Annotated in this window: 56 protein-coding genes (1 of these 56 cut by a window edge); 29 read left to right on the top strand and 27 right to left on the bottom strand. The window is 49.9% G+C overall.

Annotation, left to right across the window (positions count from 1 at the left end):
• The 4 genes from gcvP to Q8O77_RS03240 all read left to right on the top strand — a co-directional run.
• Positions 1-2,126, top strand: partial view of an aminomethyl-transferring glycine dehydrogenase gene (gene gcvP, locus Q8O77_RS03255; protein WP_305551438.1) — the 3' portion only. The gene continues 766 nt to the left of window position 1, outside the view; 2,126 of the gene's 2,892 nt are visible here — the last part of the coding sequence; its start codon lies beyond the left edge, outside the window; the stop codon is at positions 2,124-2,126.
• A 307-nt stretch (positions 2,127-2,433) separates the two neighbouring features.
• A complete protein-coding gene (locus tag Q8O77_RS03250; RefSeq protein WP_305551437.1) occupies positions 2,434-3,504 on the top strand; it encodes a hypothetical protein in 1,071 nt (356 codons plus the stop codon).
• A gap of 15 nt (positions 3,505-3,519) precedes the next feature.
• A complete protein-coding gene (locus tag Q8O77_RS03245) occupies positions 3,520-4,647 on the top strand; it encodes a hypothetical protein (RefSeq protein WP_305551436.1) in 1,128 nt (375 codons plus the stop codon).
• Positions 4,648-4,710: 63 nt separating this feature from the next.
• Positions 4,711-7,101, top strand: coding sequence for a hypothetical protein (locus Q8O77_RS03240; RefSeq protein WP_305551435.1), 2,391 nt, complete (start codon positions 4,711-4,713; stop codon positions 7,099-7,101).
• 160 nt (positions 7,102-7,261) lie between these two features.
• Here Q8O77_RS03240 and Q8O77_RS03235 read toward each other — a convergent pair whose 3' ends face one another.
• The 4 genes from Q8O77_RS03235 to Q8O77_RS03220 all read right to left on the bottom strand — a co-directional run bounded on the left by Q8O77_RS03235 (position 7,262) and on the right by Q8O77_RS03220 (position 9,274).
• Positions 7,262-7,735: a type II toxin-antitoxin system YhaV family toxin gene (locus tag Q8O77_RS03235; protein WP_305551434.1), complete on the bottom strand. Its 474-nt coding sequence runs from the start codon at positions 7,733-7,735 to the stop codon at positions 7,262-7,264.
• 2 nt (positions 7,736-7,737) lie between these two features.
• Positions 7,738-8,070, bottom strand: a complete 333-nt coding sequence (locus Q8O77_RS03230) for a type II toxin-antitoxin system PrlF family antitoxin (RefSeq protein WP_305551433.1) — start codon at positions 8,068-8,070, stop codon at positions 7,738-7,740.
• A 261-nt stretch (positions 8,071-8,331) separates the two neighbouring features.
• Positions 8,332-8,679: a hypothetical protein gene (locus Q8O77_RS03225; protein ID WP_305551432.1), complete on the bottom strand. Its 348-nt coding sequence runs from the start codon at positions 8,677-8,679 to the stop codon at positions 8,332-8,334.
• A gap of 268 nt (positions 8,680-8,947) precedes the next feature.
• Complete coding sequence (locus Q8O77_RS03220; protein ID WP_305551431.1) at positions 8,948-9,274, bottom strand: nuclear transport factor 2 family protein; 327 nt, start codon at positions 9,272-9,274, stop codon at positions 8,948-8,950.
• 93 nt (positions 9,275-9,367) lie between these two features.
• Between Q8O77_RS03220 and Q8O77_RS03215 the strand changes: the two genes are divergently transcribed.
• Positions 9,368-9,697 carry a helix-turn-helix domain-containing protein gene (locus Q8O77_RS03215; RefSeq protein WP_305551430.1) on the top strand — a complete coding sequence of 110 codons (330 nt, stop codon included), beginning with the start codon at positions 9,368-9,370 and terminating at the stop codon, positions 9,695-9,697.
• Between the two features lie 71 nt (positions 9,698-9,768).
• Here the strand turns inward: Q8O77_RS03215 and Q8O77_RS03210 are convergent, their stop codons facing one another.
• A complete protein-coding gene (locus Q8O77_RS03210) occupies positions 9,769-10,230 on the bottom strand; it encodes a CreA family protein (protein WP_305551429.1) in 462 nt (153 codons plus the stop codon).
• Positions 10,231-10,431: 201 nt separating this feature from the next.
• On the opposite strand from Q8O77_RS03210, the gene Q8O77_RS03205 reads away from it, so the two are divergent.
• The 4 genes from Q8O77_RS03205 (at position 10,432) to Q8O77_RS03190 (ending at position 13,303) form a co-directional block, all read left to right on the top strand.
• On the top strand, positions 10,432-10,953 hold the full coding sequence (locus tag Q8O77_RS03205) for a GNAT family N-acetyltransferase (protein WP_305551428.1): 522 nt from the start codon (positions 10,432-10,434) through the stop codon (positions 10,951-10,953).
• The gene (locus tag Q8O77_RS03200; protein ID WP_305551427.1) at positions 10,953-11,501 is read left to right on the top strand and encodes a GNAT family N-acetyltransferase; all 549 of its coding nucleotides are present in this window, start codon (positions 10,953-10,955) and stop codon (positions 11,499-11,501) included. The genes Q8O77_RS03205 and Q8O77_RS03200 overlap by 1 nt, the downstream gene beginning before the upstream one ends.
• A gap of 151 nt (positions 11,502-11,652) precedes the next feature.
• A complete protein-coding gene (locus tag Q8O77_RS03195) occupies positions 11,653-11,958 on the top strand; it encodes a DUF6172 family protein (protein ID WP_305551426.1) in 306 nt (101 codons plus the stop codon).
• A gap of 58 nt (positions 11,959-12,016) precedes the next feature.
• Positions 12,017-13,303, top strand: a complete 1,287-nt coding sequence (locus Q8O77_RS03190; protein WP_305551425.1) for a DEAD/DEAH box helicase — start codon at positions 12,017-12,019, stop codon at positions 13,301-13,303.
• Between the two features lie 76 nt (positions 13,304-13,379).
• Here Q8O77_RS03190 and katG read toward each other — a convergent pair whose 3' ends face one another.
• The 4 genes from katG to Q8O77_RS03170 all read right to left on the bottom strand — a co-directional run bounded on the left by katG (position 13,380) and on the right by Q8O77_RS03170 (position 20,532).
• On the bottom strand, positions 13,380-15,635 hold the full coding sequence (gene katG / locus Q8O77_RS03185) for a catalase/peroxidase HPI (RefSeq protein WP_305551424.1): 2,256 nt from the start codon (positions 15,633-15,635) through the stop codon (positions 13,380-13,382).
• Between the two features lie 135 nt (positions 15,636-15,770).
• Entirely contained in the window at positions 15,771-16,541 is a 771-nt protein-coding gene (locus tag Q8O77_RS03180) for an ABC transporter substrate-binding protein (RefSeq protein ID WP_305551423.1), read from the bottom strand.
• A 230-nt stretch (positions 16,542-16,771) separates the two neighbouring features.
• Positions 16,772-18,916, bottom strand: coding sequence for a TonB-dependent siderophore receptor (locus tag Q8O77_RS03175; protein WP_305551422.1), 2,145 nt, complete (start codon positions 18,914-18,916; stop codon positions 16,772-16,774).
• Between the two features lie 221 nt (positions 18,917-19,137).
• Positions 19,138-20,532: a PLP-dependent aminotransferase family protein gene (locus tag Q8O77_RS03170; protein WP_305551421.1), complete on the bottom strand. Its 1,395-nt coding sequence runs from the start codon at positions 20,530-20,532 to the stop codon at positions 19,138-19,140.
• A 115-nt stretch (positions 20,533-20,647) separates the two neighbouring features.
• On the opposite strand from Q8O77_RS03170, the gene Q8O77_RS03165 reads away from it, so the two are divergent.
• A complete protein-coding gene (locus Q8O77_RS03165; protein WP_305551420.1) occupies positions 20,648-21,256 on the top strand; it encodes an FMN-dependent NADH-azoreductase in 609 nt (202 codons plus the stop codon).
• A 24-nt stretch (positions 21,257-21,280) separates the two neighbouring features.
• Positions 21,281-21,760, top strand: a complete 480-nt coding sequence (locus tag Q8O77_RS03160) for a carboxymuconolactone decarboxylase family protein (protein WP_305551419.1) — start codon at positions 21,281-21,283, stop codon at positions 21,758-21,760.
• 45 nt (positions 21,761-21,805) lie between these two features.
• Here the strand turns inward: Q8O77_RS03160 and Q8O77_RS03155 are convergent, their stop codons facing one another.
• A complete protein-coding gene (locus Q8O77_RS03155) occupies positions 21,806-22,630 on the bottom strand; it encodes an SMP-30/gluconolactonase/LRE family protein (RefSeq protein ID WP_305551418.1) in 825 nt (274 codons plus the stop codon).
• Positions 22,631-22,852: 222 nt separating this feature from the next.
• Between Q8O77_RS03155 and Q8O77_RS03150 the strand changes: the two genes are divergently transcribed.
• A complete protein-coding gene (locus Q8O77_RS03150; protein ID WP_305551417.1) occupies positions 22,853-23,296 on the top strand; it encodes a hypothetical protein in 444 nt (147 codons plus the stop codon).
• 51 nt (positions 23,297-23,347) lie between these two features.
• Here Q8O77_RS03150 and Q8O77_RS03145 read toward each other — a convergent pair whose 3' ends face one another.
• From Q8O77_RS03145 to Q8O77_RS03130, 4 genes are all read right to left on the bottom strand, one after another.
• Positions 23,348-24,094 carry a class I SAM-dependent methyltransferase gene (locus Q8O77_RS03145; RefSeq protein WP_305551416.1) on the bottom strand — a complete coding sequence of 249 codons (747 nt, stop codon included), beginning with the start codon at positions 24,092-24,094 and terminating at the stop codon, positions 23,348-23,350.
• An 86-nt stretch (positions 24,095-24,180) separates the two neighbouring features.
• Positions 24,181-24,588, bottom strand: a complete 408-nt coding sequence (locus tag Q8O77_RS03140) for a glutathione S-transferase N-terminal domain-containing protein (RefSeq protein WP_305551415.1) — start codon at positions 24,586-24,588, stop codon at positions 24,181-24,183.
• A 124-nt stretch (positions 24,589-24,712) separates the two neighbouring features.
• Positions 24,713-25,117: a nucleoside diphosphate kinase regulator gene (gene rnk, locus Q8O77_RS03135; protein ID WP_305551414.1), complete on the bottom strand. Its 405-nt coding sequence runs from the start codon at positions 25,115-25,117 to the stop codon at positions 24,713-24,715.
• 11 nt (positions 25,118-25,128) lie between these two features.
• Entirely contained in the window at positions 25,129-25,548 is a 420-nt protein-coding gene (locus tag Q8O77_RS03130; RefSeq protein ID WP_305551413.1) for a GreA/GreB family elongation factor, read from the bottom strand.
• Between the two features lie 356 nt (positions 25,549-25,904).
• Between Q8O77_RS03130 and Q8O77_RS03125 the strand changes: the two genes are divergently transcribed.
• The 5 genes from Q8O77_RS03125 (at position 25,905) to Q8O77_RS03105 (ending at position 32,099) form a co-directional block, all read left to right on the top strand.
• On the top strand, positions 25,905-26,621 hold the full coding sequence (locus Q8O77_RS03125; protein ID WP_305551412.1) for an ABC transporter substrate-binding protein: 717 nt from the start codon (positions 25,905-25,907) through the stop codon (positions 26,619-26,621).
• A gap of 138 nt (positions 26,622-26,759) precedes the next feature.
• Positions 26,760-27,338, top strand: coding sequence for an OmpA family protein (locus Q8O77_RS03120; protein WP_305551411.1), 579 nt, complete (start codon positions 26,760-26,762; stop codon positions 27,336-27,338).
• Positions 27,339-27,516: 178 nt separating this feature from the next.
• Positions 27,517-29,784: a PAS domain S-box protein gene (locus Q8O77_RS03115; protein WP_305551410.1), complete on the top strand. Its 2,268-nt coding sequence runs from the start codon at positions 27,517-27,519 to the stop codon at positions 29,782-29,784.
• 32 nt (positions 29,785-29,816) lie between these two features.
• Entirely contained in the window at positions 29,817-30,869 is a 1,053-nt protein-coding gene (locus tag Q8O77_RS03110) for an aldo/keto reductase (RefSeq protein WP_305551409.1), read from the top strand.
• A 126-nt stretch (positions 30,870-30,995) separates the two neighbouring features.
• Entirely contained in the window at positions 30,996-32,099 is a 1,104-nt protein-coding gene (locus Q8O77_RS03105; RefSeq protein ID WP_305551408.1) for an endonuclease/exonuclease/phosphatase family protein, read from the top strand.
• Positions 32,100-32,131: 32 nt separating this feature from the next.
• Here the strand turns inward: Q8O77_RS03105 and Q8O77_RS03100 are convergent, their stop codons facing one another.
• From Q8O77_RS03100 to Q8O77_RS03090, 3 genes are all read right to left on the bottom strand, one after another.
• Positions 32,132-32,584 (bottom strand): PA2169 family four-helix-bundle protein, encoded by a 453-nt coding sequence (locus Q8O77_RS03100; RefSeq protein WP_305551407.1) that lies wholly within the window; start codon positions 32,582-32,584, stop codon positions 32,132-32,134.
• Between the two features lie 333 nt (positions 32,585-32,917).
• Positions 32,918-34,240: an MATE family efflux transporter DinF gene (dinF, locus tag Q8O77_RS03095; protein ID WP_305551406.1), complete on the bottom strand. Its 1,323-nt coding sequence runs from the start codon at positions 34,238-34,240 to the stop codon at positions 32,918-32,920.
• 128 nt (positions 34,241-34,368) lie between these two features.
• Entirely contained in the window at positions 34,369-35,331 is a 963-nt protein-coding gene (locus Q8O77_RS03090; RefSeq protein WP_305551405.1) for a LysR family transcriptional regulator, read from the bottom strand.
• Positions 35,332-35,492: 161 nt separating this feature from the next.
• Here Q8O77_RS03090 and Q8O77_RS03085 point away from each other — a divergent pair, with 161 nt between their 5' ends.
• Genes Q8O77_RS03085 through Q8O77_RS03065 form a run of 5 tightly spaced genes read left to right on the top strand, consistent with a single transcriptional unit; the run spans position 35,493 to position 38,289 of the window.
• Positions 35,493-36,737: an MFS transporter gene (locus Q8O77_RS03085; protein ID WP_305551404.1), complete on the top strand. Its 1,245-nt coding sequence runs from the start codon at positions 35,493-35,495 to the stop codon at positions 36,735-36,737.
• Complete coding sequence (locus Q8O77_RS03080; RefSeq protein ID WP_305551403.1) at positions 36,734-37,306, top strand: hypothetical protein; 573 nt, start codon at positions 36,734-36,736, stop codon at positions 37,304-37,306. Before Q8O77_RS03085 ends, Q8O77_RS03080 begins: the two co-directional genes overlap by 4 nt.
• The gene (locus Q8O77_RS03075; RefSeq protein WP_305551402.1) at positions 37,296-37,445 is read left to right on the top strand and encodes a hypothetical protein; all 150 of its coding nucleotides are present in this window, start codon (positions 37,296-37,298) and stop codon (positions 37,443-37,445) included. Before Q8O77_RS03080 ends, Q8O77_RS03075 begins: the two co-directional genes overlap by 11 nt.
• Positions 37,446-37,454: 9 nt before the next feature.
• On the top strand, positions 37,455-37,697 hold the full coding sequence (locus tag Q8O77_RS03070; RefSeq protein ID WP_305551401.1) for a hypothetical protein: 243 nt from the start codon (positions 37,455-37,457) through the stop codon (positions 37,695-37,697).
• The gene (locus Q8O77_RS03065; protein WP_305551400.1) at positions 37,690-38,289 is read left to right on the top strand and encodes an SCO family protein; all 600 of its coding nucleotides are present in this window, start codon (positions 37,690-37,692) and stop codon (positions 38,287-38,289) included. Before Q8O77_RS03070 ends, Q8O77_RS03065 begins: the two co-directional genes overlap by 8 nt.
• 56 nt (positions 38,290-38,345) lie before the next feature.
• Here the strand turns inward: Q8O77_RS03065 and Q8O77_RS03060 are convergent, their stop codons facing one another.
• On the bottom strand, positions 38,346-39,290 hold the full coding sequence (locus tag Q8O77_RS03060; RefSeq protein WP_305551399.1) for an alpha/beta fold hydrolase: 945 nt from the start codon (positions 39,288-39,290) through the stop codon (positions 38,346-38,348).
• 123 nt (positions 39,291-39,413) lie between these two features.
• On the opposite strand from Q8O77_RS03060, the gene Q8O77_RS03055 reads away from it, so the two are divergent.
• The 3 genes from Q8O77_RS03055 (at position 39,414) to Q8O77_RS03045 (ending at position 42,491) form a co-directional block, all read left to right on the top strand.
• Entirely contained in the window at positions 39,414-40,010 is a 597-nt protein-coding gene (locus Q8O77_RS03055) for an ABATE domain-containing protein (RefSeq protein WP_305551398.1), read from the top strand.
• Positions 40,011-40,160: 150 nt separating this feature from the next.
• The gene (locus Q8O77_RS03050) at positions 40,161-41,099 is read left to right on the top strand and encodes a thioredoxin family protein (RefSeq protein ID WP_305551397.1); all 939 of its coding nucleotides are present in this window, start codon (positions 40,161-40,163) and stop codon (positions 41,097-41,099) included.
• A 177-nt stretch (positions 41,100-41,276) separates the two neighbouring features.
• A complete protein-coding gene (locus Q8O77_RS03045) occupies positions 41,277-42,491 on the top strand; it encodes an MFS transporter (protein WP_305551396.1) in 1,215 nt (404 codons plus the stop codon).
• Positions 42,492-42,555: 64 nt separating this feature from the next.
• Here the strand turns inward: Q8O77_RS03045 and Q8O77_RS03040 are convergent, their stop codons facing one another.
• Complete coding sequence (locus tag Q8O77_RS03040; RefSeq protein WP_305551395.1) at positions 42,556-43,449, bottom strand: LysR family transcriptional regulator; 894 nt, start codon at positions 43,447-43,449, stop codon at positions 42,556-42,558.
• A 99-nt stretch (positions 43,450-43,548) separates the two neighbouring features.
• Here Q8O77_RS03040 and Q8O77_RS03035 point away from each other — a divergent pair, with 99 nt between their 5' ends.
• Positions 43,549-44,652 carry an alpha/beta hydrolase family protein gene (locus tag Q8O77_RS03035; RefSeq protein ID WP_305551394.1) on the top strand — a complete coding sequence of 368 codons (1,104 nt, stop codon included), beginning with the start codon at positions 43,549-43,551 and terminating at the stop codon, positions 44,650-44,652.
• Positions 44,653-44,691: 39 nt separating this feature from the next.
• Here Q8O77_RS03035 and Q8O77_RS03030 read toward each other — a convergent pair whose 3' ends face one another.
• Positions 44,692-45,606, bottom strand: coding sequence for a LysR family transcriptional regulator (locus tag Q8O77_RS03030; RefSeq protein WP_305551393.1), 915 nt, complete (start codon positions 45,604-45,606; stop codon positions 44,692-44,694).
• 117 nt (positions 45,607-45,723) lie between these two features.
• Here Q8O77_RS03030 and Q8O77_RS03025 point away from each other — a divergent pair, with 117 nt between their 5' ends.
• Positions 45,724-46,362 carry an NAD(P)-dependent oxidoreductase gene (locus Q8O77_RS03025; protein ID WP_305551392.1) on the top strand — a complete coding sequence of 213 codons (639 nt, stop codon included), beginning with the start codon at positions 45,724-45,726 and terminating at the stop codon, positions 46,360-46,362.
• A gap of 19 nt (positions 46,363-46,381) precedes the next feature.
• On the opposite strand, the gene Q8O77_RS03020 is transcribed toward Q8O77_RS03025, so the two are convergent.
• From Q8O77_RS03020 to Q8O77_RS02995, 6 genes are all read right to left on the bottom strand, one after another.
• On the bottom strand, positions 46,382-46,846 hold the full coding sequence (locus Q8O77_RS03020; RefSeq protein WP_305551391.1) for a PepSY domain-containing protein: 465 nt from the start codon (positions 46,844-46,846) through the stop codon (positions 46,382-46,384).
• Positions 46,847-47,122: 276 nt separating this feature from the next.
• Positions 47,123-49,228: a TonB-dependent siderophore receptor gene (locus Q8O77_RS03015; RefSeq protein WP_305551390.1), complete on the bottom strand. Its 2,106-nt coding sequence runs from the start codon at positions 49,226-49,228 to the stop codon at positions 47,123-47,125.
• Between the two features lie 228 nt (positions 49,229-49,456).
• Positions 49,457-51,892 (bottom strand): TonB-dependent siderophore receptor, encoded by a 2,436-nt coding sequence (locus Q8O77_RS03010; protein ID WP_305551389.1) that lies wholly within the window; start codon positions 51,890-51,892, stop codon positions 49,457-49,459.
• Positions 51,893-52,041: 149 nt separating this feature from the next.
• Complete coding sequence (locus Q8O77_RS03005; protein ID WP_305551388.1) at positions 52,042-52,479, bottom strand: DUF3429 domain-containing protein; 438 nt, start codon at positions 52,477-52,479, stop codon at positions 52,042-52,044.
• Positions 52,479-52,808 carry a hypothetical protein gene (locus Q8O77_RS03000; RefSeq protein ID WP_305551387.1) on the bottom strand — a complete coding sequence of 110 codons (330 nt, stop codon included), beginning with the start codon at positions 52,806-52,808 and terminating at the stop codon, positions 52,479-52,481. The genes Q8O77_RS03005 and Q8O77_RS03000 overlap by 1 nt, the downstream gene beginning before the upstream one ends.
• Before the next feature lie 2 nt (positions 52,809-52,810).
• A complete protein-coding gene (locus Q8O77_RS02995) occupies positions 52,811-53,155 on the bottom strand; it encodes a thiol-disulfide oxidoreductase DCC family protein (protein WP_305551386.1) in 345 nt (114 codons plus the stop codon).
• A 173-nt stretch (positions 53,156-53,328) separates the two neighbouring features.
• On the opposite strand from Q8O77_RS02995, the gene cueR reads away from it, so the two are divergent.
• Positions 53,329-53,727 carry a Cu(I)-responsive transcriptional regulator gene (cueR, locus tag Q8O77_RS02990; RefSeq protein WP_305551385.1) on the top strand — a complete coding sequence of 133 codons (399 nt, stop codon included), beginning with the start codon at positions 53,329-53,331 and terminating at the stop codon, positions 53,725-53,727.
• A gap of 21 nt (positions 53,728-53,748) precedes the next feature.
• Positions 53,749-55,995, top strand: a complete 2,247-nt coding sequence (locus tag Q8O77_RS02985; RefSeq protein WP_305551384.1) for a heavy metal translocating P-type ATPase — start codon at positions 53,749-53,751, stop codon at positions 55,993-55,995.
• Here Q8O77_RS02985 and Q8O77_RS02980 read toward each other — a convergent pair.
• Positions 55,992-56,927, bottom strand: coding sequence for a sodium-dependent bicarbonate transport family permease (locus tag Q8O77_RS02980; RefSeq protein WP_305551383.1), 936 nt, complete (start codon positions 56,925-56,927; stop codon positions 55,992-55,994). The genes Q8O77_RS02985 and Q8O77_RS02980 overlap by 4 nt on opposite strands.
• Between the last annotated feature and the right edge of the window lie 69 nt (positions 56,928-56,996).

The raw sequence follows: 56,996 nt of genomic DNA, 5'->3' as shown, positions 1-56,996 counted from the left end.
TGTTAAAGGCGCCTGGCCAATTAGGTGCCGACGTGGTTTTAGGCTCTGCCCAGCGTTTTGGTGTGCCTATGGCTTACGGCGGCCCGCACGCCGCGTTTTTTGCTACCCGTGATGCCTACAAGCGCTCTATGCCGGGCCGTATTATCGGCGTGTCGAAAGACCGTCGCGGTAATCAGGCACTGCGTATGGCAATGCAAACGCGCGAGCAGCATATCCGCCGTGAAAAAGCTAACTCGAACATCTGTACTGCCCAGGTATTACTGGCCAATATGGCCTCGTTCTATGCCGTATACCACGGCCCGCAGGGGCTGAAAAATATCGCGCAGCGTATTCACCGCAATGCCGATATTTTTGCCGCCGGCTTACAAGCCAAAGGCGTGGCGTTGGTAAACAGCCACTGGTTCGATACCATTACCTTTACCGTAAGCGACCGTGCCGCCGTGGTTAAACGTGCTTTAGCCGCCGGTGTTAACCTGCGTACCGACGTAGCTGATTCGTTAGCGGTAAGCTTCCATGAAGCCACCAACAGCGCGGATATTGCTGAGCTGTTTGATATCGTACTGGGCGCAGGCCACGGCTTAAGCGTGGATGCGCTGGATGCCGCTATCGTAGCTGATGGCAGCAAGTCTATTCCGGCCGATTTAGTGCGCAACGACAGCGTGCTGGGCCACCCGGTATTTAACCAGTATCACAGTGAAACTGAGATGCTGCGTTATATCAAAAAGCTGGAAAACAAAGACTTATCGTTAAACCACTCGATGATTTCGTTAGGCTCATGCACCATGAAGCTAAACGCTACCGCCGAGATGATCCCGGTAACCTGGCCTGAATTTGGCTCGCTGCACCCGTTCGTGCCGCGCGACCAGGCCGAAGGTTATTACGAGATGATTAACCAACTGGGTGACTGGCTGGTAAACATCACCGGTTACGACAATATCTCTATGCAACCAAACTCGGGTGCTCAGGGTGAGTACGCCGGTATGGTGGCGATCCGTAAGTATCATGAAAGCCGCGGCGAAGGCCATCGTAATATCTGTTTAATTCCGGTATCGGCGCACGGTACTAACCCGGCCACTGCCGCCATGACCAGCTACGACGTAGTACTGGTAGAGTGCGACAAGCGCGGCAATATCGACATGGCCGATTTAAAAGCCAAAGCTGCCGAAGTGGGCGACCGCTTAGCCGCTATCATGGTGACTTATCCGTCTACCCATGGTGTATTTGAAGAGAGTATCCGTGAGTTGTGCGACATTATTCACAGCTACGGCGGCCAGGTGTATATGGACGGCGCCAATATGAATGCTCAGGTAGGCTTAACGGCACCTGGCTTTATCGGCTCAGACGTATCGCACTTAAACCTGCACAAAACTTTCTGTATTCCACACGGCGGTGGCGGCCCGGGCATGGGTCCTATTGGCGTTAAAAGCCATTTAGCACCGTTCCTGCCTAACCACGCAGTGGTAAGCATTGATGGCACCGGTAGCGATAACGGCGCCGTATCAGCGGCACCGTTCGGTAGCGCCGGTATATTGCCAATCAGCTGGATGTATATTGCCATGATGGGCGGCGAGGGCTTAAAACAAGCTACTGAATACGCCATCCTGAACGCTAACTACATGGCGAAAAAACTCGACCCGTTATTCCCGGTATTGTACCGCGGCACCAACGGCCGGGTAGCGCACGAATGTATTATCGACATTCGCCCGTTAAAAGAAGCCAGCGGCATTACCGAGATGGATATAGCCAAGCGTTTAATGGACTTTGGTTACCACTCACCAACAATGAGCTTCCCGGTAGCCGGCACGCTGATGATTGAGCCAACCGAATCAGAAAGCAAAGCCGAGCTGGATAAGTTTATTGAAGCGATGAGCACCATCCGCAGCGAAATTGCCAAGGTAGAAGCCGGCGAGTGGACAGTAGACAACAACCCACTGGCGTACGCACCGCATACCATGCAAGACATTTTCGACCCGGCATGGGACCGCGCCTACGAGCGCCAGTACGCCGCCTTCCCGGCAGCCTTCGTGGCAGAAAACAAATTCTGGCCAACGGTTACCCGTATCGACGACGTATACGGCGACCGTAACCTGATCTGTTCTTGCCCAAGCCCGGAAGCGTATCGGTAAGCGCTTAGTGCTTATGCGGATGTGCAATTAAGTTGGTTAATAATTTAATTTAGATGGTTATCTTAATTAAGTTGGTTAATTTAGCCTAATAAAGATAGAAGCGGACCTTAACGGTCCGCTTTTTTTATGCTGTTACGCAAATTAGTGAAAGATCGTACTGAATAGGAGCTTTGCTTGACCATGAGCTTGGAGTGCCTAATACTTCAACCTTGTGGTCAAAATTTAACCAAATACCAGACGGTGCTGATGTCTCATATGGATATGAATTTTATTTTCCTTTGGTAGCACACTATGAAGGGAAATAACTATGGCACGAAAACCTGTTGTTCTTCTAATTCACGGCATGGGAACTCATTCCGATGCTTCGGTCAAAGAAGAATTTAAAGTAGGGCTACAGCAATGCATGGGATTTTTTGGCAACAATAGTTTCGATGTCAATGATGCATTTACCGTAAAGGCATTCAACTACTCCGAATACTGGGATGAGAAAAGAAAGGAATTTGTTACGCATCTCAAGGGTGATATTAAAGATTCTCTCTCGTTATCGCCCAGTCTGATACAGAAAATACTTGCTGTAACTGCAGAATTTGATGGTGATGATTTCTTGTACACACATGTGCTAGATGTTCTCTTTTATTTGACGGGAGCTTTACGCGGTCATCAATTAATCAAGCTTCACAAAGCAATTGGAGATGAAATTGAAGCATCTATCAATGATCTAAATGGTCAACATTTCATAATTGTTGCTCATTCATTGGGTACTGCATTTATTCACGATTGCTTGACGCAACTCTATACGAGTCGGCTAGACCCAATCAATTTTGGGTTAGATCAATTGTGGTCAATAGCGACCGTTTCTAGACTCACTCACATGGTTACACGAATGGATGATCCTATGTCATCTATAGTGACTGACCATAGCCCAAGTAAACCGGGAGTCTGTAAGGAGTTTTACCCTGTATACAATGATTTCGATCCTTTTTGCTGGTTCAAACGCTACACACGCTTACCAAATGAAGGTCTGCTGATTAATACCAAGCACGTTAGAGATCTCCATAAAGTATACCAAGACACGAATTCAATGAGAGTTAACCCTCACGACCTACGTGAATACTTCGCAGATCCTGAAGTAGGGGGAAGATTCTTATCAACCAACGGCGTTGTAAGTATTGATCTTAATGATTTCAGGGCTGCTCAAGCTGAATATCGAAAAACAACAGCGATAGGTTTGATTTCTGATACTTACAAAACGATTAAATCAAAGCTGGAAGCGTTGGATGATACCTCTGGGGGTGTCAGTGAAATGAAGAAAAAAATCGAGCTCCTCACTGACGTCTACAAGCTGATAGATGAGATGCGAGACGAGTTCAAAATCTAATAAGGATAGAAAGTGATGAAAATACGTTTAACCGGACTAATTGTTGCACTTTCTTTTTCCTGCGCTTGTTTCGCTCAACAGTCAGAGTCAAGTAATCTCGACTTAGCAACTTCATACATTGAAAACCAGTGCGATTTTGACATTATTCTTTCCAAAGGTCTGACTCTAAACAAATGGTTTGTTGAATACGACAGATATGTGACTGAAAAAGCGCTTGTGGCATGCAGAGCAATTTTTGACGATAAATCAATCACTCCAGTAATTACTGATTATTGGTCTTCTAACGAACTAAGTGAGATTTTAAAAAGAAATCTAAGCGAGTTAGACAGAGCATTTTCATTAAGTGGTGATAGTAAGTTTGATATATTGAAAATTAGCTATAGCACTTGGCGATCTGAGACGACTCTTCCAATTCGTCGAGGGGTTCCTATGCCTGCCAGTTTTGATTCGAGGCCGCGTGATTTTGAAAGGGAGTATTTCTTAACAACCACTACAGGTCTTCCAAGCCAAGCGAGCGAGCGGTTTAAGCTGAATACAGAACAAAACACATACTGTGCTAATCGTTTTTCTGATGCAAAAGACTGCGTGGAGGTTTTCGATGCATTCAACAAAATTAATAGAAAGCTTTCCATTTTCCAGCGGCTAAATGCTGCCCAAGAGCATAATGCATATGTCGCTATTCAAGAGGCTAAATGGGATAAGTTCTCCGATAATTCTCGTTTCCAAACCTTTATAGATGTCGCATTTACGTCTTGGATATATCGTGACCACTTTTCTAGAACTGATGATTTGATAACGCCTCCACCATTACAGTTGTATGCCTTAAGACCTTCGCTAGTATACGAGCATCTGTCTGACGCTCCCAACGGTGACAGAGACGAGGTTGCAGTTGCTTTGGAATGGGTAGGTTTCAATGCATGGGATCTGAAAATCCCATTTGGCGTTTCTGTGACAAGTGTTTATTCCGATAGAGCCACTGGAAAGTCAGTGGGACACGGTTTGACTTTTCATGTCAACAACTCCTTTAGTTTTGGTTTTGCAAATCGTGGGGGGGGAGAAAACAGCTTTTATGTCAACTTTGAATTAATGGAGTGGTTTGGTGAAAACCAAGAAATGCTGAAGGCATACAAGAGATTCAGATAGATTTTTTTGCACGTTACTGCTTAAGAAGAAACACTGTGATCCTCAATTGGAGATAATCGGTCGATGAGATTACTAATACGAAGAGAAGGAATCCCCATTCCAGTAAAAGTCGGGGAAGCTCTAAAGTTCACATTACCTCTTCTTGTGGCATTTGGTTTGAGTTACTTCTCTTTTGTCTTTCTATTTGATACCTACCATTCTTTCCAGTCTGGCGTGGATCTAGAAGATGATATTGATGTTGTTTTGGATAAGGTCGAAAAAGCCTATCTCAAAAAATCTCTTTTTCTAGGGGGAGAATTAAATGACGAGACACAGTCGTTTTTTAGAGAACAGTCGAAACCAGTAGTTCAAGCAATACACAATATTCATACTAATATTGTCAATCGAAACAACTCTGCTGCTTCGAATTCTCCAAAGATTCCCGAATCGCAGCGAACAGAACAAGCTTGCAAAGATATAGCTCTTTACATCAATGGAATCCCAAGAGGAGCAGACCTAGAGAACGCCGCTACAAAATATTCTGTAGTCAATCCAATACTTGAATGGAGATATGTCAAAGATAACAAACTGATATTAATAGGACTGCATTGCAACATACTAACCGAGCTTTACAAAACGATTAACCCTCTTGCAGAAATAGCAAATTCGGAAAATCACATTGTCCTTGATGATTGGTGGGTCACAGTTGATAGGCCATCAGTTGGACTCATACAAACCTATGTAGCTTCTCCAGTGCATGAAGCTTCATTTAAAGAAGAAAACGTTGCTTTGGACTCTAGGCCTTGGAAAGCGGCGTATGATAGTAATACTTATTTCGGCCAGCATGCGAGTCAAAGCAATAATAAAGTAGACTCAATGGATAGCGACATTAAATGTATTGTCAGTCAACCATATTCTTCAACACTGCAAGGTGATGGTTACTCAATTCGCACACTTGTATGTATGACTGAGCTTGTATACCTAACAATAGACGAATCAAGTGAGTCGTCTAAGGGAACCCCCAAAGTAGTCGAGCAAAATGAGACTTTGTATGTTGGTTTGGATTACTCGTTTAATTTGAAGTGGCTGCAATCATCAGTTTCTAACGCAAAAACGAGAGAAAATGAGAGTAAAATCGTGAAAGTGTTGCCTACAGCTAATGAAGCCTACTTTTGTCATTTACCGTTTAGCAAAATCTTGTTCCAAAACAAAAAATCTAATTGCACATTCTCTGCGCTCTATAGCGGTATGTTGTATTTTCCGATATTAGTTTTTTTTTTAATATTTACGCGAAAATATAGTTTTCAATGGAAATTGATGCTTGAAAACGAAGACGTGAAAGATGATCCTCCACCTTGCAAAAAACAATACATAATGCCAACTTTAGGTATTTTGACTATTTTTCGTAATGTATCGAGACTTTTCCCTGATAAAAACTACAGAGCGTCTGAAATACCGGCACCAAACTACAAAGAAGTTTATGAACTTTGGCATCTCAAAGTAATTCTTTATGTAAAATTTGTTGGCATGTTGGGATATGTTCGTTTTCCATTGTGGGGAATCAGCTTGCAAAATATCCTCGCATGTTGGTTTTCTCTTGGTTCATCTGAGTTTAAACCGACCAATGTATTGAAAGACGCGCTATCAAAGGTTTTTCTTAATGAGTCGGCAACTGAAGCAAACAAAGCAATCAAGCACCTTATGCGCACTAAGTCTACTGGTGAGTTTGTCGTCGAATTTGATAAGAGTTTACCGATAGTTTATCGGCGTCTTACAGAAGAAATAAGAGAAGCTCGATATGCTTTATCGGATAGAGGTAAAATTTCGTCAGCAGTGCTTGATCTTACATCTTTAACTGCAAATTCTCGTTTGTATTTAGAGGAAATGAAACCGGGTTATGCAGTGACTAACGATGCCATAGGTGTATACCAAGCATTGGGCAAGTATCAATCAGAGTTTCATGTAAAGGGAGTGTTGTATTCAGAATATCTAGAATCACTTGTTGAACATGTTGATGTCGATGAACACCTTGAAAACTGGCTTACGCTAGGAAAAAACATAGAACGTATTTTGATTTTCAAAGATTTTGATTCTTATCAAGCTGGTATAGAAAAAATTGAACCGCTATTACAGAGATGTATCAAAAAAGGAGTCACTTTCTATGCTATTTGGCTTAATGGAGAGGGGTCATTGAAATCAAGATCTATTGAAATTGAGCAAGACGCCAGACGAGCTGACTTTGCAATCTTGAGCTTCAATAATAAAAACCATCTAGTTTTTACTAGTAAGGGAGTCGTATACGGTGCAAAACTCTCACATCAACAGCCCACTCAACATGTTCTGCAAGTTAGCGCAGAAATCAGTTGGTTAGATGATACAGCAATAAGGCATCTATATCTTTTTAACTCGTTAAAGAAAGATGCGGTAGAAATTACGCTAGAACCTAAATCAAAAAATCCAACTAGTAGTGATTGAGTTAGGCCAGTTTCGTATGTTTGAGTTTGCGGGGTCTTGATTCTTGCCACTTAAAAAACATCAGAAACAAGACCTGCCCCTGAGAGCTAATCAAACTGTGCTAAAAGCTGCCGCAGGTTTCTTTGGTGGAAGTGGGGCTGATACATCGGCGGGGAGTTTTCTAAAGCGGGAGTTTCGCGCCTCTGGCTGCTTTTAGCAGAGCCTGCCAATCATCCGGCGGATTACCCGACTTAAGAATCTTTGCGAACACTTTGTAAGCATCGGTTTTACTGGCAAATGCCCGCTTATTATCTTCATCATTCACCCAGGCATAAACGATAATTTTTGCTCCAAGGTGGTATCTGAAAAATAACCGGTATTGCTGAAAAAATTTGGCCCGAAACCAATGCTTATTGTTGTCGCCTAATGTCTTGCCCTGGCGGTAATCTGCCAGCGTTGGGTCTTGCGGAATAATGTCAAAGGCCAGCTTATAAATGGCTGCCAAGCGCTTAGTGTCATTTTTCTTGCGGTAGCCTTGTGGATCTTTGGCTTTTAACGCCTCTACCTTGTCTTTCAGTGCCTGGTACTGCTGTGCAAAAAGAGGATGGGTATATAGCGTCCAGCCGTTAACTACCATCGGGACTTGATCAGACAAGTTTATTCGTCCTCAGCTGATAGCTGTTCATTCAAATCAATATCAACATCTGCAACCAGCGCTGCCACGCTCTGCTGCATACTGCCGGTTAGTGGCTGTAGTTTTTCCGGATGCTGCTGCATATCAAGCGCCAGAAATGATAGAAACTGCTCAAGAACCGGATCAGCTGCAACCGTGTCAGCGCGCTGCATAAGCACACTGCCATCAGATTGGATAACATATTTAATCTTGTCTTTTTTGCCCAGTTGCAACGCTTGGCGCACCGGGCCCGGTACTGTTGTCTGAAAACGGTCGGTCAGTGTTGATTCTGCTTCCAAAGCCATTTGTGCAAGCATGATGGTCTCCACAGGTTCACGTTGGCTATAGTGGTTATTCTAGTGGCAGAATAATGGTAATGCAAATGCATTACCATTTGGGTTTGCTGGTGGATTTATTGCGGTTGTAACAAAATCATCGATACCGTTGCTTCTTCCCGGAAGCTTTACTGTTGCTTGCCGGTAGAATAAACGGACCCGATACCAACAAATCCACCGAAGCAGCACGGTAGATAAGCTGTGTTTTAAGCTGCTGCAGGGGCAAGTCTGAGCCAGTACATGTTAGAGCATCAGCGACAGGGCAGTTTGTATCTGTTCATCACTTAGATCTTGCTGCTGCAGAGCTTTATTCAGGCTTTGTTGGGCGCCGGCCAGGGCGCTGTTCAGCATGCCCAGCTCAGTTTGCAATAGCTTCAGTTTTTCTCGCTGTTGTTCTGATTGCAGTCCCTCTTGCGAAGCTTTATCTATTTCGGCCTGCTTATCGGCAATTTGCTGCTTAAGATCGCGAATGTTTTTTAATATCTGCTTAATAGTATCCGGCAGGTTGCTGTCATCAATATCTTTATTTTGCTCTGCTTGTTTTGCGTTGGTTTTGCCCAGTTCTGACAAGCTGACATAAACACCTGACATAGTGTTTTTTTTGCCAGTTGTAGCGGTTGTATCGGCTTCCGTTTTTGTTGGCTGGTTGAGCTTTAAGCTTGCAAGCTGTGGCTGCAGAGTATTAATTTTCATAAAAAGCAGGCAGTTTAAAAAATTGTTAGTTTTTTGTCGGCGGCAACCGGGAAAACTTTAATACCGCGCAACAGAAAATGAGCTGTCGGGGGCTACCGGGGCCACCAGCCTGGCGGCTGCGTGCTTTATGTTATGCTGTCGGCACGGCGCCTCCGTCAATAACGTATTAAGCAATCTGCAGCGATTGAATTTTGCCGTCTTGCAGCAAAAAGGTATAACTAAGCTTAATGGGGCTGCCGGGGAAATTGCCGCTAACTTCTGCAATGACGATTTCATGCTGTTGCTGCGTGGTTGCACTAAGGGGTTTGGCGCTAAAGGCATACTTCTGCCTGGTGTCGGAAAACCAGGCCGCTATAGCTGCCTGCCCCTGATAGCTGCCGCCTTCATCTAATACCAGCGCGTCGGCGCTGAAGCAGTCTTTCAGCCCTGCAGGGTCTGTACCGTTACTGATTTCAAAGTAGTTTTTAATGGGATCAGCTAATTGAATGGTCATTATGATGTCTCCTGCTGCATTGTTGTCTGGCAGGAAGTTTCTGCTTAGACTGAGCAACAATCAAGAACGCACAAAAAAGTAAGTAACGCACTTATGAGAAAGATTTATACGCCCTCTACTGCAGCGGCTGATACGCTCGAAGCAATTAAATTGCTGGAGGGAAGCTGGAAGCTGATCATTTTGTATCATTTGTTCGACGGCAAAGTGCAGCGCTATTCTGATTTTGAAAAACTGATCCCGGGCATCTCGCAAAAGATGCTGGCTCAGCAATTAAGAAAGCTTGAAGCTGACGGCATTATAAGCCGCGAGGTTTATCCGCAGGTGCCACCCAAAGTAGAATACCGGCTGACAGCTTGGGGGCAGGCGTTATGCCCGGCTTTGGATGCGCTGTTGCTTTGGGTAGAGCAAAAAGACCAGCTTTGATGGCAAATAACAGCTTGCCCGCGACAAGCACCACAGTAGCCGGGTTACGCTAACCCCGGCGCGGCCTGATGCTATTGCGCTTTCGCTGCGTTATAGGCCTCCGTTCCCCACAGTGGCACGGTAGATAAGCTGTGCTTAAAGCTGCCGGAGGTTTCTTTGGTGGAGTAGGACAGATACATCAGGGTTTGGTTTTCCACGTCGAGAATACGGCGGATTTTCATACTTTTAAAGAAGATGCTTTTTGATTTGGTAAACAGCACCTCACCGTTTTTACTCTTATCTATTTTGGCAATCATATCGGCAGTGATGGGGCCGGTCTGGCGACAGGCGATAGAGCTGTCAGACGGGTCGGATAGGTTCAGGTTGGCTTCGATACTGGATACATGGCAGGTAACGCCTGTTACCACCGGGTCGACAATGGCATCGAGCTTAATATCCTTGGTGGTAAACACGCCGAGTGATACGTCGCCCACTTCATTTTTGTCACAAGCTGCCAGCATCAGCAGCAGTAATACACAGTAAACAGCGCGCATAGTGGGGCTCCTTTGGTTAAGTCTGTCCATACTTTAGTTATATCTATACTGGCACCTTTTCAGCCGGCAAAAAAGCCAAAGCATGGCAAAGCAGGCTTTATTTTCTATGGTGAGTTGTTTATTGTCTGGCTCCGGACAGTTAAATGACATCTCTACCGTAAAGTGGAAACGACCGGTAGTGTTTGATAGGTTTTGCAGTATATGACGATAGGTATCAGGTTAATGACGCCGGCAGATATACCGGCAGTGGTGGCGTTGCAAGACTGCTGCTACAGCGATGCGCTGTATGAAAGCCCGGCATTGCTACAGCAGCGCTTAACCTCAGCTGCCGGCAGTTGCTGGCTGGCTGAAAAAGCTGATGGCCGGTTATTGGCGTATTTATTCAGTTATCCGTCCATAAACGGCTATGTTACGCCGTTGGCATCGGCTTTTTCGCTAAGTGCCACGCCGGAGCTGCTGTATCTGCATGATATGGCAGTAAGCCCCGGCGCCCGCGGCCTGGGCCTGGCAAGTAACTTACTGGCAACAGCAAAGCAATATGCGCTAAGCCTTGGACTGAGCAAACTGGCGCTGGTGGCGGTGCAGGGTTCGGTGCCGTATTGGCAGCGCCATGGTTTTGCTGTGGTTAACCAACTATCGGATAGCGCGATAAGTGCGCTGGCCGGTTATCATGGCGAGCAGGCGTGTTATATGCAATTAACTCAGATCACACAGGAAGCCTAATGTTACCAATCAGTGCTACAGCAAGACTTAATTTTGCGCTGCTGTCTGAGCAGGACGCGCAGCTGTTGTTTGAAGTGGATCAGGATGCAGAGGTAATGCGCTATCTGAACGGTGGCAAATTAACCAGCATGCAAACTATAGTTGAGGTGTTTGTGCCCCGGATGCTGCAGTACCGTAACCCGGCATTGGGTTATGGTATCTGGCAGGTGCGGCGCAGTGATGACAATGCTTATCTGGGCTGGGTATTAATACGGCCAATGGGGTTTAACAGCCAAACGCCAAGTACCGATGAGCTGGAAATTGGCTGGCGGTTTAAACGCGAATATTGGGGCCGGGGTTATGCCAGTGAAGCGGCAAGTGCAGTGGCAGATGCGGTGCTGGCAAATAATCGCCGGGTACAATTTTTATCTGCCATCGCCATGCCGGATAATGCCGGTTCTATTGGTGTAATGCGCAAACTGGGTATGCAGTTTGTAAAACGCTTTTTGCATCGCGATGCCCTGGGCGATGTGGATGCGGTGTTGTACCAAAGAGCATTAGCCCAATAACGCTGTTTAGTGTAATTTTTTTCTGTTGTTGCTTACTGCATAGATTTTGCTGCCAAACAGCAGATAGTGGCAGTTATCTTTGCTTTATCCATGTACAATGCGCGGTTTATAAGCGCGTTCAGCTTTTGAGTGCACACCTGTAGGAATTTTGATGAAAAAAACATTCGCTTTAACTCACTCTAAGCTGAATACGGCCCGTTTGACAGACGCCATTAAACACGAGATTAAAAAGTACCTGGCCAGAGAGCGCCGTAAAGCGCTGCCTGAGGGCACGGACTACTGGACCTTTGATTGCCGCTTTGGTGCTTCAGCTGAGGTGGCCGAAAAAACCTTTACCTCTGACATTAATAAACATATTGATGCTGCTGTAGCCCAAGAGCTGTCGGAGTTCTATGTGGAAATTCTGGCCAGGGCTTGCCAGCATAAGCCGCGTTTGCATGACGAAGCCGCAGACTGATTTTTATCACCAGCTTTCCCCTTATTTTTGACTGTGGCTGTGCTACAGAGGAACTTTTATGCAATTTTCATCGTTAGATTTAGCGCCGGACTTACTGCGCGCGCTGGTTGAGTGCGGTTACAGCGAGATGACACCGGTACAGGCTCAGGCCATTGTGCCGGCGCGCCGCGGCAAGGATTTACAAGTAACGGCACAAACCGGTACCGGTAAAACCGCCGCCTTTGCTATTCCGCTGCTGCAACGCATGCTGGATGCCCCCAAAGCCACAGAAGCGCGCCGGCCGCGGGCGTTGATCCTGACACCAACCCGCGAATTAGCCGAGCAGTTAGCCAATGCGATAAGTAGCTACGCGCAGTTTTTGCCATTAAGTGTTACGGCATTATACGGTGGCGTTAAAATGGGTGGCCAGGCGAATAAACTTAACGCCGGCGTTGATATGGTGATCAGCACCCCGGGCCGTTTGTTAGAGCACCTGGCGTTGGGCAACGTGATACTAAGCGATGTGGAATTTGTGGTGCTGGATGAAGCCGACCGCATGTTAGATATGGGCTTTAGCACTGATGTGCTGAAGTTGCTGCAAATGACAGCAGCGAAACGGCAAACCTTGCTGTTCTCTGCCACCACCTCTCCTGCGGTAAATGAGCTGTCGCATAAAATTTTGCACAACCATCAGCAAATCCGTGTGGCTAAAACTAACAGTGCGGCCGATACGGTAAACCATGTGGTGTATCCGGTAGAAGAGGGCCGCAAGATTGAATTGTTTGAACAGCTGCTGGCAGAAAATAACTGGTTTCAGGTATTGGTATTTACCAGCACTAAAGAGCAGGCAGACCAACTGTTAGCCGGCCTGCAACAGCGTAAAATTGATGCCGCAGTGTGCCATGGCGATAAAAGCCAGGGCGCGCGCCGCCGTGCTATCGCCGATTTTAAATCGGCTAAGCTGCAGGTGTTAATTGCTACTGAAGTAGCCGCCCGTGGTTTGGATATTCAGGGCCTGGATTATGTGGTGAACTTTCACCTGCCTTATTTACCGGAAGATTACGTGCACCGTATCGGCCGCACCGGCCGGGCAGGGGCGGCAGGTACCGCTATTTCTTTTGTCAGCCGTGAAGAAGAGCAAAGCTTAGAGCGCATTCAAAAGCTGATGGGTAGCACTATTGCGCGTATTGTTAAGCCTGGCTTTGAAGTGAGTAACCGTGGTTCACTTTTAAAAAGTATCTCGCGTAAGGTACTCACCGGGCGCTCCAACAAAGCGAGCGAAACCGTGATTGAGCTGGAAAGCTCAAACAAGGCCAGGCCTAAAGCTAATAAACCTAAGGCTAAGCCGGGGCGCAGCAAAACATAGGCCGTGTTAAAAAAAGCGCTGCTCCTTATCGGGAGCAGCGCTTTTGCGTTTCAGCAGTTTAGCTTACTGCAACTGTTTAGCGGTCCAGGTTCATTACCTTAGTCCAGGCTTTAACAAAGTCATCAACAAACTTCTGCTTTGACGTATCAAAGGCGTACACCTCGGCTACGGCGCGCAGCTCTGAGTTTGAACCGAAGATCAGATCAACAGAAGTGGCTGTCCACTTTTTGTCGCCCGATTTACGCTCAAAGCCTTCGTAGATGCCGTCGGTGGCAGACTTTTTCCACACCGTGGACATATCCAGCAGGTTGACGAAGAAATCGTTATTCAGCGTGCCCGGCTTGGCGGTGAATACGCCGTGTTTCGCGCCCTGATAGTTAGCGTCCAGTACACGTAAGCCTCCCACCAGTACTGTCATTTCCGGCACTGTCAGGTTTAGTTGATCAGCTTTATCTACCAGCATTTCAGTCGGCGATTTATAGCTGTCAGTACTGTTGAAGTAATTTCTGAAGCCATCTGCAGTAAGTTCGAGCAGGCTAAAGGCATTAACATCAGTCATCTCCTGGCTGGCATCACCACGGCCCGGCGTAAAAGGCACAGTGATCGTGTAACCGGCATCTTTAGCGGCTTTTTCTATTGCTGCCGCACCACCTAACACGATTAAATCAGCCAGTGACACTTTTTTGCGGCTGGTATTAAAATCTTGCTGAATGGCGGTTAAGGCCTTTAATACTTTGGCCGTTTCTGCCGGGTTATTTACCGCCCAATCTTTTTGCGGGGCTAACGCAATGCGCGCACCGTTAGCACCACCGCGCATATCCGAATGGCGATAGCTGGCTGCCGAGCCCCAGGCAACACGGACCAATTCAGGCACGGTTAAACCGGATTTTAAAATACTGGCTTTCAGTGCTTTAACATCATTGGCTTTAATGCTGGATTGGCTTTTCTCATCAATAGGGTCTTGCCAGATCAGCGCCTCTTTTGGTACTTCTTTACCTAAGAAGTTACGTGGTGGCCCCATATCGCGGTGCGTCAGCTTATACCAGGCTTTAGCAAAGGCTAAACGGTACTCTTCCGGATCCGCTAAAAAGCGCTCGGCAATTTTGCGATACTCCGGGTCAAACTTCAGCGCCAGATCCGCGGTGGTCATAACCGGCGGGTTAAATTTACCTTTGATATGCGCATCCGGTACCAGTTTATGCAGTGACTCATCAGTGGGCACCCACTGAATAGCGCCGGCCGGGCTGCGGGTTTGTTTCCAGTCAAAGTTAAGCAGGTTACTTAAGTACAGTGATGTCCAGCGTGTTGGCGTCTGGGTCCAGGCACCTTCTAAACCACTGGTGGTAGTGTCTTCTGAATGGCCTTTACCGCAGTTGTTTTTCCAGCCAAAACCTTGCTGTTCCACCCCGGCTGCAGCAGGTTCTGCCTCCAGACATTCTGCCGGTTTACGGGCTCCGTGCATTTTACCAAAGGTATGGCCGCCGGCGATTAAGGCCAGAGTTTCTTCATCGTTCATTGCCATGCGCTCAAAGGCGACACGGATATTTTTAGCGGAGCCAATTGGGTCCGGCACGCCTTTTGGCCCTTCCGGGTTAACGTAAATCAGCCCCATGTGGGTAGCGCCCAGCGGACGTTGTAGCTTACCGTCTTTTTCTTCACGGTCGCTGGCCAGCATTTCCACTTCCGGCCCCCAGTACACCATATCCGGTTCCCAGTCATCGGCACGGCCACCGGCAAAGCCAAAGGTTTTAAAGCCCATATTTTCCAGCGCGACGTTACCGGCCAGTACGATAAGATCTGACCAGGATAAGGCTTCGCCATATTTCTGCTTAACCGGCCACAGCAAACGCCGGGCTTTATCCAGGTTACCGTTGTCCGGCCAGCTGTTTAGCGGCTCAAAACGTTGCTGGCCACCACCGGCGCCGCCACGGCCGTCGAGGGTGCGATAGGTACCGGCACTATGCCAGGTCATGCGGATAAAGAACGGACCATAGTTGCCAAAATCGGCCGGCCACCAATCTTGCGACTGGGTTAACAGCGCGTTGATGTCTTGCTTTACGCTGTCTAAATCCAGTTTGTTAAAGGCTTCAGCGTAGTTAAAGCCGGCACCGTAGGGGTTGGAGCGTACATCGTGATCACGCAGCACTGACAAGTCAAGTTGCTGTGGCCACCAGAACTGGTTGGTTCTTACTGCACCTTGCTGAGCACTACCCTGGCCTGAGGCACCGGCTGGCTTAGTCATGGTTTTGTCACTGGCAAAGGCCGCACCGGATACCAGCAACATGCTTATCATGCCGGCCAGCGCTCTGGTTTTAAAAGTTTGTCTAATCATTGTCAGCTTCCTTTTGGTTAACGTTTTGTTATTATTTACAGTGCTGATACTGTGAGGCATCCGGCGCTGAACTAAACAACCGCCAAAATATTATAGTAAGAAGCTGATTGATTGATGTGAATTAAAACGATGAAGTTAATCGGTAAACTCGATGACTCTGTCGCCGAGGATGCGTTTTATCGTGCCATCTTTGGTCATTGCGGCAAGGCTTTGCTGTATAGCTTGCGAGATCTGCGGGCACTGGCAGCTTTTGGCTAAACCGATATACACCGGCTGTGGCTCAACAATATTGAGCGGAAAACTGAGCTCTTTAATTTTGCCGGCCAGTTCGGGGTATTGTTGCAGCACGGCCGCAACCTGAGTGGGCGGCAGCAGCGCTGCTGTTACCCGTTGTTTGGCAACCACCTCAAGCGCGGAGTAGATGGAGTTAACCCGGATCAGTTGTGCCGGCGGCATGGCGTCGACAATTTTCTTCACTTTGGGATGAAAACCATAATTGCGTATTGCCGCCAGCGTCATGGTCGACAATTCGGTAACCTGCTGCAGAGTGCGGTTATCAGATGCCGATAAATAAAGCCGATCCGGCTGGCGGGCACCATAACGGATATAGTCAATGCCTGCCCGGCCATCACCGGTTTTTAGGATGCTGACCACCAGGTCGCTGCTGCCGTCGGCTAACTCTTTCAGGCAGCGCACCGGTGGCGTGGCTTTGCTGATCAACAGCTCAAACCCAGCGCGGCGCGCTATTTCCTGCATAAAATCAACCGAGACGCCCTGTGCTTGTTTCGCCTTATTATTAAAGTCGACATTACCAGGAAACTCCCACACACACCAGCGCAGCTGTTGTTTGGCCTGCAACGGATAAGCGGCAACCAGGCAAAATAATAAGGCGTAAAATTTAAGCATCGTTTTAACAGCTCCGGTGGTCAGGATGTTGTCAGTCTACGGCGAAAAGCAGACGCGAACCAGCCGGCATTATGGCTGAAGTGGTAACGGGGGAATGTATCTTATTGTTAAAACGTGGAAGAATTAAGGGTTAAAGGCGGTGTCAGCGAACCGCTGCGGCGTATATTACCGGCGGCTGTTGTTGCGAAAATAGAGGCGGGCAACAGCAGTTGCCCGCACAGGGGAGTATTTTAATACTGGTAACGCAGACTCAATGTCAGTTGACGTGGCTTGCCGTAGTTGGCGTAATCGATGTTGGCCCAGTACACCTTGTCAAACAGGTTGGTAACGCTCAAGGTGCTGCTGAGTTTGTCGTTAAACTGCCAACTGGCGAACAGATTAGCCAGCACATAAGCATCTTGCGTATAGGTAACACCGGCAGTTTCTGTTGGATGGCTTACGCCATAACCCACTGTTTTACCCTGCCAGTTAAAGCCACCACCCAGCATCAACTTTGCCAGCTCGCCGCTGAACTGATAATGCGTTGACAGCTGGGCTGAATGTTTCGGCAGGTTGGTCCAAATTCTGTCGTTGGCATGGCGTTTGGTATCAACATAAGTGTAACCGGCATTGAGCAACCAGCCGGCGAATATATGCCCGCTGGCGCTGATCTCAAAGCCGCGGCTTTCGGTGCCGTTAACTGCGCGGTAGGCCGAGCTGCCATCCGGCAAGCTGTTTTCCGGCTGGCTCAGGTCACGCACGGCGTAGTTGTCCTGACGGGTTTTAAACAGCGCAGCGTTAACTAACAACTGGTCGTCAAACACGCTGCTTTTAATGCCCAGCTCGAGGTTTTCCCCCAATACCGGTGCCAGTAAGTTGTTGTCTTTATCTTTGTAATTTTGCGGGCTGAAAATATCGGTGTAGCTGACATACAGGCTATGTTGCTGCGACAGCTGCCACACTAAGCCGACATAAGGGGTTACCTCATTGCTAACCTTATAAGCGCCGGAGGTAGCGGTATATTGGCCGCCGGTGTCAAAGCTGTTAGTTGCGGTTTCCCAGTTGCTGAGGCGGGCGCCGGCGATCAGTGACAACTCATCGCTTAGTCTGGCCCGGTTGGCCAGGTAAAAGCCGCGCTGTTTGGTGGTGGCCAGGCGGTAAGCGCCGGTTTTGCTGTACTCTGGCATTGGTGCGCTGCCGTCATAGTTCCATGCATCCGGTACCGCGTAAGACCAGTCAGATACGGAGCTGAACAGAGAAGTTTCGGCTTCCAGCTCTGACGCTGAGGCACCGGCGATGAGATCGTGTTCACGGCCCAGCAGCATATAGCTACCGGTTAAGTACAGATCAAAACTGGTACGGGTATCTTCACCGGCACCTACGCCGGCCAGCAAAGTTAAGCCACTGCCATCGGTGCGGTCGGGGAAACCGGTGGCATACACCCGCAGGCTGGACACTTCGCCTTTAGTTTGGTTAACGGCCGCTTTGAGGCGCCAGTTATCAGCAAATTCATGGCTGATGTCGCTGAACAGCGTATAAGTATTGCGCTGCCAGTGGGTCCAATCCGGTGCATAGCTGGTAGATACCGGCAGGTTGGCCTCGCTGCCGTCGGCGGCAAAAATGGGTACTGTGCCCCAGATAGTACCTTCAGGCTTGTTGTCCTGGCCCTGCACGCCAACGGTTAGCGTGGTGTTGTCGGTTAAATCGGCTTCGGTAATAAACAACCCTGCCAGCTTTTTCTCCCGGTAGCGGTCGCGAAAACTGTCGGTATCCAAGCCGGCTAATACCAGGCGGCTGCGCACAGAGGCATCGTTATTTAATGGTGTGCTAAGGTCGGCTACCGCGCGGCGCATTTGCCAGGAGCCGATACTGGCCGACAGCGAAGCGGCAACCTCTTTACCCGGCCGTTTACGTAGCAAATTTACTGTGGCCGAGGGCGAGCCCACGCCGGAGAATAAACCATTGGCACCGCGGATCACTTCAACCCGCTGGTACAGGGCGGTGTCATATTCCTGATTCGTATTGCCGCTGTAGGTGGGAATATCGTCAACCTGAAAATCAGTGATTTGAAAGCCGCGGGCAAAGTACAGCGGGCGCTGGGTGTCATACAAGGTAACGTTTACGCCGGGCACGTTCATCATTACATCATTGATATCAACCATATTAGCGGCAGCCATCAATTCGGCAGACACTTCACTGATCGATTGCGGAATTTCCCGCGCTGTCAGCGGCATACGGCCGGGCGTGCTTTGCTGCAGTCTTTTGCCGTTAACGCGGATTGTCTCAACAGACGATTCAGCCTGTTCTGTGTCGGTTTGTGCGTTTGCTGCTGCAGCAACCGTGCTTAACGGTGACAAAGCCAGGCACACCGCCAGGGTTAAAGGCAGCAGCCGCAAAGCCGGACGGCTGCAAATTTGTGCTTGGGCAGTTAATGTCGCTGCAGTGCTATGAGCAGAAGCGGAATGAGTGGAAAGCAGATGGTAACGCAAGCTGAAACTCCTTGTTATAAATATTAATGCGAATTATTATCATTGGCATTGTAATCATATGTTGGAGTCAGCACAAGTTGTTAAAATAAATAGCGCTCAGCACTCAATGGCTATACTGCTGCAAAAGATTAGCCGCCAAGCAGCGCTAAAGTTTGCTGGTAAGGCAGGCGCAGGGCGTCGATGGCTTCCTGCTCTGAAGTAATATTGGTATAGCCTATTACCAGGCCATAACGTTTGCTGTTACCGGCGTACCATACCGACAACGGAAACACTAACAGCCGGTGCTGCTGCCAGATGTTAGCCAACTGTTCGTCCTGACTGCCGCTTTTTAAGAACGCCACAACATGCATGCCGCCATCGGTTAACTCGACATAAAACTGGTTTGGGTAAACCTGCTGCAAGGCGTTTAATACCATTTGCCGCCGCGCCTGATACAGTGCGCGCATCTTTTTTAAATGTTTAAAAAAATGCCCTTCAGCAATAAAGCGGCTGAGGATCTGCTGCGGCAGCAGCGGCAGGCTGGTTTCGACGATTTCCGCGGTTTCGTGCAAGCGGCTGATCAGCGCTTTGGGTAGCACTATGTAGCTGATCCGCATGGCCGGCATAATAGTTTTGCTAAAAGTACCAACGTAAATAACCCTGTCCGCCGGATCCTGGCTTTTTAGTGCCGGCAGTACTTTTTTGGTGTAATGAAATTCGCCGTCGTAATCGTCTTCTACTATCCAGGCCTGTCTGGTTTGCGCCCAGTCTAATAACTGCTGCCGCCGTGGCAGTGACAAGGTAACCGCCAGCGGGCTGTGGTGCGCCGGGGTGGTAATGACAAAACGGGCATCCTGATGGTGCTGTAGCAAATAATCGATATTCAGCCCGTGGCGGTCAACCGGCACATAGTGCAGGTTTTCAACGATGCGTTTTAACAGCTTCTGGCCGAAAAAATAACCGGGATCTTCATACACTACCTTATCTTGTCGTGTCGCCAGCGCTTGCAAAATCAACGCGATACTGTGTTTGTAGCCACTGGTAATGCAAATTTGGCTGGCGCTGCAATTCAGGCCACGTGAGATATTAACGTAGTTAGCAATGGCTTCACGCAACTGCGGGTGGCCCATTACCGGCGGTGTCAGCATTTGCTCCGGTCGCATAGCGCGGATTGCTTTACCGGCTAACAGCAACCATTTTTTATACGGAAACTGATCCAGCGACGGAATACCCAACCGGAAAAAGCCAGGGTTGTCGCGTAAATCAATTAAGTTCTGCAGTTTGCTATCTTCAACCGGCACGGTTATCGGCGCTTTAGTAATATTCAGCTGCAGATCCGGGTTAACCTGAGTGCCACGTGCGCCTTTGCTGACTAAATAACCCTCGCCAATCAGAATGTTATAGGCCGTTTCGACGGTTTTTTTCGCTACGCCTAAATCAGCAGCCAGTACGCGGATGGCCGGCACCTTCTCACCCGGTTTCAGGTTGCCGCTTAAGATCTGCTGTTTATAGCGCTGATAAATAGCCTGATAACCGGTCATCATGTCCTACCTAAATACATGGTTTTTGTATCTTTCAAATATGGCATGAAAGGCTAGACTTTGCACATCAGAACAACACAGTAAGCCGAAATTAGTCGCGGCTTTGCCAGGAGAATGTATGAAACTGTTGCATATTAAGGTAAGCCCGAACTTAACCGGCTCTGCGTCCAGAATTGTCGCCAGCCACCTGCTGGCTAAATTACAACAGCGCTACCCGGCATTAACTGAAACAGTGCTGGATTTGGCACAGCAGCCGCTGCCGCATCTGGATGCGTTAACGGTTAGTGCCTTTTTGACCAAACCTGAATTGCGAACAGAAGCACAACTAAAAGCTGCAGCGTTGTCTGAGCAACTGGTTGATCAGCTACTGGCACACGATACGCTGCTTATTTCATCGCCGATGTGGAACCTGGGCCTGCCATCTGTATTAAAAGCCTGGTTTGACCATATTACCCGTGCTGGGCGCACCTTTGCCTTTACTGCAGAAGGCGAAAAAGTCGGCCTGGTAAGCAATAAACAGGTATTAGTGGTGATGGCCAATGGCACGCCGCTACTTGGCCGGCCCACCGAAGCAGACGACCAGTTTACTCCTTATATGACAACGGCTTTGCGCTATATCGGTATTACCGATGTGCGTTTTATCCGGGTAGATGGTACCCATCACCCGCAAACGAGAGCAGCAGCGGTACCTGAAGCCCTGGCTGCGATAGATTTTTTACAACTTTAAACTTAAAACCCTGGAGCTATAACTATGACTGCACGACTGAACCACTTTAAAACCGCACCGGCTTTAACCAAGGCACTGATGGATGCCAGTATGGCAGCGTATAAAACCTCAATTGACCCGTTGATCAAAAGCCTGATCGATATCCGCGCATCGCAGTTAAACGGCTGCGCCTTTTGTCTGGATATGCATATCAAACAGGCAAAAATCAAAGGCGAGCGTGAACTGCGTATTTACCATGTCGCTATCTGGCGTGAATCGCCGCTGTTTAACGCCAAAGAAAAAGCTGCTCTGGCACTGACCGAAGCGCTGACTAAACTGGCAGACACCGGAGTAAGTAATGAGCTGTATCAGGCGACTAAAGAGCATTTCAGCGATGTGGAAATTTCTGAACTGACCTACAGCATCGGCCTGATTAACTTCTGGAACCGGATGCAAATTTTGGCGCTGATGGAACCGGGCTCGCAAGATGCCGCTTTTGGTTTGACGAAAGCCGGTTTGAACTGAGTAAAGGCATGCCAGCGATGTTGGTCGCTGGCATGTATCACAGCATTAATATATCAGCCGGTAAGCCGCCACTGAATTACCGAAAAAAGTCGGTACGTACAGGGTGTTTGTTTTGGCATCCCAGCCGATATCGGCGGTATTGAGTTTTTGCTGCTGCGTGTCCAATATCGGTTCTATCCGGCCATCGGCGTAAACATAGTAGATAATACCGGCCCAGCAGCTAACAATAAAATCACCATTGCCCACAGGCTCCAGACCATCGGCGCGTTGTGAGAAGCCTTTGGCAATTTGCGTTATTTCGCCGTTTTTATCTGCTTTTAGCAGCAAGTCTGCCGCAGCTATGTATAAGTCGCTGCCGATACTCTTTAAACCATTAGCTGCAATAATATCTTCCAACCAGATACTGATAACACCATTGGCATATTTGTATACGCGGTTTTTGCGCGTATCAGAGATATACACCACGCCGTGCTCATCCACGGTAACATCGTTCAGAAACACCGCATCCGGCGCGGGAATTTTTGCGGTTACCCTGGCCGTGGCAATATCAATAATAACCAGCTCGGTAAGATCTGCCACATAGAGTTTGCCTTGGTATTGTGCCAAACCTTTAGGGGCATTTAAGCCGCGTAACCAGTTATGCTCACGCATGGTGCCATCGGTATTGAGCAGGGCTACACCACCTTCGCCATCGGCGGCATTACCTTCACCATCAATTTCAGACACAAATAAAAATTTATCGTCTTGCTGCTTATACACCAATACTGACTCGGGCACGCGGAAGCCGTCGGTTTGCCACAGCAGTTCCAGTTGTGGTTTAGCCAATGTTGGCAGGCTAACCATTAAAGCAAGCATTAGCATTATTCGCATCTGTTAGTCTCCTTAGGGTATTTAGCGCCAGAGTAACGCTTAGGTGGTGTACTGACGAGAAAATCCTGGCTTTTTTTGCCGTATGCTGTGGTTTTTCCATATCTGAAATAGCCAGATATCTCTGGCGCTGCAATTATCAGCGGTCATAAATTATATTTTGTTGTTAATTTAGAGTCGGGTATATTATTTGCCGTCTATAAACAATACCGGAAAGGACTCAGCGTGTTCAGAATATTTGGCCTGTTACTAACATTGGTTTTTCTGCAGGGATGTAACGTCGCAAACGAGATAGAAACCCTGAGTGACAACACCGGGCAAGAGCTGGTATGGACTTTTACTCAGTTTAACGTGCCTGAAGAGGGCGGTAATATAGAATCTTATTACTACTTTGCTGAAATATCAAAGCCGTTGTTGGAGAAAATCAACAGCAATGAGGTGACCAAAGGTTTTATCTATTTGCAAAATGTCCACTACTGGGGTTCGGACGATGTTATTTATGCGTTTAAAGATAAAGAGAATGCTGGCAGTATCATGTTCCGCATAGAAGATATCCGCAAACTGAAAACGCTGAATAGTGCTCCTGTTATTGGACAGGGTATTGAGCAGTATGCTGAAGAAGTTGTAGAGCAGCTAAAAGACCTTGATCCGGCCAATGCGCAAGGGTAATGCGAATAAATTAACCAGGCTATTAAGTTAAAGCCAAAAGCGTTTCAGTTATCAGCGTTTTACACAAACAAACAGCGCATTGCCGGAGGTAGTATCCCAGGGTGCTATCTTGTCGTAGTCGTGCGCCAGCATATGCACTTCAAAATAAGGGCTTAACAGCGCCTGCAGTTGGGCAAAGCTGATGGCAACCATGGGGTGTTCATCCTGCCATTGCTGAGTATTGCCGGCGCTGGTTTTGGCGATACGCAATTTAAGCGCTTGTTGCTCGCCCACGCCACTGTAGTGCCACAGCGATTCAAACACAAAGTGGCTATTATCGTGCGTGGTGCTGTGGCGTACGGCGCTGTGGTTACAAATTTTATCTTTATCTACCGCATTAAAACAGAATATGCCGCCCGGGTTTAGCGCGTTAAATACGCTGGCAATACACTGTTTTAGCTGAGCTATGCTGGCGCTGTAATGAATGGAATATAAAAAGCAGCTGATTAAATCAACCGGCTTATCCAGCGCAAAGCTACACATATTTTGCAGCATAAAATGGGCTTGCGGGCAGCGGGCCTTTGCTAAGTCCAGCATCGGTTGGTTTAAGTCCAGCCCGCTGCTGTGGTAGCCATAGTCGATAAAATGGCGAATGTGCGGGCCGGTGCCACAGGCTAAATCGAGGTGGGTTTTGCCGCCGTTACCCAGCAATTGATGCAGCCGGTGCACGGTATTGCTTTGCGCCGGGTAGTTGATGTCGCAGCACATTAAATCATAATAGCCGGATAAATCCGTGTATAACGCATTGGACGACATCATCGCTGTTTACTGCCCGCGCAAATTAAGGTGGCGCATTTTATAGCAGTTAAGCCGTTTTGCGAAGCAGGATTAGTTAGTAAAGCCTGCTACTGCGCTGCGTTTAACGTCTGCGCAAAACGCTGCTGCAAATAAGCAATAATATCAGCTGACTCATACAACCACTGCACCTCGCCGCCGGCTGTTTCAATCCGCAGGCAGGGCACCTTTATCTTGCCGCCGGCAGTTTCAAGCTCGCTACGGTATTGCTGATTATGCTGCGCATCGCGCTTGCTGATATTAAGCCCCAGCCGTGCCATTTCTTTGCGTACTTTAATGCAAAACGGGCAGGCGCGAAATTGATACAGTGCCAGTTGGCTGCACGCCGTATCCACGGCAGTTTGCTCTGTTGCACTGCGCACTATGGCTTTTGGTGTGCTGAGCTTTTCTGCCAACAGCATAAAAGGGGTTAAGATCAGGCGAACTAAGCGGAAAAATAAACGAATAAACACACGCATATACTACTCTGTTGGTTGAAGTTTATATTGGTTAATACGGCAATAACGGCGTTAGTGTAACATTACGGCAGCCACTTCGCCTATGCTGCGGCTACTGCTAAGCCGGTAACCGCAGCATTGCCCATCAGCGATGATAAGCACCCTCGCGCTCAGGTTGATACACCACCTCTTCCACTGTAATGGTCGACATATCGCCGCCCGGCAACGGCCAGTTAATGCTGTCGCCGGTTTTTAAGCCAAGTAACGCGCAGCCTACCGGCGCCAGCACCGAAATGTTATTGCCGCTTTGCGGCAAATCTTTTGGATATACCAGTGTCAGAGTGCTGGTTTTGCCGCTGGCAAGGCGAAAACGCACCGTGGAATTCATACTGATCACATTGGCCGGCAGCTGCTCCGGCGTTACTACGTTGGCACGCTCCAGCTCCTGGCTTAAGGTATCATAGCCAATGCTGTCTGCACTCAGGCTGCTGAGTAAGGCATCCAGCCGATCATAATCGGTAGTGGACAGGGTGATATCAGGTGTTGTCATTGCGGGCTCCTTTATTCGCCGTGTGTAATAGAGTGTGTAATAGAGTGTTTAACATTAAGTACTGTCAGTACGCGAAAGCGCAGGCGGCAACCTAACAGCTGCAGGCTAAACTCATTGTCAGCAGTTTTACCCGGCAAGGCACAGCCAAGTGGCGACAGCAACGAAATGCGGCCCTTGTGATAATCAGCATGTGCCGGGTTAACCAATTGCAGCCAGCCACATTCGCCGGTGTCAATATTTTGCAGTTCAACCGTACTGCCCGGGCGGATACAGCCGCTGTTACTCAGCCGGCTTTGGCTTTTGTCATCGGCAACAACATGCAGCATATGGCTTAATTGCAGCGCGGTCAGCGGAAATAATTGCCGGCAGGCCAGCATGGCAATAATACCGGCAACAGTCTTGTTCGACTGTTTGGGATAACAGAAATACATTACAGCTCCGGTTTACAGAGACAAAAATGGTTAGGGTGATCAGCAGGTGTCAGCCGGTTTCGCGCAGGGCAAAACCGGCCTAAGAATGGCAGGCGATAGCGATATTATGCGGGCAGTAAACTTTGCGGTTTAGCGCCTCAGGCTTAAGAGATGTTTGCATAACGCAACCATAATGCATTAGCTGCAGAACTGCAATATCATTGCCCGCAGACAAGGTAAGCTGAGGCTTTATTGTTTGACCGCGCCGGGTACCACAAAGGAACATTATTGCGTAAACCGGCATTGTGAACGATATTTAACCGTTAGTAGATCCGTGGTTTTAAGCGTTACTAATAATTTATACAGGATTGTGGTAAATGAAGCTGTTTCTGCTTTGTGTTTTGCTGTGTTTGAGCAGTGCGCTTTGTAGCGCTGAGGTAAAGCCGCTGCGTATAGCGATACCGGATTACCCGCCTTATACCGCGTTGGCGCAGGGGGAGTTCAGCGGACCGGGTTATGATGCCTTTGTTGCCATTATGGCGGAAGCTGGGCTCGAATACCGGCTGACCCCGGTACCGAATTTTGGCCGTGCTTTGCTTGATATGCAAAACCAACTTATCGACGTATTTTTTCTGGCAACTGAAAACGCTGAACGCAGCCATGTGGCACGGTTTTCTGCGCCGGTGATTATTACAGACTGGAGCTGGGTGTGGTTAAAAGAACACCACGCTCTGGAGCCTGGCAGCACTAAGTTTAAGCAAAATGCGTTAGTGTCAGCGCAAATGAACAGCAATATTTTCTCCTGGTTAGAGCAACAAAACTATAAAATTACCGCCGGTACTAACGACATTCACGGATTATTCAATTTACTGGATTTTAACCGCGTAGACGCCATTATGTTGCCGTCCGGCGTAGCCCGCGCGCTTATCGCCAGACAAAAGTTAGATGCGGCACGCTACAACATCCAACAAGAAGTAAGCTTGCCGTTTGGTTTTTATATCAGCAACAGTTATCTGGCGGCGCAGCCGGATATTTTACAACGGCTAAATAAGGCTATTGCCGTATTTCACAGCAAAACGGCAGTGGCTGAATAGCTATGCCGGCCAGTAGTATGATCAATTAATCTGTTGTGAATTTTTATTTTGCTATTGTTAAGTTAAGGTGTTTATTTGATCAAATAAAAGCTTTAAAGTGTGTGGCATTATTTAACATTGAATCGCGGAGTATCAATTTTGCGCACTTTATCGCTCTCTACTGCAGTTCTTGCTGCTTTACTTTCTACCGGTTGCGTCAGTACTTCAAACAACGGCAGCGCTGCAGATACTGCAGCGGTTAATGCCGAAAGCGCCAAAGCACAAACGCTGTTTGCCGCCAGATTGCAACCTGCAGCCGGCGTAGTTACCTCGACGCAGGCAGATAATCAGGTTAAGGTATCCTTTCCGGGCGTTACCGCGTTTTCGCATGATGGCGCCAGGTTAAGTGATGAGCTGCAACGTCAGCTAACTGCCGTAGTAGAATCATTAAAGGGTATTGATTATCAGCAAGTTACAGTGCTTGGGCATACCGACAGCTCCGGTCAGTTGGCGTATAACAACAAGTTATCGCAACAACGTGCAAATCAGGTAATGACCTTTTTACAGCAACAGGGCCTGACAACAGCACAACTGGCTGCTGAAGGGCGAGGCCCGGCAGAGCCGATCGCCGATAACAACACTGCGCAAGGCCGTGCAGCTAACCGTCGTGTTGAACTGCTGGTCCGTTTTGAGAACGACACTGCCAGCCCCACTGATGCCGCGGTGTCGGCAAACTAGCCTTACTGTATGCGCCTGAACCAGCCAACCCTGAACACCAGGGCTAAGCTGTTCAGGCTGCGACGCAGTGCATTACTGTGAGGCTGATATTAGCCGGCTATTTTACGTTTTACGCTGCAAACAGCAGCGACAATTGCTATGCTGCGCTCAGTTAAGAGAAAACTTATGAAGTATGCAGATGGCAGCGGTACCCTCTGATTTACCACTTAGTGAAACGTCAAAACTTAACGCCATTATTGAAGTCGGTAATATTGCTACCTGGCAGTGGTGTATTCAAACCGGCGGCGTAGTGCTAAACGCCCGCTGTGCTGAAATTGCCGGTTACCGGCTGACAGAGTTACAGTCGCTAACGCTTACTACGCTGCAACAATGGCTGCATCCGGATGATGCCGGCGCAGTAAAGCAGGCCTTAGTGCAACATTTCACCACGCAATCTGCCTTATTCAGCGCTCAGCTGCGCCTGCAACACAAAGACGGGCACTGGATCCATGTGCAGTTACGTGGCCGGGTGGTGCAATGGGGTATGCGCAGCAGGCCTTTGCTAATGTGCGGAACCCTGGAAGATATTACCGACCACGACCTGGCAATAACGATGCAGCAACAGCATAAACATACTTATGATTTGTTGATCCGCGCCGGCAATATTGCCGATATCGGTACCTGGGAAGTGACGATGCCAGCTTCGTCGCCACGTTGGGACAGCGTAACCAAGCGTATTCATCAGGTGGATGATACGTTTGAATGTGATACTGCACAGGCTATTTTATTCTACAAGGCCGGTGACAATCGCCGGCGCATAACCAGCTGTTTTGAGGCTGCGCTGCGCTCAGGTACTACCTTTGACGAAGAATTTGAAATTATCACTGCCAAAGGAGAAGAGCGTTGGGTGCGCTCTATCGGTATTCCGGAGTTTGAACGCGGCGTTTGTGTCCGTGTATATGGTTTGTTTCAGGATATTACCGGGCAAAAACATGCCTATGCCGCTTTGCAGGATGTCACCACCACGATGAAAAACGTGATGAATGCCGCCTCTGAAGTGGCCATTATCGCCACCGATTGCACAGGTGTTATTACGCTGTTTAACCGCGGAGCTGAATTAATGTTGGGCTACAAGGCGGCCGAGCTAACCGGTAAAAGCACACCGATGCTGTTTCATGATCTCAGTGAAGTGGCCGCCCGGGCTGCCGAGTTGTCTAAGCAGTTGAACTGCGAAGTCACCGGATTTGATATTTTTACCATCTTGCCCAAGCTGCATGGTAAAGAAAGCCGGCGCTGGATATATCGCTGCAAGCATGGCTCTGAGCTTTGGGTGCAACTGGTAATAACGCCAATGTATGACAGCAAAAGCCGGTTAAGCGGTTACCTTGGCATAGCGCGTGACATTACCATGCAGGAACACACCAGTTTTGAGCTGCAGCAGTTTTTTGATTTGTCCCAAAACCTGATGTGTATTACTAATCGTGCCGGTTACTTTGAGCGGGTGAATAAAGCCTTCAGTACCTTGTTGGGTTACAGCGAGCAGGACTTACTGTTAACCCCCTATGCTGAGCTGCTGCATCCGGATGATATAGCAACCACGTCGGCTGAAGTTCAGCGCTTAGAGCACGGTGCCATGTCGTTGGGCTTTATTAACCGGTTGCGGCATAAAAATGGCCATTATATCAGTCTGGAATGGTTTACCACCCCGGACCCGGATACCGGTAAACTGTATGCCACGGCGCAAGATATTACCGGGCGGCAACGGCTGGAGCAAATGAAAAGCGAGTTTGTCTCAACGGTAAGCCACGAGCTGCGCACACCACTGACTGCTATTCGCGGCGCTCTGGGGTTAGTATTATCGGAGCGGCTGGCGCCGTTAGCTGCGCCTCATCAGCATTTACTTAAACTGGCGAATGATAACAGCCAGCGGTTAAGCTTCCTGATTAATGACCTGTTGGATATAGAAAAGCTGGCTGACGGCAAAATGCAGTTTACGCCCGAGGTGGTATCGGTAAAAAGTCTGGTTGAGCAGGCTATTGCCGAAAACCAAACCTACGCGCTTGAAAAGCAGGTGGCTATTGACAGTGATGTGGCACAGCTTAGTCATGACGTGCTGCTGCGGTTGGATCGCTTCCGGTTTTTGCAGGTTATGGCAAACCTGCTGTCCAATGCCATTAAGTTTTCTCCGGCAGCCGGTTTGGTTGAAGTAGAGGTAAAACTCAGCGCTGATTATGTGCGTATCAGTGTGCAGGATAATGGCCCTGGTATAGCGGCGGAATTTACACCGCATATTTTTAAACGGTTTTCTCAAGCCGACGCCAGTGATTCGCGTGCTAAAGGTGGTACCGGGCTTGGTTTGGCGCTGAGTAAAGAACTGGTAGAGGCCATGCAGGGCCAGATTGGCTTTGCGTCCGTTGCCGGACAGGGCGCGTTATTTTTTATTGAGTTTCCATTGCACCGCGTCTGAGGCGGCAATGAAATAACGGAGCAGAAACACAGATGCAATTTTCTCTTTTAGGCAGTAGCAATATAACAGTATCCCGGGTTTGCCTGGGTACTATGACATGGGGTTGTCAGAATACGCAGGCCGATGCTGATGCACAACTGGATTATGCGCTGGCACAGGGGGTAAATTTTATTGATACCGCCGAAATGTACGCCATCCCCCCCACAGCAGACACCTACGGTGCCACCGAGCGGATTATTGGCCACTGGCTAAGCCGTAACAAGCAGCAACGCAGCAATATTGTGCTGGCCAGCAAAATGGCCGGTAGTGGCCTGGCGTATGTGCGCGGCGGTGGCGACATGACTCCGGCGACACTGCTGCAAGCGGTAGATGCTTCGTTAGCCCGGTTACAAACCGATTACCTCGATTTATATCAACTGCACTGGCCTAACCGGGTATCGCCGCATTTTGGTAAACACAGTGTGGGCCGTATTGGCTTTACGCAGGTAAATGCCGCACAACAAACCGAACAAATGCTGGGCTTGTTGCAAGCGCTGGATAGCTGCGTTAAGGCCGGCAAGATCCGCTTTTGCGGCTTGTCTAATGAAACGCCATGGGGCATCAGCCAGTACCTTCGCCTGAGCACAGAGCATAATCTGCCGCGCATGGTGTCAATCCAGAACGAATTCAGCCTGCTACACAGCAAAGACTGGCCCTATTTAATTGAACAGTGTGTGCATGACAATATCGCTTATCTGCCCTGGTCGCCGTTGGCCGGTGGCGCTTTAAGCGGTAAATACCTTGGCGGTGCCAGGCCAAACGGCACGCGCTGGAGCATGCTGCAACGCAATGGCTTGTTTCGCGATACGCCGCAGTCGAACCACGCTATCGCGACCTTTACTGAATTAGCACAAAGCCATAATGTCAGTGCCACTGCGTTGGCGTTGGCGTGGGTTAATCAGGTAGACGGCGTAACGTCGACGATTATCGGCGCCACCAGCATGGCGCAGCTACAGCAAAATATCGCTGCGTTTTCGCTGCAGTTAACCCCGGCCATGCAGGATGATATCGCCGTGTTTTTGCAACAACACAGCTTGCCTTTTTAAGGCGCGGCACAGCTGTACAGTCGGCAAAATGGCCCAATCCACGGTAAAGACAATAGTGCTGTGGTCTTGCCAGTATTGGTGCAATCCGTTAGGGTTAACGACTGATAATTGATAACGGACTACCCGATGCCGGCCAGTTTTGCTGTACTGACTGCAATATTGCTGTTGCTTACCCTTTTACCACTGAGCCGGATTAAACATTGGTTAGTCCGCGGGCTGGACTTTCCCCGTTTACAACTGGCTGTGCTCAGTGCGCTGTTATTACTGATGCAAATTGCGATGCTGGACACCAGCCGGGCCGGCAGCGGGGTTATGCTGTTGCTAACGTTGGTGTGCCTGTTAACGCAGTTGTGGTGGATTTGGCCGTACACCCGGTTGCACCGCACTGAAGTGCCGTTAAGCCAAACCGCAGAGCCCGGATGCGAAACCATTTCAATCTTAACTGCCAATGTACTGATGACCAACCGCAATGCGGCGACCTTAACCGGGTTAATCAAGCAGCATCAGCCGGATGTGCTGGTTACGTTGGAGTCGGATCTGTGGTGGCAACAGCAGCTGGATCAGTTAAGTTCAGGCTATCCATACAGTATTAAATGCCCGCTGGATAATTTGTATGGTATGCACGTGTATTCCCGTTTGCCGCTGCACAACGCAGCTATTCAGTTTCTGGTACAGCCTGATATACCTTCAATGCATGCCGAAGTTGAGCTGCAAAGCGGCCGGCGCGTGGTGGTGCATTTTGTCCATCCGGCGCCGCCGGCGCCAACCGAAAATGAAAGCTCTGCCGAGCGCGATGCAGAACTGCTGGTATTGGCGGTAAGTGTGGCGCAGTGTGATCAGCCGCTTATTGTCAGCGGTGATTTAAATGATGTGGCTTGGTCCGAAACCACGCGTTTGTTTCGTAAAGTTAGTGGTTTACTCGACCCACGCATTGGCCGCGGTATGTTTAACAGTTTTCATGCCGGCTATCCGTTTATACGTTGGCCGCTGGATCACCTGTTTCACAGCAAGCATTTTAGCGTGCAGCAAATACAGCGATTGCCAAATATTGGCTCGGATCACTTTCCGCTACTGATGACGTTATGTTTAGAGGGTAAAACCAGCGCTGAGCAAACCGTAACGCTGGAGGCGGACGATTTGCAATTGCTGTCTGATGATTTGGCAGAGCAGGCGGTAACGCCGGATCAGGTGCACCGGCCGGAAAGAACGACGGGTACACCTGTAGCGTAGTGAGTTAATACCGGGCAGCGAACTGCCGTGGCTTAGTGGTCGCCGGCTTTTTTCAGCGCCCGCATTTCATCGTGGCATTCCTGTATAGTTGCCATAGATTGCAGCAGGGCAGCTTCATACTGCGGCGGCTGTTTATCTTTCAGTGCTATGCGCAGCTCGTCCAGGGTTTTATCTTCTACTTCTTCTAACTGGCTGATATAGGTATGGTCTTTGTCAGAAGACATAGCGCCAATCACCTTGGTATATACTTTACGCGCTTCAACTGAAAAGGCTGAGCCTTCTTCGCGTTTGCCATCTTCCTGCACGGCAAAAGGCTGTAAGCGCTCTTTTACCATGCGCCGTGCATTTAACATGCGGTCAAAAAACTGCGCTAACTGCTGATCGTCAACTTTTTCTTTAGCGTCGGCGTAAAATTCAATACCGCTGTTTAATACCTGAATAATATCGGAGGCATGCTTCATTTCGGGGGTATTTAACTGTGCCATAGTGAGGTTCTCCTTGATAAATAACATTTCAATGGTCACCGATACGACTAAACCGGTGTTGAACACGTCCGGGCAACAGGACAACTATAAAGCTGCAGGTTACAGACCAGGCTGTAAAATTAAGCGTTTACCAACTAAGGTTTTACTTCAAGCTGTTGTTTTTATTTGCTTAAATAAATTAAGTGGTATAGGGGCTGAGAAGCGGCAAGGTTGCAGCGGCTACGCATTACCGGCATTAATTTCATAGTTTTATTAACAACCGCGTAATTTTTACCTCTGCGCTACGCCGGTGCTGTTTATTAAAATAATACCGCCGTACCACGGCGCTGCTTTTTATGAAAATAATACCGTCGCTCCGCGCCGGTATAGGGGCCACGCCAGCGTCAGGCCGCGCAGCAGCATAAATATGCACAATGCCAGCCATAGCGCATGGTTGCCGGCACTTTGTGTAACGGCATAACACAGCCCAAACCCGGAGAATGACAGCAACATACTGTTCCGCATGGTACGGGCTTGAGTAGCACCAATGTAAATGCCATCCAGCAGGTAGCTCCATACCGCCACTAACGGCAGAACAATTAGCCAGGGCAGGTAATACTCTGCAGTATTTTGCACAGCCGAAATAGAGGTCAGCAGGCTGATTAATGCCGGGCCACCCAGCCAAAACAGCAGGCTAAACAGTATGCCCAACAGCAGGCCCCATTGTGCCAAAATGACAAATAAACCCTGTAGTTCGCGCTGGCTTTTTGCTCCCACGGCTTTGCCGGTGCAGGCTTCGGCGGCATAGGCAAAGCCGTCCAGCGCATAAGACACCAGCATCAGGAAAGTAAGCAACACGGCATTGGCTGCCACTACGTTATCGCCAAAGGCCGCGCCACGAAAGGCGATAAACACAAACACCAGTTGCAGGCACAGGCTGCGGATAAAAATGTCACGGTTTAGTGCAAACAAGCGGCCATAGCCGCTAAGCTGTTGCAGCTGTAACAGAGTTACCTTGCCAAGCTGTCGCTGCTGCCACAGCCGGCGTAGTAAATACAGCCCCAGCAGCAAGGTGCTGTAATCGGCAATAACAGACGCTGCTGCCACACCAGCTACGTTCCAGGCTAAAACCGGCACAAAGAGTAAATCCAGTGCGATGTTCAGGCTTTGGTTCCACAGCAACAGCCACATAGGGTAGCGGGCATTGTGCAGGCCTAAAAACCAGCCCAGCAGTACCATATTCAACAGCGCCGCCGGTGCACTCCAGATACGGATCTGAAAATAAACACCGGCTTGCTCCAGCACATCGCTGCCGGCATTGCTGAACAACTGCACCAGCGGCATAACAAGCGGATGCAGCAGTAACAGCAACAGGGCTAACGATAACGCTACCAGCCCGGCCTGCAACAGGCTGTTGCGGATGGCGTTGGCATCTTCTGCACCAAACGCCTGCGCTGTTAAGCCGGTAGTGCTCATGCGCAAAAAGCCCAGCAGTAAAAACAGCAGACTGATAAGGCTGCTACCCAGTGCCACGCCACCCAAATACCAGGCATGCTCCAGGTGACCCACCACGGCGGTGTCCACCAGGGATAGCAGCGGAATAGTCAGGTTAGAGGCAATCATCGGCAGGGCAATTAACAGCACCTGCTTTTGTTCAGGCCGGAAGAAATTTAGCAAAGCGTGTGTATCATCAAGCAGTTATCAGTGCTTTGTATACTAACATAGCCAGAGAAGGCGTGTTGCCGGATTAAGGGGCATGTTTTGCTTTTTCGGGGCAGCAAAGCAAGCCCGGGAAAGTGCATATTTTAGCGGCAGAATTTAATCAGCGCCGGCCAGTTTTCCGCCCAGGTATGGTTAGCACTCTCCCCGGCCGACTCTAAATATGCGCTGATAAATTGAATAAACACCCTGACCCTGGCCGGTAAATACTCGCGTTTGGCATAAATGGCAAACACGCCGTTATCAGCTTGTGGCGGCCGGTAATAAGGGTACAGCGATACCAGGGCGCCGCTTTGTAAGCCCTGTTTTGCCAGAAAGTGCGGCAACTGCGCAAAGCCCAAACCATGGTCGCACATCAATGCCATGGCTTCGCCATCATCGGTGATATGGCTGCGCTCAAGCTCATAGGGTTGGTATTCGCCGCTATGGTCCGGCAGAAAAACCGGCTGTAGCTGTTGGGTCTGTTTAATGCGAAAACCAATCCAGCTATGGTGCTGAAAATCGTCGGCACAACGCGGCGTGCCCCGTGCCGCTAAATACTGCGGTGATGCACAAATAAGAAAATCCATCGGGCTTAACCGCCGCGCCACTAAACGGCTGTCTTTTACAAAGCCGGTGCGCAGGGCGATATCAATGTCGTTATCAATAATATCAACGTGCAAGTCATTGATCTCAAGTGCCAGCTTAATGGCCGGATAACGCTGACAAAAAGCCTGCAACAGCGGCAAAACATAGAGGTGGCCGTAGCAGGCAGCCGAACTGATACGCAAAGTGCCGCAGGGAGAATCGTTCAGCTGCTTCAGCTCGTGCTCGCAGGCGCTGAGGTCTTGCATCATCTTGCGCACCGTATCGGCGTAGCGTTGCCCTGCTGTGGTAATGCTTAACCGGCGGGTAGAGCGTTGAAACAGCGTCAACTTCAGCTCTGCTTCCAACCGGCTAATGGCTTTGCTAACCGTGGAGGGATCGGTGTTACAGCTTTTTGCTGCAGCGGCAAAGCTGCCGGCATCACAGGTGGCTAAAAATATATCTAATAAACGCAGTTTATCCATAAGCTGTAGTTCCCGGTTAAGCCGCCTTGCGCTGTGGGCTCAAGATAACATGAAAATTGATGAATAGTATTCATGACTGATAGGGCGGCGCGGCTATTTTTTCCCACTTTTCAGCGGCATAACATGGCATCACCAATGGCAAACCGCTTTTTGAGTGAGGAATGATGTTGCAGCACCTTGATTTAACAAAACCCCCCGCTAATCACCCGTTAATCTACTTTTTGCTTGCCTTTATCGCCATGGCCGGATTGTCTTACATTAACTTTCTGCCGGGTGTCGTGAATGCCCTGGCAGGCGGTATCGGTTTTACAGAGGTTGAAGCCGGCCAAATTGTTGCGCTAAACGGTTACGGCGCTTTGCTTGGCAGCGCTATCGCTATTTTTTTAGTGCGCCGTCTGCAGTGGCAGCCGGTCATGTTGGCATTTTTAGCGCTGCTAACCCTGATTGACGTCAGCACCCTATGGATTCAGAGCTACAGCGTTATGCTGGGGTGGCGCTTTTTCGCCGGGGTTGCCGGCGGGCTGAGTGTCGGTATGGCTTTTTCCGTGTTGGCCAGGCTGGACAACCCCGACCGCGCCTTCGGCACCCTGTTATTGCTGCAGTTTAGTATTGGTTCGCTGGTTATTTACCTGCTGCCGGCGCTGGAACAGCTTAGCAATGCTTATGCGGTTTTTTATGTGATGGCCGCTATTGCTGCGTCAAGCCTGGTTTTTATGCTGTGTTTACCGGCCCTGGCGTTAAGCCGCGGTTCAACTGCACGGCTAACGGCGTTGGCTGCAGAGCCCGGGGGCAGGGCGTATCGCAAGGCGCTGTTATTGCTGTTGGCCATTATGGTTTATCAAATAGCGGCCAGTGCTATTTGGGCTTATGTCGGGCTTATTGGGTTGGCGGCCAATATTGCCACCGATAGTGTTAATACCTATATCGCGCTAACGGGTTTGACCGGGCTGGCCGGAGCCATGCTGCCGGTAGTGACCGGCCGGCGTTTTGGCCGGTTACATTTTTTGTTGGCACTCAGTGCGCTGTCGGTCATTGCGGCGCTGCTGCTTAACTATTCCCAACACAGCCTGCTGTATGTTGTGGCCATGGCGTTACTGTTTTTTTGCTGGCCGGCAGTGCTGTCTTATCTGTTAGCGGTAAGCGCGCAAACCGACAGCAGTGGCAGGCTGTCTGCTATTGCTGCGCTGGTATCTTCTGTGGGGTTGGCGACGGGGCCCTTGTTCGCGGCCGGCCTGCTGGATAACGGCAACTTTTCCCTGATGCTGTACGCTTGTGCGCTGCTTTTCTTATTCAGCTGCTTGTTGTTGGTTAAGCCGGTGCTGGCACAGGAGAGGCCGCAGCCGGCTTTGCGCCCATCACAACCGCCGCTGCAAGCCGGCGCTAATGACTTAAGGTGCCCGAAATGATGCGATATGTGCTGAACAAAATGCTGCTCAGGCTGCAAAACCGTTACAACTACGACGTGCGCTATCAGCAGGACTTACTGCAAACAGATTTAGCCGCTTTTTTAAAGTTTATGGCGTTTCAGAGTATGTCATCTCATCAGGGGAATTTAGCGGCCGCGCCACTATATGCTGCCAGACTGCGGGCGATCATTTTTGAAGACTGCGGGCCCTGCACGCAACTGGTGGTAAATATGGCGCTGGAAGCTGGGGTAAGTGCGGCTATGCTGCGCGCCATTATTGAACACGACTTAAATCAGCTGCCGGAGGATATCGCCCTGGTGGTGCAATTTACTGAGCTGGTGTTGGCGCACCAGCCAGAGGCGGATCTGTTGCGTGAAAAAATACTGGCGTTATGGGGTAGCAAAGGGCTTATGGCTATTGGTTTTGCTATCAGCTCTTATCGGGTGTATCCGGCGCTGAAATACGCGCTGGGCTACGGTAAGGCCTGCAGCCGCATTCAGCTAAACGATGCCAGCCTTGTACCCAACCGCGCCGCCGTTGTTGCAGCGGAGGCGGCAAATGTTGAATAAATTGCCCGGCCCCGCCGCGTTATTGCTTGGCCTGGCGGCGCTGGTTAACGGCAGCTTTATGACCATAGCACCGGAAACCTGGTATTGGCTGGTACCGGGCGTGCCCGACCGCGGGCCTTTTAACCAGCATTTTCTGTGAGATATTGGCATGAACTATCTGCTGATAGGCGCCGCCTTTGTATATGGCGCGTTGTATCGCAAGCAGCGCTTCATACTGTGGTCAATACCAACGGCCTGGCTGGTAGCACATGCTGTGTTTCATGTCTGGGAAGTGCTGGTAGGGATCTGTGTGCCACAATCGCTGATTGACGATTTCGCCGGTGTAACCTTGCCGGCGTTAGTTGCGCTGAGTTTGTTGTATGCCGATGCTAAGGAGCAGCCTGATGCATAAAGCCATTATTGCCCTGTTATTGTTGGTCTTGGGCGCAGTAGCGGGGGCTTTACCGGCTTTTTTGGTCCCCAAGCCCAATCAGCCGGCCACAATAGAGTGGTTAACCACACCACGCAGCCTGGCCAATTTCAGCCTTAATACTGTGCAGGGCGAATTCACCAACCAGGCGCTGCCGGGCCGCTGGACCATAGTGTGGTTCGGCTTTTTGCATTGTGCCGATATTTGCCCAACAGCTTTAATGCAAATGGCAACATTAGCTGATGCGTTGGCTGACGATGAGCGCCTTGCCAACAACAAGGTGACTTATGTTTTTGTTTCGGTAGACCCAAACCGGGATTCAATTACTGAAATCCACCAATTTGTCAGCTACTTTAACGCGGCATTTCTCGGTGTCAGCGCAAGCGAAACACAGCTGGCGCAATTCGCCGCCGGTTTGGGCGTGCAATTTAGCGTTAACGCAAATAAAGAGAGTTACAGCGTTGCCCATTCCGTTAGCTTTGCCATCATCGACCCGGCCGGTAAGTTTCGCGGCCGCTTCCGGCCGGGCTTTGATGCACAAGGCGTAGCCAAAGAGCTGCTGGCCGCGTTTTAGCAAGCTTTCTGCTTTGTTATACAAATTCTAAACGGCAAGGCCCGCCGTCGCCGCGGTTATTCGGTTTTGGCTTTAATGCTCTGCTGCAAAAACTGCAGCATCTGTGTGGCGATTTCATTGCCATGAGTTTCAATGGCGAAGTGGCCGGTGTTAAGGAACTGTACCTCAGCGTTTGGGTTATCACGTTTAAAGGCATTGGCGCCTGCCGGCAAAAAGAACGGGTCTTTTTCGCCCCAGATTGCCAGTAGCGGTGGCTGGTAACGGCGAAAATAGTCGTGCAGCTGGCTGTACTGCTTAATATTGTTGCCATAGTCGACTAACAAATCCAGCTGTGCGTCCACGCCAATACGCTCTATTGCGGCGTGGGCCAATTGATAGGTTTCAGGCGCAATCAGCGAGGTATCTGTAACGCCCTCGGTGTACTGCCATTTCAGCATGTCAGCGTTATTAAAGCGGCGCAGTGCTGCACGGTTTTCTGCCGTAGGACTAGCCCAGGCTTTTTGCATATCAGCCCAGCCGGCACTTAAGCCTTCTTCGTAGCCATTGCCGTTCTGGCTGACTATGGCGGTGATTTTTTGCGGGTTATTTACTGCCAGGCGCCAGCCTACAGGGGCACCGTAATCGAACACGTACAGGGCATAGCGGTCCAGCTTTTTCGCCACTGTGAAGGCATCAATAACAGCAGCCAGATTGTCGAAGCTGTAGCTAAAGTTGACGTCGCTGTTAACCGTAGTTTGGCCAAAACCCGGCAAGTCCGGCGCGATAACATGGTATTTCGTTGCCAGTTGCGGTATCAGCTGACGAAACATATACGACGAGGCACCAAAACCATGCAGCAGCAACACTGTAGGTGCCTGTACCGAACCGGCTTCGCGGTAAAACACATTCACACCTTGTATATCGATGCTCTGGTGGTGCACCTGTGGTGGATTATCTGCACTGTTGGCATACAAAGAGGTGGTTAAGCTTGCTGCGGCAAGCAGCATTTTGGGCGTTGTCATGATAGCTCCGTATAGTTTGGCTTGAGATGAATTTAGTAACCATTAAAGCTGTAGTTTAGTGGTTATGGTGCAAGTTTGGCGTACTTGTGCTAACCTGTCAAATTAATTTTTAGAGGTTACTGTATGGCTGCTTCTGCAAAACCGCACGACGACAACCTGAATGCTGCACCTATGCTGGGTGATCACCTTGCGATGGACTTGCTCAATACCGAAGCGCGTAACGATGACAAGACGATTGAATACTGGCACAGCGATGCAGATGTGTTGCGCTGGCTGGCACAACACAACATTTTTCCGGCCGCAGGGGGCGGCGCATTCGCTGTGGGTGAATTGCTGGCGCAGGCCAAAACACTGCGCAGCCTTGCCAAAGGCTTAATTAGCGCGTTTAAAGCAGGAAAGTTGCAGGATATCAGTGGTTTAAATGAGTATTTGCATGCGTACCACAGTGTGCTGCATTTAGCGCGCGACAATGACGGCAAGCTGGTGTTAAGCCGCATAGCCAGCGGCGCAACGATAGCGTCGCTGCTGGGGCCGGTAGCAGAAGCCGTGGCGCAGTTGTTAGTTGAAGCGAATGTTGAGTTGGTTAAACAGTGCGAACACCCGGACTGTATTTTGTGGTTTTATGATCGCACTAAAGCGCACAAGCGGCGCTGGTGCAGTATGGCGCTATGTGGCAACCGTTATAAAGCAGCGCAGTTCAGAAAAAGAAGCAGCAGTTAATCCGACCGGCGGCGATATGGGTTTAAAAACTTACTTTGCTGCAATGCCTGTCCCAATAACAGCTGTTCTCCTAATAGTTGTCGCAATTTTACAATACGCGGCATAACGCCGCAGTTAGCATCTTTAGCGTCAAATAAAAAGGAGTTAAAAATGTCTAAGTTTGCCTGCTTGCTAGTGTTTTCCTGGCTGCTGATTTTTTGCCAGGGGTTTATTCAGCCTGCCATTGCGGCATCAGCCGATTTAAAGCTGATTGAACTGGAAACATTTCCGGCTGCGTCAGCCATAAACCTGAGCACATTAGCGGCGGATAAACCGCTGTATATCAAACTTTGGGCCACCTGGTGCCAGCCCTGTATCGAACAAATGCCGCATTTTCAGGCGTTATATCAAGCTTATGGTGACAAGGTAAATTTTGTTGCGGTAAACATTGATATCAACGAGAAAGCAGAAGAAATCGCTGCTGTTATACAACGCTTTGGTTTAACCATGCCGGTTTGGCTGGATACCAGCGGCCAGCTTGCCGGCACCCTGGGCTTAGTGGGCACGCCCTATTCAGTGTTACTGAATAGCGCCGGTCAGCAGGTGTATAGCAGCCATGAATCTGACAAAGCACTGGATGGTCTGGTGCAGCGCCTGGCACAAGGGCAGCAATTACCGGTGGCAAGTTCAGACAATATCAGCAGTGCCGAGCAACAACGTTTCACAGCGCCGTATCTGCAAGGCGAGCATTACCTGTTTTTTACTGCTACCTGGTGTGACTGGTATCTGGCTGAATCACGGCCCGCTATGGCTGCGCATTGCAAAACTGCGCAACAAGGGCTTAATGCCTTAGCTGCCAAAGCAACAGACGCCGGCTGGATGGGCATTGTTAATCATCTGTGGACCGACGATAGCGCCCTTGCGGAGTTTAACGCGCAGTACAAGATGGCAATCCCGTTCAACATTGACAGCCAGGGCGTGTTGTTTCAGCACTTTAATGTGCGCAATATCCCGGCGTTGTTAAAAGTAAAAGACGGCATGGTATTAACCGAAATCAGCGATTTTACTGATCCTGCCGCCGTGTTGCAGCAGTTAAAACAAGCAAAATAAGCCAGATTAAAGCCGGGCAGTTTAAGCCAGCCCGGTTATGAGCAGCCGCATGCAGATGTTTTCCGGGTACTGTGGTACATGTCGCAGCCAAGCGGCCAACCGGCGCTGGCCGTGTATTGCTAATGTTCCGATAGTATATACTTGCCGCCTTTTTCGTTTATCCGGCGCCGGAGAATTATGACAAGCGTTACTAAGGCTGCTGCATCTGTTGCAGTTGCACCTGCAGCATTGGCTTTACCCGTTGTAGGGGCTGTCAGTTTTGTGCATTTGCTAAACGATCTGATCCAGGCGGTTTTGCCGGCTATTTATCCGATGCTAAAACAGCAATATCTGCTGAGTTTTGCCCAGATTGGCCTGATCACGCTGATTTTTCAAATTACCGCGTCGTTATTACAACCGGCCATAGGCTTCTATACCGATAAACACCCCAAGCCCTGGTTATTACCGCTTGGCATGGTATTTACGCTGCTGGGGCTGGTTATGCTAAGCCAGGTAGACAGCTTTGCCATGTTGCTGCTGGCATCTGCGATGATTGGCCTGGGCTCATCCACCTTTCACCCTGAGGCGTCAAGAGTGGCGCGTATGGCATCCGGCGGCCGCTATGGCCTGGCGCAGGCGGTGTTTCAGGTCGGCGGCAATGCCGGTTCGGCACTGGGGCCTTTATTAGCCGCCGTGATTATTATTCCGCGCGGGCAGGGCAGCATAGGCTGGTTTTGTTTGTTTGCCATTATCGGCATTATTGTGTTGCAGCGCGTTAGCCGTTGGGTTATTGCCTCACATGCCACGGCGGCCAAACGCAGCAGTGTAGTTGCGGACAACGGTTTATCGCCCCGGCAAACCAAACAGGCATTGCTGGTGTTGGCGCTGCTGGTATTGTCCAAGTATGTGTATATGACCTGCCTGAGTAATTTTTATACCTTTTATCTGATTGAAAAGTTTGCCGTGTCGGTTGGCGACTCGCAGTTATTTTTATTTCTGTTTCTGGCATCAGTGGCGGTGGGCACCGTAATAGGCGGTCCGGTAGGCGACAGAATAGGTCGCAAGCCGGTGATCTGGGTGTCTATTTTAGGCGCAGCACCGCTTACCTTGTTGTTACCCTATAGCAACCTGTTTGGCGCTGCGGTGCTAACAGTGCTGATAGGTTTGGTGATGTCGTCGGCGTTTTCGGCCATTATTGTGTTTGCGCAGGAGTTGGTACCGCGCAATATCGGTATGATCTCGGGGATTTTTTACGGCATGATGTTTGGCTTTAGCGGCATTGCCGCTGCAGTGCTGGGCATAGTGGCCGACGCCACCAGCATTACTTATATCTTTAAGCTGTGCGCCTGGTTACCACTGCTGGGCATGCTGGCAGTATGGCTGCCGGATATGCGCCGTAGCGGCACGCAGTAATTGATTTTGTGCTCCTTAAACACCTGATAGGTAAACGAATCAACCTGGTAAATATTTACGTCCATTAACGATTCCTAACCAGTTCAATAAATTTTTTTAGTACAGGCGATTTATTCTGTTCCGGATAAACCAGCGCAATGCCCATAGAAAGGCCACTAAATTCATTATCAAGTGGCCTGAAAACCACGCCTTCACGTTTCACTTTTTGTAGCGATGTCGACATAAACGCCATGCCACGCCCTTCAGCAATCGCAGCCAACAGCATGTGATGGTCTGCAGGCTCCGGAATGAGGTTGAAAGTAAAACCTAGCTGAGCAAAAAAAGCGCTGCAGTAATCGTAATAACCGGGGTTTAACTGGCGCTTAAACCAAAACATCGACTCGCCACAAATATCAGCAGCGCGTATTTTCCGTTTCCGCGCTAACCTGTGGTTGGAGGATAATGCCAGCACCAATGGCTGATTAAAAATAGTTTCTGATATTAAACCTTCTGCGTGGGTATGCAGGGTGATGAATGCCGCATCTATGACGCCATTTTTTAAATCTTGAACCAAACGGATAGAATGCTTCAGGCTCGGGCTTATTTTCCACTGCGGATAGCATGCCCTCAAATCATCCAGCACCTCGGGTATGTCTGCAGGGTCAAACACCGTTGTGTAGCCGACAACAAAGCGCCCGGCGTCTTGCATTCGTAATGCCTGCGCCGCGGCAACCGCTTTTTCAGCCTGTTTCAATGTCCGTTTAACTTCCGGCAAAAAAGCCATGCCGGCAGCTGACAGTTCTACTCCGGTAGAACTGCGTATAAAGAGCCCAACACCGAGATGATCTTCAAGCTGTCGAATTTGCCGCGTCAATGGCGGCTGGGAAATATGTAACCGTTTTGCTGCTCTGCCGAAATGTAACTCTTCAGCTAGTGCAACAAAATAGCGGAACTGGCGAAGATCAATAGATTTATTCATACCGAAAAGGTATCACGAAAAGAGTATTAGACACTATGAGAAAAACCGCTTAGTTTCAATACCGAATCAGTTAACAAACCAACTAAGGTCATAATTCTTATGCACAATCCAGTAGGGTTAATCGTTACTTTTGCCATGATGTTAGCCATGGCATTGGCTGGCAAAGCACAGGCATCCGGCCCCGACCCATCATTTGCCAGCTCAGCTGCAACATCTAGTTTTACTGCTGTCACTATTACCGCTCCTGCCTTGGCCGGCAATATCATTGGCGAGCCTGCTCAACGCGAGCTGTGGGTATATCTTCCGGCCGCTTATTTCACTGCTGACACTGCACTGCCGGTTATTTATTTTCTGCCGGGATTCGGCACCGACGCTATAACGGGTGTAGAGGTGCAAGCCGATTTTGACAACAGCTTTAAAACACTTCAACCCGCTATAGTGGTGATTATTTCCGGCGTGAATCGTTATCGCGGCAGTTTTTTTGTTGATTCAGCCGTCACTGGCAACTGGGCAGAGTTTATGTTTAACGATGTGGTTAACTACGTTGATGCCAACTATCGCACCTTAGCCAAGCCAGAGGCTCGCGGTATAGCGGGGCATTCTATGGGCGGTTTTGGCGCGCTTAATTTAGCCATGCGGCATGCCGATATTTTTGGTTCCGTCTTTGCAATGGCACCAGGGTTAGTAGACAGTAGCGGCATGCTTGATACGCAAATATTTGATACGCAAGCCCACATTAAACGCTTTATTGCTTCGCTATCCGGCATTAAACAAATGCCAGCGCAAGAGGCACTAGCTAGCCTGAGCAACAACCGCAGTGCTTTTGATATTGCCTATGGCATGGCCTTTGCGCCAATACTTACACCGCCGTATTTTGAATATCCCTATACTGTCGTTAATAACACGCTGGTGGTTGATGAAACAATAATGGCCAAATGGAATGCAGGTTTTGGCGATGTTCAGCGCAAAATTATTGAATTTAAACCGCAGTTAAAGTCATTAAATGGTATTGGCCTCGACTGCGGAATAAACGATGAGTTTCAATGGATTGTCAGAGGCTGTGAGCATTTTCACCGCGAGCTTACAGCAGCAGGTATCGAGCATGTTTACACCACTCACAGAGGGCGGCATATGAATCAACTACCGGCTCGTACTCTGGAGGTTATGCTGCCATTTTTTTCACAACGATTGGCAACGCAGTAAATTATTAGAATTATTAGGGACGCACCCTATTTAATTATCTCAAACCAACTGCTGATACTGCTGCAAAAAATCAACAAAGGCGGTTACCCGTGCCGGGCGAAAGCGGCCTGGTGGGTATACCGCGTAAATACCGGCTTGCGCTAAGCTCCAGTCGGGCAGTAGCCGGACTAACTGCCCGCTGCTTACCAGATCGCGGGCGCTGTAGTCGGGCAGTATGCCCATGCCGGCACCGGCCAGCATTAAGGCTGTAATGGTTTGGGTAGAGCTGGTTTTAAGCGCGGCCGGCAAATACTGGCTAACTTGCTGTTTGGCCCCGGTGTGCGGGTTGGTTTGGCTAAAAGTCCACTGCTGCGGTTGGCTAAGCGGCGTAAAGGCGATAAAGCGCTGGCTGGCTAAATCGGCCGGTTGCTGCGGTATACCGGCTTGGGCCAGATAGGCCGGGGCGGCCAGCAGCCATTGCTCAAAATTGCCGAGCTTACGGGCATGCTGGCCGGAGTCTTTTAACCAACCGGCGCGAATGCTTAAATCGATACCTTCTTTGATTAAATCTTTTACCAGATCGCTGCTGCGAAACTCTACCTCTAAGGCCGGATGCAGTGCCATAAAGGCCACTACGGCAGTGGCCAGTACGCGGTTGGTGTAATCTTCCGGTGCGCTTAGCACCAGCTTGCCCTGCAATACCTTGTCGCTGCTTTGCAATTGCTGTAGCGCTTGTTGCAGCTCGTCGAGCAGCGGCAGGCAGTCGCGCAGCAGCTGCTCGCCGGCGCGGGTTAAGCTGAGCTGGCGTGTGGTGCGGCGAAACAGCGCCACGCCCAGTTGCTGCTCCAGCGCTTTTAACTGCAGGCTAATAGTAGTTTTGCTACAGCCCAGTTGTTCAGCTGCGGCGGTAAAGCTGCCGGCCTGCTGTAAACGCTGCACCAGCTGCAGGCTATTTAAATCCGCTTGATTTGGCATGATTGTTTTAATTTATTAAACAGTGATTTTAATATTAAGCTATTTTTCTGTGTTAATCGAGCCGCGATAATGCCTGCACATTAATTGTTCAGACAGCAACCTTGTGAGGAAAATAGGATGGAATTAGTTATTTTAGGAGCATCAGGTTTTATCGGCTCGGCCATTACTGCCGAGGCACTAAGCCGTGGCCACACTGTAACGGCAGTGGTAAACCGGCCGGAGCGCATAGCGGCTAAAGCGGGCTTAACGGTGGTAGGGCTGGATATTAACGATACGCCGGCGTTAACCAAACTGCTTAATGGCAAGGCGGTGGTGATCAGTGCCTTTAGCGGCCACGCGCAGCAAGACGTAAAGGGCTACTATTTACAGGCGTTTAATTCGGTATTTACCGCGGCAACGGCAGGCAAGGTAGGCCGTTTGCTGGTAGTTGGTGGTGCGGCAACATTAATGCTCCCCGATGGCAGCCGCTTACTGGATAGCCCGGATTTTCCGGCGGAATATCGCGCTACCGCCGAAGGTGCGGCAGAGGTACTGCAGCAGCTACGCGGACAAAATGTGCTGAATTGGAGCTTTTTATCACCGGCGGCAGAGATTTTTCCGGGCGATAAAACCGGCAGCTTCCGGCTGGGGTTAGATAATTTACTTACCGACAGCGCAGGTAAAAGCCGTATTGCTAACGGTGATTATGCCGCGGCAATGCTGGATGAAGCCGAGCAACCGCAACATCTGAATAAACGCTTTAGTGTGGCGTATTAATAAGGTCGTGAATGCTCCGTTAGTCCGGTAAACCGGCCAGGCGTGAACGACGTCGGGCCGGTTTAAAGCGTTGCCATAATAATGCCAAACCGCTTAGGGTAAACAGCAAGGATGCTGCGGCGGTGGCGATAAGCAGCGGGTTATTAAAGTTACTGCGATCCTGATAATCCATAATGTGCAGCATCCAGAAAAAGTCGAACACACGCCAGCCGTTGGTTCTTACCCGTTGTACCAAGCCTGTTGCCGGGTCCAGATAAAAGCTGGTGTTATTGGCATCGTTAAATTGCACTATCCAAAGCGGTGCGGTCAGATTTTTAACTTCCTGTGGCAGTTGCTGTAATAACTGTACCTTTTGCAATTGGCCTTGCCCAAGGTATTGTGCTGTCGCCAGTTGTCGGATCTGGTGTTCGGTTAAATTTGATACCGGTTTGCCGGTAGTGGCTGAGTATCGGTAATGTTGATCATCATCTGCTACCAGGTACACCGGGCTTGCGCTAAGTTGCTGGTCGCTAATATGTAGTTGCTGGCTAAGGCTTAAGCTGGCGTTCGCACTATGGTGTTTAAGTATGCTCGCCGGCGCTACAGATACTGTATGCCAGGTTACGGTGCTACTGAAACGTAAATGCTCCCCCGTACTTGCTCAATAGGCATAACCGCCATCACGAGGCCACTTAAAAACCAGAATATAATCTGGAGAACCAAGATTAAACCCAGCCAATTGTGCAACCAGCGACAAGCTTTGATCATAAATACCACTCGACTACATAAAGTTAAAACGGATACCGGCATTTACCGAGCGGCCGGCACCTTTCAGTTGGCTAAAGCCGTTGCTGTTGTCCTGGCGGTATTCAGCGATATTGACGCCGCCAAGTGGCAGTTCATAGTCTTTATCCAGCAGGTTGCTGATGCCAAAACTCAGTGTTAGCTGATTATGTTGCCATTGGCTATTCAGATCCAATAAGGCGTAGCTGGCGGTTGGGTTTTCCAGCCGGCGACTGTCCAGCCGGCTTTTGCCATCCTGCCATTGCCATTTTAGTGCAGTTTGCAGCTTACCCAGCTGATGTTGCAGTTGAACTGACGTATTAAATGGCCTTTGCTGGTAAAGGGGCTCGTTACTATTGTCGCGAGTAGCCCGGTTTACTTTGGCCTCTGCTTGCAACTGCCACTGACCCAAACGGGCGTCTGACGCTAACAGCCATTGGCCACTGGCTCCAATGCCATATAAAGTGGCGTCTAAATTAACAAACTGCAGCCGGTGACGCAGGTTGTCGCCGGTATTAAAGTTGCCGGCGATGCTCACGTCGATAAAATCCGCAACCTTGGTGTAAAACGGCCGCAATTGCAGCATGGTGTTATCACTGCTGTAAAGATAAGCAATACTCAGGGTGCGGGCGGTTTCGGGCTTCAGGTTAATATCGCCGATATAGCCGTTGCCGTCACCAAACCAGCCAATCATGGTGATGGCCATTTGGCCCTGGCCCCAGCTGTAACGTTCATACAGGTTGGGGGCGCGGTTTTTCTGTGCCAGACCAAACTGCAGTTGCTGCGCGTCATCCAACTGATAACTGGCTGAAAAGCTCAGATCCGCCAGCGTATCGCTCTGCTTGCGGTCTTGCTGGTTAAACGCCTGCGCTGCTACTGCATCGGCCGCCATCATGCCCATCATCATGTTGTTGTAAGCCTGCACATCGCCGGTATTGCTGCTAACCTGCTCAAGCCGCGCGCCATAGTTAAGCAGCAATTTTGCCGTTAATTGTTGGTTAAGCTCGGCAAAAATCGCCAGACGCCGGCGTTTGCCATCATTAATATTGATGTAATCGTTCGGGCCCATCATCATCGAGCCTGGCACTGCCGGCCAGATATCGTTTAAACGGAACTGATAAAACTCGTGGCCGACTTTTAGCGTACTGCCGTTTGATATTGCAGTTTGCCAGTGCAGCTGATAGCTGTAATCGTCACTGTCGGTCAGCATCGGCATGGTGCCGGGCTTTTCTGCGCTAAAAAAGCCCATTTCGTGCTTAATGCCTTGCCAGTTCACCCGCGCCAGCAAGTCACCGTCTGCCAGAGGGCGCTGATATTGCAGCGTAGCACCAAAGCTCTGGTTTTCTGTCATGTCCATATACTGGTTGGCAAAGCCCTGAAACGGAATGTACTGATGGCTAAGCTTAACCGCCAGTTGCTCTTCGCCATCCTGCCAGGCGCCAACCAACTGATGGTTTTGCGCGCGGTACAAGGTGTCAGGCACCTTATCGTCGTTGCCGTCGCGATAGCTGTTGGCATCGCTATAGGCGCCGTCGTATTTCAGGCTGAATTGTTTACTGGAAAACTCTGTGCCGCCAGTGATATTAACTGCGTCGCCATTACTCTGATAACGGTTGCCCAGGTAACTACGTTGATGTGAAAGTTTGTCGCTGTCGCTAAAGCCGGGGTTGAAACTGCTGACGCTAATCACACCGGCGATATTATCGCCACCCATGCTAACCGGAGAAATACCGGCTACCACTGTGACGGCATTTATCTGATTGGCGGAAATATACGACAGCGGCGGGTTCATTTCATTGGCACAGGCTGCGCCGATATCACTACCATCAATTAATACTTTAATACGGTTGCCCATCATGCCGTTTAATACCGGCAAGGCTGAAACCCCTCCGGCAGCAGAGAAATCAACGCCCTTTGCGCGCAACAACTGCTGGCTGTCGCCCGGACTGGTTTGCCAGTTTAGCCCTTTAACTTCAATCACTTCCAGTTGTGCATTGGCGGCCTCTGACAGAGCGCTGCAAGAGACCAGCAGTAACAGACTCAAGCTGGAGTAGCGTAGTGCGGTGCATTGACGGCCCGGCATAACGTAGTGCATGTGTAACATAAAGCAGTCCTTAACAAAAAATGTTCGGCTGCTAGTGTAATAAATTCAAATGCTTAACAGAGTGTGACATATTGTCGCAGTAAGCTGGGTTAGTCCGCTGCGGTACTCTGCTGTGCGCAATAGCACAAACAAGCAGGCCCGGGCGGGTAAAAAGTATTCGCCGGCACTGCCTTATTTCAGGCGATGCCGGCTGCCATTGCAGGTTTGGCAGAGGTGAGGCGGTATGGCTTAAAACTGATAACTTATTGTCAGTTTTACGTTGCGCTCGTTGCCGGGTAAGCCACCTAAAAATAGCGCCTTGCTATAGTAGTATTTGTTAAACAGGTTTTCGAGATTCAGCTGTACCTTTACGTTGTCAGTGTTGTAACGCAGCGCCATATCCCAGCGGGTATAGGCCGGTACAAAAGCTTCCGGAATACCAAAACTTACCGAATTAATGGAACGCTCGCTTTCATAACTGGCGCCGAGGCTGGCTTCAAACAGCTTGGCCGACGCTACCAGGGGTAACTGATAGCTTAACCAGGCACGGGCAGTTTTTTCCGGTACCCCTTTGGTTTGGCCGGATTTGGTTTGGGCCCGGATTTCTATCGCATCCTGCACAATACCATTCACGTTTAAACGCCAACGCTCAGCCAGCACCAGGTTCAGATCAAACTCAAAACCTTTAGTTTGGTCTTCATCATCAAAAAAGTACCGTGGTACGCCAATATTAAACTCAGGATCGTTAGGGTTATCGTTGTACTCAGGGTTGTTATAGCGCAAGTTAGTACGGCGTGTTTCAAACCAGACCAGTGAGCCTAACAGATTTTCGTCAAAGGCAGTGAAGCGCAAGCCAACATCAAAAGATTTAGATTCAGAGTCCGGCCGGTTTAGTTCATTGCTGGTGCTTTCATCTGCCACAGCACCCAATACGCTATAAGCCGTCCGGCCCTGTGCCCGGTTAACGAAAGCGGCCAATTGCGGTGTAAATTGGTAATTCAAGCCGAGATTATAAGTAGTACCCGCATCGTCACTATTGGCTTCTTTAGCAATACCTGGCGCACGGTCGGTACCCTTATGCTGATATTGCTGCTCTACACGGGTATAAGCAATGCCTGCCCGTGCGGTTAAGGCGTCTGATAGATACAGCACTTCCTGTAAACTAACGCCGTAAGCGGTGACGGCTTTGTCATAATTACTTGTTAAAACCGGCGAATAACTCATAAAGTCAGCCGTTGGCCAGTTTGCCTGCCTGATATCCAGGATGTAGGGGATCGCATTTGCGTCTTTGGCTGCACCATCTGCATCATAGGCGGACCAGCTTGTCAGCCGCATGTCACGGTTTTCTGCATTTACGCTGACTAAATGCTCGCCGGTTACGTTAGCCCAGCGCCACTTCGACGTTAAATCTGCAAAATATTGCCAGGTATCTTCTGCAGATTGCTGCCGGCGGTACTCCTGGCGTCTTGCTGCAAATGGATATAATTCACCATCCAGCACCAGAGGGGCGCGCGGATCAGCATTAATAACGCCACTGCGCTGCCAATATAAATAGTTGTAGGCGCCTGTTTGTCTTACAAAATCTGAGTCATAACTGCGCCATAACAGCTGCTGGCTAAGTGTAGTGCTTTGGCTAAGATCCCAATCATGCCGTAGCTTTATTCTTAACTCTTCGCCCATGTTGGGGGTAGCTAAGGGGGAAATAAGGTTAGCTTTACCCAAGCGATAAGGTGCCGTGCCATCTGTGGCTAAAATAGAGGCCGCCAATTGCGCCCGCTGCGCTTCCGTTAGCTGTAAGCCCGGGCCTTGAGGATCGTTGGGCAATTGCTCCGCCGTGAGCTTGCCTTGCCCGCCAACGACACTGTCCCAATTGATAACTCTGACCGGATCACCATTGGAGTCAATTTGGTTGGCATCATCAATATAAGCGGCACTGAGTAACCATTGCTGCTGCTTGTTGGGTTGAAATCGCACGCTGGCATACACTTCGTCACGATCGCGGGTTAAATTACGAAAGCCATCGCTGCGTTCATGATTAGCAACCACACGATATGCCCAACCAGGTTGTAAAGCGCCGGTTGCATCGATACCAAGCGCATAGGTATTCCAGGCGCCGGCTTTGGCATTTACCTGGTACGCAGCTTTATCAAGCGGTTTCTTTTCTACCATATTGATCACGCCACCGGCGGCACCTATGCCATATAAACCAGTGGCAGGCCCTTTAAGCACCTCTAAGCTTTCGATATTGGTCATCGAGCGGGTAGGGTTGTAGCTATTGCCTAAGTCGGCTCCGCCATACATGCCGTCATAGGTATAATTGACGCCTAAACCACGTAAAATCAGTGTGTCGCCAATGCCATAGTTATTACCGGCCTGGCCTAAACCACTGATATTACGTAACGCTTCCTGTAGAGTACTATTGTTTTGGCTGGCTAATAACTCAGAGTCTACCACCACCACAGCCGCTGGAGTTTGCATCAGCGCCATATCAGACTTGGTAGCGGTTCCTGAGGCTAAAATTAACTGGTTATGAGTGCCGTAAACACTGATCCGTTCAATTTTTTCCTGTTCTCCGGTGGCTTCGGCAGCTGACGCGACAGGCATAGCCAATAAAGTACTTACCAGCGCCAGCTGAACTGCTTGCGATAAAGACGTTTTAATAAAATGTGGACGTGACGCTGCCATACAACCCTCAAAAATTACACAACCAGATAGGAAAACAGAGGGCGCGCAATATAACAATGATTGCAAATGATAACAACTATCATTTGCAATTTTATTTGACTGTTGAAAGTAACGGCGTTGATGTGGCAGCTTATCGCTGTTGGTGAAATCTAGCCTGCTCTGGTTATCAGATAGTAAAGCAGGGAATGGCTTGCCAGTACTACTAAGGTTAAGTGGTTACGCAAAGCACGATAACTTTTGCTGTACTGACGGTTAATACCCAGCCGGTATTCGCTTAAACGCAGCAATACAAACAAACAGGCCTGAGCAAGCAAGAAGTATTCAACCGCGGTCAATAAGGCGATAAAGCTCAGCACAGGGAAGGTTACTGCCGCTATGGCTAAATGGTCAGTTTTTGCTGCGGTTGTAGTGTTGCTATGCAGTACAGGCCACAACACGCCTGCCATAAAGCCTAAAATCAGTGCACTGTACAAGCTGTAGAGTTCAAGAGTCAGTGCTGCACTGAGATAAAAAGGTTGCAGGTACAATAGCGGCAGGGCAATAAAAGGCATTAAGCCGGCATAACCCAACACGGATAAGCGTGACATTATAAGTTCTCCATTAAAATAGCCTGGCGCTCGTCTTCGGTTAATATGCCTACCAATACTGTACGCCGACGCAGTTTATTCATCCGTTCGCCGTTATCCAGCAGTGCCGACTTAAACAATTCAGGCTGGTTAATACAATCTAAAATACTAAACCAGTGAATATAGCCACTATGGCGCAGTAAACCGGTCTGATAACGTTGTTCAAGCGTGTTAAGTACTTGCGCCAGCCGCTCGGGCTCTGCCAGTAACTTATCGGCCATGGCGCTGTGCAGGCGTAAGATCTGCGCATCGGTTGCTGCGCTTTGTTTGGTTAAGGTTCGCCGGCGCATGGTTATAGGGTGCAATCGCCGCTTGAGCAGTTGCTGCGTTTTGCGGCCCAGTACGCATAGGCTTTGCCGGCCAGCCAGTAACAAGGCGGCAGGCGCAAAAACGCTACCAGCCAGCTGTGGCCGGCCAGTTGCCAGTAATGCAGCGTTGCGTCTATGCCAATCAGGAAATGATCATCCCGCCACAAATGAATTTGCTGCATCATGGCCGCTTTATTTACCCCGGCAAAGCCGCTAAAACCGTCGGCGCTGATATCCACCAGCTCAAGATGAGGCCGCAGCTTAGGGGCCAGCCAATTAATTTCGCGCTGGCATAAAGCACAGCTGCCATCAAAAAACAGTTTTTGCATCTTTTGCCTCTTTTGCACAGCTAAGTGCTTAATTCCGCTGTTGGCTAAATGCTGTTGCTGCGGTTACGGCTGGCGCGCATTATGGATCAGTGTGTTTAGTCGCTATTGCCGCTTGACCTTGCCATGAGGGTAAGGTTCATACTGCTCTTAGTGTGATGCAGCAGGAGACAGCAATGAATATTGGTCAGGCAGCCGCGGCAAGTGGCCTTAGCGCAAAAATGATCCGCCATTATGAGCAAAGCGGGCTGTTGCAGCCGACGCAGCGCAGCGAGGCCGGTTACCGGCAATACCAGAGCAAAGATATTGAAATACTTAAGTTTATTCGCCGCGCCCGTATATTGGGCTTTTCACTGGCCGATATTGCCGGCCTGTTGGCGCTGTGGCAAAACCCGCAGCGCTCTAATACTGTGGTAAAGCAGGTAGCGCAGCAGCACTTAGCTGAAGTAGAGCTAAAACTGCAAGAGCTGCATGCAATGAAACAAACCTTGCAGCAGATGATAGCGCAATGTGCGGCAGACGGTGGCGCGCACTGTGCCATTTTACAGCACCTGGCTAAGCCAACCCGTAGTTAAACCGGTAGCGGAGACAAACTAATGTCGAAAACAATGCTAAATATCAGCGGTATGCACTGCGGCTCTTGTGTTGGCAAGGTAGAAAAAGCCTTACTGGCGGTGCCTGGCGTACAGGCCGCCAGTGTTAACCTGGCCACCGAGCAGGCGCAGGTAGAGGGCAGCGCCGCTGTGGCCGCCTTAGTGGCAGCGTTACAGGGCGCCGGTTATAAAGCCACCGCGCTGGAGCCCGAGGCGGATAAACAGGCCGCGCAGCAGGATAAAACGGCACAAAAGCAGGCAGAACAAGCTGTGTTGCTGCGCGATCTGTGGCTGGCTGCGGCGTTAACCTTACCGGTATTTATATTGGAAATGGGCGCGCACCTTATTCCGGCGTTTCATCACTGGTTAATGGCCACTTTGGGCCAAAGCCTGAACTGGCAACTTCAGGCTGTGCTGACCACGCTGGTGCTGCTGGGGCCGGGCCGGCGTTTTATGCAAACCGGTATTCCGCTGCTGTTAAAAGGCCAGCCGGAGATGAATTCCTTAGTGGCGCTGGGTACTTTATCGGCCTGGGGCTTTTCGCTGGTGGCGACCTTTATGCCGCAGCTGCTGCCTTCCGGTACCGCGCAGGTGTATTTTGAAGCCGCAGCAGTAATAGTGACGCTGATTTTACTGGGGCGTTATCTGGAAGCGCGCGCTAAAGGCCAAACCGGCGCAGCGATACAGCAGTTACTCAGTTTGCAGCCATCTACGGCAACGCTGCTGATAGACGGCAACCAGCATAAAGTTGCGCTGGCGCAAATTAAGCCGGGTGACCTGTTATTAGTGCGCGCCGGTGAGCGTATTGCGCTGGATGCCAAAGTAGAACAGGGCGAGTCCTATATCGATGAGTCGATGCTAAGCGGCGAGCCGCTGGCCAAAGCCAAACAACGCGGTGATGCGGTGTATGCCGGTACGGTAAATAAACAGGGCGTGTTGCAGGTGCGGGTGAGCAAAGCTGCCGGCGATACCGTGCTGGCGCAAATTATTGCTCTGGTGCAGCAGGCACAAAGCGACAAATTGCCGGTGCAGGCGCTGGTAGATAAAGTAACGGCGATTTTTGTGCCGCTGGTGATGCTGCTGGCGGCTGGTACCTTTGCCGTCTGGTGGCTGTGGGGGCCAGAGCCAGCCCTTAGCCTGGCGCTGGTCAATGCCGTTGCGGTGCTGATTATTGCCTGCCCCTGTGCCATGGGCCTGGCCACCCCGACTTCTATAATGGTGGGCACCGGTCGCGCTGCGCAGCTTGGCATCTTGTTTCGCCAGGGCAGTGCGCTGCAAACGCTGCGCGATTGTAAGGTAATAGCGCTGGATAAAACCGGCACTCTAACCGAAGGTAAGCCGCAACTGACCGACACCTTAATACTGCAAGCAGGCCTGAATGCGCAGGATATTCTGGCGCTGGCTGCGGCACTGGAGCAACAATCTGAGCATCCGCTGGCCGAGGCCTTAGTGACCGCCGCGGCGCAGCAGCAACTGACATTGCCGCAGGTAAGCGATTTTAAAGTGCACAGCGGCATGGGGGTAAGCGGCACGGTTAATGGCCAACAGCTTGCCATTGGTGCCGACCGTTTTATGCAACAGCTTAAGCTGGATGTAACCGCGCAGGCGGCTCAGGTTGAGGCGTTAGCCAAAAGCGGTAAGACGGTGTTGTATCTGGCGCTGGATAACAAGCTTGCGGCAATGCTGGCGGTGGCCGATACGCTAAAACCCGGCTCAGCAGATGCGATAGCGGCTATGCACCAGTTGGGTTTAAAAGTGGCGATGATAAGCGGCGATAACCGCCATACCGCCGAAGCGATCGCCAAACAGTTACAGATTGATACCGTGGTGGCCGAAGTGTTGCCGCAGGGCAAGGTTGATGCCGTAAAACAGCTACGCGCTGAGTTTGGCGCTGTGGCTTTTGTTGGTGATGGTATTAACGATGCACCGGCGCTGGCAGAGGCCGATATTGGTCTGGCGGTGGGTAACGGTACCGATATCGCCATAGAAGCGGCCGATGTGGTGTTAATGCGTGCCGACATTATGGGTGTAGTTAATGCCATAGCGCTTAGCAAAGCCACCTTGCGCAATATCCGCCAGAATTTATTCTGGGCCTTTGGCTACAACGCGCTGCTGTTGCCGGTAGCGGCCGGGGCACTGTATCCGGCCTTTGGCCTGCTGTTATCACCAATGCTGGCGGCCGGTGCTATGGCATTATCCAGCGTGTTTGTCGTAACTAACGCGCTGCGGCTGCGCCGCTTAGCACTTTAACCGGTTAGCGCTGTGATCCAGCTTAAATACAGCGGCAGGCCAATCAGTACATTTAGTGGGAAGGTAATGCCCAGAGCCGCCAGCAGTGCCAGGCCGATATCGGCATCAGGTATGGCGGCGCGGATGGCTGCCGGGGCGGCAATGTAAGACGCGCTGGCCATCAGCCCGGCTAATACCAGAATACTGCCGCTACTTAGCCCCAGCAGCAGGCCCAGGCCAATACCCAGCCAGGCCAGCACAAAGGGCGCCAGCAAGGCGAACAGCATCAGCCGCCATTGTTTAACCGGCAATGGCGAGCACACTTTGGCGGTGCACAGGCCCATTTCCAGTAAAAACAGGGCTAAAAGGGTACTGAAGCCGCCCATTAACACGGGTGTAATGCCGGATAAACCAGCAGGGCCATACAGCCAGCCAATCAGTAAACCACCGCCGAGCAATAATACGCCGCGACTGGTTAAGGCTTCATGCAGTATCGCCAACGAGCCGGCTTTACCGCCGTTTACATAACGATACAACCACAGCATGGTGACAATAGCCGGTAGCTCCAGCAGCACCAGATACAAGGTGGTTTGCGGCTGCAGCGGCAGGTTATGTTGCATCGCCAGCGCCATTACCACGGCAAAGGTACCGGCGCTTACCGAGCCGTAGTGCGCTGCCACGCTGGCCGCATTGGCGCTGCTAAGGCGCACCAGTTTGCGTAGCAGCGGGTATAGCATTAGCGGCAGCGCTACACCGGTAGCGGCAATCAGGCCAAGTTCGGGCAATATTGGCATCAGCGGTACACCGTGCAGTGCCATACCACCTTTTAAGCCCAGGGTTAGCATCAGCAAAATCGACAGGGTTTCGTAGATCGGCAGTGGGACTTTTAAGTCGGATTTTACCAGCCCGGCCAACAAGCCCAGGGCAAAAAACGCGATCACAACATCAGGCATGACACTCTCCGCTAAATGAAAACCGGCGCAGTGTGCCGAAAATTTTTTCTATTGCCTAATTAATAATAT

Origin of the sequence: Rheinheimera sp. (assembly GCF_030690345.1) — a bacterium.
Lineage (GTDB): Bacteria > Pseudomonadota > Gammaproteobacteria > Enterobacterales > Alteromonadaceae > Alishewanella.
This window is presented reverse-complemented; position numbering and strand designations above follow the sequence as displayed.

Bases quoted from the DNA above. Each gene is read 5' to 3' on its own strand.
- katG (WP_305551424.1), bottom strand. From the start codon at position 15,635: ATGATTAGACAAACTTTTAAAACCAGAGCGCTGGCCGGCATGATAAGC.
- rnk (WP_305551414.1), bottom strand. From the start codon at position 25,117: ATGACAACACCTGATATCACCCTGTCCACTACCGATTATGATCGGCTG.
- Q8O77_RS03085 (WP_305551404.1), top strand. From the start codon at position 35,493: ATGATGTTGCAGCACCTTGATTTAACAAAACCCCCCGCTAATCACCCG.
- Q8O77_RS03200 (WP_305551427.1), top strand. From the start codon at position 10,953: ATGTTACCAATCAGTGCTACAGCAAGACTTAATTTTGCGCTGCTGTCT.
- Q8O77_RS03165 (WP_305551420.1), top strand. From the start codon at position 20,648: ATGAAACTGTTGCATATTAAGGTAAGCCCGAACTTAACCGGCTCTGCG.
- Q8O77_RS03110 (WP_305551409.1), top strand. From the start codon at position 29,817: ATGCAATTTTCTCTTTTAGGCAGTAGCAATATAACAGTATCCCGGGTT.
- Q8O77_RS03105 (WP_305551408.1), top strand. From the start codon at position 30,996: ATGCCGGCCAGTTTTGCTGTACTGACTGCAATATTGCTGTTGCTTACC.
- Q8O77_RS03215 (WP_305551430.1), top strand. From the start codon at position 9,368: ATGAGAAAGATTTATACGCCCTCTACTGCAGCGGCTGATACGCTCGAA.
- Q8O77_RS03090 (WP_305551405.1), bottom strand. From the start codon at position 35,331: ATGGATAAACTGCGTTTATTAGATATATTTTTAGCCACCTGTGATGCC.
- Q8O77_RS03025 (WP_305551392.1), top strand. From the start codon at position 45,724: ATGGAATTAGTTATTTTAGGAGCATCAGGTTTTATCGGCTCGGCCATT.
- Q8O77_RS03250 (WP_305551437.1), top strand. From the start codon at position 2,434: ATGGCACGAAAACCTGTTGTTCTTCTAATTCACGGCATGGGAACTCAT.
- Q8O77_RS03115 (WP_305551410.1), top strand. From the start codon at position 27,517: ATGGCAGCGGTACCCTCTGATTTACCACTTAGTGAAACGTCAAAACTT.
- Q8O77_RS03040 (WP_305551395.1), bottom strand. From the start codon at position 43,449: ATGAATAAATCTATTGATCTTCGCCAGTTCCGCTATTTTGTTGCACTA.
- Q8O77_RS03220 (WP_305551431.1), bottom strand. From the start codon at position 9,274: ATGACCATTCAATTAGCTGATCCCATTAAAAACTACTTTGAAATCAGT.
- Q8O77_RS03140 (WP_305551415.1), bottom strand. From the start codon at position 24,588: ATGCGTGTGTTTATTCGTTTATTTTTCCGCTTAGTTCGCCTGATCTTA.
- Q8O77_RS03010 (WP_305551389.1), bottom strand. From the start codon at position 51,892: ATGGCAGCGTCACGTCCACATTTTATTAAAACGTCTTTATCGCAAGCA.
- Q8O77_RS03055 (WP_305551398.1), top strand. From the start codon at position 39,414: ATGGCTGCTTCTGCAAAACCGCACGACGACAACCTGAATGCTGCACCT.
- Q8O77_RS03225 (WP_305551432.1), bottom strand. From the start codon at position 8,679: ATGTCAGGTGTTTATGTCAGCTTGTCAGAACTGGGCAAAACCAACGCA.
- Q8O77_RS03155 (WP_305551418.1), bottom strand. From the start codon at position 22,630: ATGCGAATAATGCTAATGCTTGCTTTAATGGTTAGCCTGCCAACATTG.
- Q8O77_RS03035 (WP_305551394.1), top strand. From the start codon at position 43,549: ATGCACAATCCAGTAGGGTTAATCGTTACTTTTGCCATGATGTTAGCC.
- Q8O77_RS03015 (WP_305551390.1), bottom strand. From the start codon at position 49,228: ATGTTACACATGCACTACGTTATGCCGGGCCGTCAATGCACCGCACTA.
- Q8O77_RS02980 (WP_305551383.1), bottom strand. From the start codon at position 56,927: ATGCCTGATGTTGTGATCGCGTTTTTTGCCCTGGGCTTGTTGGCCGGG.
- Q8O77_RS03240 (WP_305551435.1), top strand. From the start codon at position 4,711: ATGAGATTACTAATACGAAGAGAAGGAATCCCCATTCCAGTAAAAGTC.
- Q8O77_RS03195 (WP_305551426.1), top strand. From the start codon at position 11,653: ATGAAAAAAACATTCGCTTTAACTCACTCTAAGCTGAATACGGCCCGT.
- Q8O77_RS03100 (WP_305551407.1), bottom strand. From the start codon at position 32,584: ATGGCACAGTTAAATACCCCCGAAATGAAGCATGCCTCCGATATTATT.
- Q8O77_RS03030 (WP_305551393.1), bottom strand. From the start codon at position 45,606: ATGCCAAATCAAGCGGATTTAAATAGCCTGCAGCTGGTGCAGCGTTTA.
- Q8O77_RS03190 (WP_305551425.1), top strand. From the start codon at position 12,017: ATGCAATTTTCATCGTTAGATTTAGCGCCGGACTTACTGCGCGCGCTG.
- Q8O77_RS03160 (WP_305551419.1), top strand. From the start codon at position 21,281: ATGACTGCACGACTGAACCACTTTAAAACCGCACCGGCTTTAACCAAG.
- Q8O77_RS02985 (WP_305551384.1), top strand. From the start codon at position 53,749: ATGTCGAAAACAATGCTAAATATCAGCGGTATGCACTGCGGCTCTTGT.
- Q8O77_RS03230 (WP_305551433.1), bottom strand. From the start codon at position 8,070: ATGCTTGCACAAATGGCTTTGGAAGCAGAATCAACACTGACCGACCGT.
- Q8O77_RS03070 (WP_305551401.1), top strand. From the start codon at position 37,455: ATGAACTATCTGCTGATAGGCGCCGCCTTTGTATATGGCGCGTTGTAT.
- Q8O77_RS03180 (WP_305551423.1), bottom strand. From the start codon at position 16,541: ATGCTTAAATTTTACGCCTTATTATTTTGCCTGGTTGCCGCTTATCCG.
- Q8O77_RS03050 (WP_305551397.1), top strand. From the start codon at position 40,161: ATGTCTAAGTTTGCCTGCTTGCTAGTGTTTTCCTGGCTGCTGATTTTT.
- Q8O77_RS03205 (WP_305551428.1), top strand. From the start codon at position 10,432: ATGACGATAGGTATCAGGTTAATGACGCCGGCAGATATACCGGCAGTG.
- Q8O77_RS03145 (WP_305551416.1), bottom strand. From the start codon at position 24,094: ATGATGTCGTCCAATGCGTTATACACGGATTTATCCGGCTATTATGAT.
- Q8O77_RS03130 (WP_305551413.1), bottom strand. From the start codon at position 25,548: ATGTATTTCTGTTATCCCAAACAGTCGAACAAGACTGTTGCCGGTATT.
- Q8O77_RS03210 (WP_305551429.1), bottom strand. From the start codon at position 10,230: ATGCGCGCTGTTTACTGTGTATTACTGCTGCTGATGCTGGCAGCTTGT.
- Q8O77_RS03005 (WP_305551388.1), bottom strand. From the start codon at position 52,479: ATGTCACGCTTATCCGTGTTGGGTTATGCCGGCTTAATGCCTTTTATT.
- cueR (WP_305551385.1), top strand. From the start codon at position 53,329: ATGAATATTGGTCAGGCAGCCGCGGCAAGTGGCCTTAGCGCAAAAATG.
- Q8O77_RS03170 (WP_305551421.1), bottom strand. From the start codon at position 20,532: ATGATGACCGGTTATCAGGCTATTTATCAGCGCTATAAACAGCAGATC.
- Q8O77_RS03125 (WP_305551412.1), top strand. From the start codon at position 25,905: ATGAAGCTGTTTCTGCTTTGTGTTTTGCTGTGTTTGAGCAGTGCGCTT.
- Q8O77_RS03075 (WP_305551402.1), top strand. From the start codon at position 37,296: ATGTTGAATAAATTGCCCGGCCCCGCCGCGTTATTGCTTGGCCTGGCG.
- Q8O77_RS03000 (WP_305551387.1), bottom strand. From the start codon at position 52,808: ATGCGCCGGCGAACCTTAACCAAACAAAGCGCAGCAACCGATGCGCAG.
- Q8O77_RS03045 (WP_305551396.1), top strand. From the start codon at position 41,277: ATGACAAGCGTTACTAAGGCTGCTGCATCTGTTGCAGTTGCACCTGCA.
- Q8O77_RS03080 (WP_305551403.1), top strand. From the start codon at position 36,734: ATGATGCGATATGTGCTGAACAAAATGCTGCTCAGGCTGCAAAACCGT.
- Q8O77_RS03065 (WP_305551400.1), top strand. From the start codon at position 37,690: ATGCATAAAGCCATTATTGCCCTGTTATTGTTGGTCTTGGGCGCAGTA.
- Q8O77_RS03060 (WP_305551399.1), bottom strand. From the start codon at position 39,290: ATGACAACGCCCAAAATGCTGCTTGCCGCAGCAAGCTTAACCACCTCT.
- Q8O77_RS02995 (WP_305551386.1), bottom strand. From the start codon at position 53,155: ATGCAAAAACTGTTTTTTGATGGCAGCTGTGCTTTATGCCAGCGCGAA.
- Q8O77_RS03245 (WP_305551436.1), top strand. From the start codon at position 3,520: ATGAAAATACGTTTAACCGGACTAATTGTTGCACTTTCTTTTTCCTGC.